Origin of the sequence: Ruegeria conchae, from assembly GCF_000192475.1 — a bacterium.
GTDB lineage: Bacteria > Pseudomonadota > Alphaproteobacteria > Rhodobacterales > Rhodobacteraceae > Ruegeria > Ruegeria conchae.
Genome location: NZ_AEYW01000012.1, coordinates 57,672 through 115,342, shown reverse-complemented (window position 1 = coordinate 115,342; position 57,671 = coordinate 57,672). Strand labels below are relative to the sequence as shown.

The following is a 57,671-nucleotide window of genomic DNA, read 5'->3' as shown; positions in this document are numbered from 1 at the left end:
TGTAATCGGAATCCGGCGTCATGGCGCGGTTCAGCGAGAATACAACGTCATCGCTGTCAAACTCGGCCCCATCGTGAAACGTGACGCCTTCGCGCAGTTTAAATACCCAGACGTTTGGGTTGTCTTCGGACGGCGCCCATTCAGTTGCCAGAGAGGGTACTAGTGCACCGGAATGATCACGCATCACCAGAGTTTCCATGATCTGGTGCGCCATGGCCGAAGTTGGACCCTCGTTCTGCGCGTGCGGGTCCAACGTCAGTGCATCACCGGCACGCGCCCAACGCAGCGTTTCCGCCGAAGCACCCGCCGCGATCATCGCTGTTGCGCTGGCGGCAAGCATCAGAGTTTTGAATGACATAAGTCGTCTCCCCATTTTTTGTTGTGACCGCATTTTCATGCGGTTGGCCGAATTTGTCGGCCATCATGGATCAGCATCATCCAGATCATCGCCCGAGTTGCAACACCCGAATGTTAGCCCCCCGTTTTGTCCTCGGCTCTGCCGGGGATCAGGTGACTGGTATGCCGTGAGGAACACGCCGCCTAGTTGCCTTGTGCAGGGGCCGCAACCTAGCGTTTGTTGAAGGCGTCTCTGAGGGCGTCACCAAAAGCACCGTTCTGGGTGCTCTGGCCCCCATGTCCGCGCCGCTGTTCCCCCGGCTTGACTGGTCGCGCGGGTTTGCCCTTGCCACGAAGCGCATTGTCCTCACGGGCAGAAGCTCCACCATCCTTGCGCATGGTCAACCCAATGCGTTTACGAGGTACGTCGACGTCAACCACCCTGACTTTGACAACCTGCCCTGTCTTAACCACTTCATGCGGATCTTTTACGAACCGATCGGCCAGTTGGCTGACATGAACCAACCCGTCCTGATGCACACCGATGTCAACAAATGCGCCGAAGGCGGCCACATTGGTAACGGTACCTTCTAAAACCATGCCAGGTTTCAGGTCTGTGATCTCTTCAACACCATCGGTAAAGGATGCGGATTTGAAACTTGGCCGGGGGTCTCGGCCTGGCTTTTCAAGTTCGGTGAATATGTCTCGCACCGTGGGTAAACCGAAATTGTCGTTCACAAACTGTTCGGCGCGCAGGCCTTTCAAGGCACCGTCGTGCCCCATGATATGGCGAATATCGCGCCCGCAGGCCGCTACCACCCGACGGGCGACATCATAGGCTTCGGGGTGAACCGAAGACGCATCCAAAGGTTCTGATCCATCCCGGATACGCAAGAATCCTGCACATTGCTCGAAGGCACGCGGGCCAAGGCGGGCCACCTTCAACAAATCCTGACGAGACGCGAAGGCACCGTGGATATCCCGATGGCTTACGATCGCATCAGCCAAACCCGGGCCAAGACCTGAGACATGTGAGAGAAGCGGTGCCGATGCAGTGTTTAGGTTTACACCTACAGCGTTCACTACATCTTCGATCACCGATTCCAGCGATTGCGACAAACGGTGCTGATCGACATCATGCTGGTACTGACCAACGCCAATGCTTTTTGGCTCAATCTTGACCAGTTCGGCCAGCGGGTCTTGCAGGCGGCGTGCGATCGAAACCGCCCCACGCAGCGAAACGTCAAGATCAGGAAATTCACGCGCAGCAATTTCGGAGGCGGAGTAGACTGAAGCTCCGGCTTCGGACACAACGACCTTGGTGGGCGCTTTAACCGTGTTGGGCAGCAGCGACAGCGTGTCTACCACCAAACGTTCGGTCTCACGGCTGGCTGTGCCGTTGCCAATGGCAATAAGCTCGATCTTATGGGTGGCGATGAGGTTCAGGATCGCAGCCTGCGCACCTCGCAGGTCGTTCTTGGGCTGAAAAGGATAGAGTGTATCCGTTGCAACCGCCTTGCCGGTTGCATCCACTACGGCTGCCTTGACCCCAGTGCGTATGCCGGGATCCAACCCCAGCGTCGGGCGTGCACCTGCCGGAGCTGCAAACAACAGTTCTTTGAGGTTGCGCGAAAACACCTGGATTGCCTCGTCCTGCGCGCGGCTGCGCAGGTCAGCCATCAACTCGACCATCATCGACAGCGACAGCTTGACCCGCCATGTCCAGCCCGCGACTTTACGCAGCCACTTGTCACCGGGTGCATCGCTTCGTGTGTTCAGATGTGCCGCCACCATGGCCTCGGCCCGTGCAGTCCCCGCCTCGGGTTCCGGTGCAATATCGAGCGTTACGATACCTTCCTTTGAGGCACGCAACATTGCGAGCGCCCGATGCGATGGGGTCTTGGACCAAAGCTCCGTGTGATCGAAGTAATCACTGAACTTGGCACCCTCCTGTTCTTTTCCCTCGACAACTTTCGCACTCAGAAGCGCTTCGCATTGCATGAAGTTGCGCAGTTCTCCCAACAGTACAGCGTTCTCGGTCAGTCGTTCCGTGATGATGTCTCGTGCGCCATTCAGGGCGTCTCTGGCCGTGGGAATGACCTCATTCAGATACTTCTCGGCCAAGCTCTCTGGCTCCGCTAAACGGTCAGTCAGAATGGCATCGGCCAGCGGTTCCAAGCCATTCTCACGGGCAATCATCGCCTTGGTCCGACGCTTGGGCTTGTAGGGCAGATAAATGTCTTCCAGTTGCGCCTTGGTCTCGGCCCGGACAATCGATTTCACCAATTTATCCGTCAGTTTCCCCTGATCTTTGATCGAGGCCAGAATCGTCTCGCGTCGGGCCTCAAGCTCGCGCAGATAGGTTAGGCGGTCGGACAGTGTGCGCAGTTGTGTATCGTCCAAGCCACCCGTCACTTCCTTCCGATAGCGGGCGACAAAAGGCACGGTCGCACCTTCGTCCAACAATCGAACGGCGGCCCCAACTTGTTCCGGACGTGCGTTGATTTCGGTGGCGATAGTGCGGGCGATACGGTCCAAAGGGGCCTCCTGACTTACGGTTGGAAAACCGTCTTAGCCAGCTAAAGGTGCAAGGGAAAGAGACCTTGATCTGGGAAAAAACGTCTCTGCACAAAATCTGCACGACCGCTGCGCGGTGATCTGCACCCAAACGGGCCAAATAGGGCCAGCATAAACAAGGAGCAGTAATATGGGACAGTTCATCGTACGCGGTGTTCCTGCGTCGGTTTTACAGGATAGTTGGTGGCTTGACGCCCCTGACAAGAATCCGAGCAAAGAAGATGGCACAACGGGACCAAGTAATCGCGATGCCACCGTCGGATTGGTCATTCTGGTTGCACTAGCAGATGTATTGTTTTTCGAACATGTGCCCGGCATTTCTTTAGCGGCCTATGCGCTCGCGGTTGCCGGAGTTGTTTGGGTATTGCTGGACCGCCGTGCTGGTATGACGGGACCGGCGGTGCTTTTGGTCCTCAGCATATTGCCGGTCGTGGAATATGTTCAGGCCTTGTCCTTGGCCTTCTTTTTCGGCGGATCGACCGTTGCGTTATGTTGGGCCGTGTCAGGGCAATGTCAGGGGACATCGGTGCGCCGGTTTCTGTCCCAATATCCCTTGCTATCGATCAGACAAGGAATTGAAGCGGCTCAACACAGTCATTCTGTATCTAAGGACCAAAGGATAGCGCATCGCATTTTGCGTGAGTGGAGCTTCCCTGTTGGTGGGGCATTGGTTCTGACCTCTCTGATAATATCAGCCAATCCAGTCTTATCGGAATGGAGTGATCGGATATGGCATTTTGATCTGCGCTTCGATCGGCTGTTGTTTTGGTTCGGAGTCGCAATACTCATTTGGCCGGTCCTCGCGATTGTCCGACAACCAGAATTGCTATCCCCGCGGTTAGGACCCAAGCAGAGGCGTGGCTTTCCAGCGTTTGGCGTGAACGCACAGTCTGTTGCCAACGCACTGATCACATTCAACATGCTTCTGGCGATCCAAACCGGTATGGATGTCGTGTATCTGTGGGGTAGCGCGGAACTTCCCAAAGGGATGAGCTATGCGGAATATGCGCATCGCGGCGCATATCCGTTGCTGGCAACGGCCTTACTTGCAGGTGCGTTTGCGCTGGTTGCACGGCCTTTTTTGAACGAGCGGTCAGGGCTGACAAGATGGATGATGTTATGGCTTGCGCAGAACGTGCTGCTGGTGATCTCTTCCATGATGCGCTTGTCGCTATATGTGGAATCCTACGGGTTGACCTACCTACGGGTTCACGCTGCGATGTGGATGGTGCTTGTTGTGGTGGGATTGAGCCTGACCGGATGGCAAATTCTGAAAGGCAAATCGAACCGGTGGCTATTGGTCCGATCAACAGCTTTGGGGATTATCGTGCTCTATGCGTGCTGTTTTGTAAATTTCGCCGCATTGATTGCCCGCTGGAATATTGAGCATCCGGTTCGGTTTGATTTCTACTACGCATGCCAGCTCAATCAGATGGCTGCGGCCGAATTGATGAAAGACAGCCGACTGCGGGATTGCGCAACCCCTCCGGTCATCGACAATTGGAGGAATTGGGGCTTTCGCGCAGATCGAGTGATCCGTAATCTGAACGCGGAACCATTGCCGGAGAAGGTTGATGAAAATCCTCGTCGTGGATGATGATCCGCACTTGCGCGAGTTGGTTTCGATCACGCTCGAGCGGGCAGGCTATCAGACGGTCACAGCGCGCGACGGTCAGATGGCGCTGACCCATGCGATACGGGAATCGCCAGATCTGATCGTGCTGGACGTCGGCTTGCCCGAGCTTGACGGACTTGAGGTCTGTCGTCGCCTGCGGGCGCGTTCTGACGTACCGATCCTGTTCCTGACCGCACGCGATGATGAGATAGACCGAATTTTGGGTCTTGAACTGGGGGCCGACGACTACGTCACCAAACCTTTCAGCCCGCGCGAACTGGTTGCGCGGATCAAAGCCATCCTCAAACGCAGTACCGCAGAAGGCTCGACCACGATTCTTCGGCATGGCCCTGTAGAGTTGGATGTTCCCGGCCATTCGGTTTGGATTGATGGATCTATGCTCGCGTTGACCGCAACCGAGTTGTCAATCCTGCGCCGATTGATGCAAACACCCGAGGCTATAGTCTCGCGCCCTCAATTGATCGATGCTATCTATGGCGCAGGTAGCGCCGTAGCCGACCGCACACTGGACAGTCATCTAAGGAATCTTCGCCGCAAGCTTGGGGATCAAGGCTGGATCGGGGCCATCGAGACCGTGCACGGAATCGGGTTACGGATGGGCACATGGCCGGGTTAAGGCGCAAGTGGCGTCCTTCATTGGGATTTGTTCTTGGCGGAGGTCTCACGGGTACGCTCGTTTTGTCTCTGCTCGGTCTGATCGCTTTGCGCTACCTTGGACCTGAAATCGGGTTTCGCAGTGCTGCAGGTCTTCTGGCGGTCCTGATCGGCTGCGCGACCGGAGTGCTTGGGTATCTTATGGTCCGGCTATTACTCCGACCGATTTCGGCGCTCGCTTCTTATTCAAGCGCGGTGGAACAGGGTCAGCCCGCCGAGCCACCCGATCACTTTGGAACGCAGGAGCTGTCTCGCCTCGCCGGTTCAGTGCTGAGTATGGCAGATACTTTACAACGGCGCGAAGCTTCGATCCGTGTGTTCGCAGATCACGTCATACATGAGCTGAAAACCCCGGTTACAGCAATCCGCGCTGCAGGAGAGTTATTGACGGAGGCCGATGCACTTACAGATCAGGATCGCACATTGTTACACCAGATACTGGGCGCAAGCGATCAAATGCAAATGCAGCTTGCCGCCTTGAATCGTGTTGCCCAGGCAAGGGTGCCTGAACACCATGGAACATCCACGATCGCTGGACTTGCCCACAAAATGCGTACGTCATTTCCCGAACTGGATATCAGCGTTGAAGGGTGCGAGCGGACCCTTCCTCTTGCCTCTTCTGGCCTGTGGATTGTGTTGAACCAACTGTTAGACAATGCCCGCCGACACGGGGCAGGGCGGGTGGCCCTGACGGCGGAAGCCGAACGGTTGATAATTCAGGATGATGGACCTGGCATATCCGATTGGAACCGGGATCATATCTTCAATCCGTTCTTCACCACAGCCCGCGAACGGGGAGGGACCGGTATGGGATTGACTATCGTCGCTAATCTGATGAACGCGCATGGCGGGCATATTGCGCTGATCCCTTCCGATAGAGGTACGCAGTTTGAAATCCGTTTCCCGGATGAGTGAAAAATAGGCATCAGCAAAAGGTATTAAGGCCCGTGTCAATTTGCGCCTCTGTATTCGATTGATCCTAAGCCAATCCTCATTTATTGGAGGCCCTGTCAAATCAGAGTCACCCGTGGGGCCGTCGTGTCCCGTTACGGCTCGGTGCCAAAACTACAGCGGCACATACTCTTGGATCGCACGCCCCTGAAAGGCTTAAAAAAGGTAAGGGAATATGGCAGAAAAATCGAACTTCGACGTATTGTATACCATTGTAGACGAAGCGCCTGAACTGGCGAGCGCCTCGTTCCTGCCCATCATCCGCAAGTTTGCATCAGCCGCTGGTGTCAGCGTCGGCACCAAAGACATTTCGCTTGCCGGGCGTATTATCGCGACCTTCCCCGAGAACCTGACAGACGAACAACGCATCACTGATGACCTAGCTGCATTGGGCGAGTTGGTGAAAACTCCAGATGCAAATGTGATCAAACTGCCGAACATCTCGGCCTCGGTACCGCAATTGGTGGCTGCCATCGAAGAGCTGCAGTCGCAGGGCTACAACATTCCAAACTATCCTGAAGAGCCTTCGACAGATGAAGAAAAGGCAATCCGCGCGCGGTATGACGCCATCAAAGGATCAGCTGTGAACCCTGTGCTACGGGAAGGCAACAGCGACCGCCGTGCTGCACGTGCCGTAAAGAATTATGCTCAGAAAAACCCGCATTCGATGGGGGAATGGAGCGCTGACAGCAAGACCAAAGTTTCGTCGATGTCAGGCAACGACTTTTACGCCAACGAGAAATCGGCAACTATCACGGCAACCCAGGCTGGCGATGCAAAGATTGAATTCGTCGGTAAAGACGGCGGGGTAACAGTTCTGAAAGACGGATGGCCGCTGGCTGAAGGTACCGTGGCGGATGCAACTTTTATGTCGGTCAAGGCTCTGTCCTCCTTCCTTGCAGATGCCATCGAAGACACCAAGAAAGACGGCACCATGTTCTCGCTGCACATGAAGGCGACAATGATGAAGGTCAGTGACCCAATCATCTTTGGTTATGCTGTCAAAGCCTGGCTGGCGCCAGTATTCGAGAAATTCGGCGCAGAATTGGATGCGTTAGGCGTAAATCCGAACTCAGGGCTCGGTGATCTGCTTGAACGGGTTCAGGGCAACGCAGAAATCGTCGCCGCAATCGACGCGATCAAAGGAGATCGCCCCTCGATGTACATGGTGGACTCTGATCGCGGCATCACCAACCTGCACGTCCCGTCAGATGTGATCATTGACGCATCGATGCCCGCCGTGATCCGCGCAGGCGGCAAAGGTTGGGACGAAACGGGTGCAAAGGGCGATACCAACTGCGTGATCCCTGACCGTTGCTATGCACCGGTGTATGATGAGGCGATCAACTTTTTTAAAACCTATGGTGCGCTGAATCCAGCCACCGCTGGCGCCGTCGCCAACGTTGGATTGATGGCGCAAAAGGCCGAGGAATACGGATCGCACCCGACGACGTTCGAAGCGCCTGCTGACGGAACCATCCGTATCGTGCTGGCCAATGGCGAAACGCTGCATGAGCATGCCGTTGAAAAGGGTGACATCTGGCGCGCCTGTACCGTCAAGAAAGCTCCGATCGAGAACTGGATCCAACTGGCGATGGACCGTCAGCGCCTGACTGGTTCCGAGGCGATCTTCTGGCTAGATGCCATCCGTGCCCATGACGCCGAGCTGATCAAATATGTCAAACCCGCGCTTGAGGCTGCGGGTGTGGCGGACAAATTCCTCATCATGGCCCCGCGCGAAGCGACCCGCCAGTCGCTGGAGACCATCACGGCAGGCAAGGACAGCATCGCCATCACCGGTAATGTGTTGCGGGACTACCTGACCGATCTGTTTCCGATCCTCGAACTGGGCACATCGGCCAAAATGCTGTCGATTGTTAAATTGATGAATGGCGGTGGTTTGTTTGAGACCGGCGCGGGCGGTTCGGCTCCGAAGCACGTGCAGCAGTTGGTTGAAGAAAACCACTTGCGCTGGGACTCCATGGGTGAGTTCTGTGCACTCGGAGAGTCTCTGAACTTCCTGGCAGACAGTAAGGGCAACACCAAAGCAGGCGTGTTGGGTGCGGCTGCCGAAGCGGCGACACAGGGTATTCTGGACAACAACAAGTCGCCCAGTCGTAAGGTTGGTCAACCGGACAACCGCGATAGCCACTATTGGTTCGCCCGCTACTGGGCCGATGCTCTGGCTGCGCAATCCGATGATGCTGATCTTGCCGCCGAGTTTGGACCGCTTGCAAAAGAGCTGGCATACAAGGAAGAACAGATTCTGGCAGAGCTGGCAGCGGCCCAAGGCGCTCCTGCGGATTTGGGTGGCTATTATCACACCGATCCCGCCAAAGCGGCAGCCGTGATGCGGCCAAGTGCGACGTTGAACGCGCTTATTGACTAAGCGCGGTTCAGGTACCGATGCCCAAAAAATCTACCGGCCCCATTGTGGGCCGGTTTTTTGTTTCCAGAATAAGAAAAGGGCCGACCCCCATAGCCAGCCCTTTTCTGAGTGAGTGGTGGGGCTATCGCCTCACCGGTGCAGTTGAGTTAATCCTACGCTTATTACTCGCACTGAATATTGGGGGATTCCCGTAGGAAGCTGCTTTTTATTAGCAAAAAGTGTTTTTTGTTAGCATTATGTCTGCGTTTTAAGCCCAATACACTGTTTTCGAGCCGTGATTCTTCGCCTTGTGGTTCTTGCGCTCTACTACTCTCTTTCGTCAGTAATGACCTGATAAAAAAAGGCCGGTCAGAAGACCGGCCCAAAAATGGTCGTATCGACCGAGGGATTAGTTGGATGCCGCGTTAAGCTTTTCGTTCTGTTCGCGCAGCGTGTCCGAGATAATCGCATACCATTCGCCGGATTCACGCATCTCAATCAGACCCTTGTTCATCATCGCTATGTATTCGCGTGCGAACGGGTTGGTGCGATGTGCGAGGAAGCTCATCGACGACAGAGTGGATACATACGGGTTTTCAACGATGTCAGCCGAAGTCAAACCCATGTCTTTCATTGTCGATGCGAACAGGTCGACCTCGAACGCGGCCACATCTGCGGTTCCGGTCAATACCGCATCAAGGCAATCTCGGGCCGAATTGGGCTGAACAACCGTTGTATTCTCGCGGTTCAGACCTTGTTCTTCCAGTACAACCATGCTCCAGCCTGCCATACGGCAAATGGTTGATCCCTCAAGGTCTGAGAAATCCGTTGCCTTTGCGTACTCGCTTTCAGGCAAAGTGAAGAAGCCGCCGACGATGTCATACACCGGAACAGAAGCGACAAATTGGGTGCAGCGGGCTTCGGTCTCTGCAGACCACTCATAAGAGCGGTTGGTACAATCCGGTACAGTCCACGCGATCGAAATATCAAACGCACCCAATGGCAACAGTGTGTCCAGATGCGAACTCCAGTCATCTACAAAGCTGACCGAGAAGTCGCGGCTGTTGCCTGCACGCTGGAGGCTTGTTGTAGCTAGTCGGGTCATGATGCCGCCGCCGCTCAGGTCTTCTGTTGTGAACGGTTCCCAACCGTTGCCTGCGACCATCTTGATCGGCGGTGCATAGACGTTCGAGCGTTTGACACTCGCTGCACGCTTTTCTTCAGCAGCAATCAGTTCTTGCGCGCTCTGGCCGTTTGGCAGGCTGCCATCCTCACAGGGCAAAGCCAGAACCAAGCCATTTTCAAGCGAACCTGGATTGGTGATCGCGTTGCGGTTCGCGTTGAATATCGGCTGATAGTTCGAGGTGCCATAGGCGGCGATGGCAATGGTTGCCAGTGTGTCACCATCCTGAACGGTATAGTTAGAGCAGGCCTCTTGTGCGGCAGCTGCGCCTGCGCTCAGGGCGGTGAGGGCTGTTGCCGACAGTACTGCTTTCTTCAGTTTCTTGTTAAACATGTCCACTTCCTCCAGACTTTTGTTTTGTCAGGCCTTCGGGGGCCTTAGCCATTTTCCATTTGATAGCGCAGTGCGGTTGATACGATGTCGCGCCACTCGCCAGATTGCTGCATGATCGCCAGACCCTGGTTGAGCGTCTCAAGGACGGCTTCCCCATCTGGATTATCTTTGTGGGTCATGACGTTAAGCGACTTGATTGCCGCCAGATTGGGGTTTTCGATGATCTGATGCTCATAGCCGAGCCGTCCAATTGCCTCGACCGCCAAGTGGGCTTCGATTGCGACAATATCGGCGGTGCCATCCATGACTGCATGGAAACAATCATCCGGCGATACTGGCCGCATCAGGGTGATTGCCGGCTCATAGAGACCGACCGCATCCATATGTGACAGCGACCAGCCTTCTGGCCGACAGATCGTGGCGCCAGCGAAATCCGAATAGGTCAAAGTCTGTTCGTAACCCGACCCGCCCTTCGCAAAGAAGGTATCTACAACTTCGTAGAATGGGTTCGAGAAGTTATAGGTTTCGCACCGAGTACGGTCCTTTTCAGACAGACCATCCGCTGCGTCGCAATTTGGACGCGACCAAGGGAATGTGGCATCAAAGGCGAGGGTTGGCATCAGAAGATCGAGATGCGAAGACCAGTCATTCACGAACTGAATTTTATACGGCTGTTCGGGCGCGGCTCGCAGCATCGCTGTTTCCACGAGGTTTGTATAAAGCCCACGATTTGGTAAAGCCTCGTCCGTGAACGGAGCATAGTTGCCACCTGTGATCATCAAGATCTGACGGTCACGAACTTCCGGGCGCTCGCCACCTTTTGCGTCTCGGATCAGCGCTGCACCTTCGGCACGAGCGGCTTCGATTTCTTCCAAAGCTGCCGCTTTTGCAGCAACTACCGCATCTTCGCTTGCTTTTTGCGCTTCTGCCTCAGCAGCAGCCACGCGTGCCTCTGCCGCGGCAATGGCTTTTTCGGCACGCTCTTCCGCTGCTTTGACTAATTCCGCCGCCATTTCCGCCGCTATACGACCAGCCTCGGTATCAGGAACCAGAGCTTCACGCCCCAAATCCTCCAGACAAGGAAATGTCAAAATATCTCCAACACGAATGATATTTGGGTTCGAGCCAATTACATCGCGGTTTGCATCGTATATTGACCGATAGTCTTCGGTCGCATACACCGCGATCGCCAGCTCCCGTAGGCTATCGCCGCGTTGGATCTCGTAGGTTGAACACGCCTCTTGCGCTGAAGCCGTCCCTGTTGCGGCTGCTAGAGCGAGGCCGGATATGATAAGATGGTTTCTCATTTTTTCCTGTTTCTCTGCCTAGTTCATGTCTGTGCCGGTTTAACCACGGCGATTGAAATGTTGTCCTGATCCGGGTCTGCTTTGGCCTTTAGCGCCTGAAGAAGCGCGTCGGCGATATCGCGGGCCGGAGATTGATTATGAGTGCGCAGCAAAATCTCGATCTCGGTGTTATCGAGATACTGCAGTCCATCACTGCCAAGGATCAGAATATCTGCCGGCACCAGGTCCAAAGGCTGTTCCGGGCAATCAACCTTCGGGATTGCAGCGCCCATGATGACCGAGGTCAGCTGGTTGCGATCCGGATGCATCTGCGCCTCTTTTGCGCTGAGCAGACCCTGCGCGATCTGCGCATCGATCATCGGGGCCATCGAGTGGTCCTCGTTGATCTGTGACAGGGTATCATCGCGAAACAGATACAAGGGGCTATCGCCGATCGAAATCCAAAAGATCCGCTGCTCCAACATCAGCATGCCCAGAAGGGTAGAGCCCAAGTTGACCTTGTTCTCTTCGCCATGGCTGGCGATTGCGGCGTTAGCCTGCATTGCGGCCATCGGCAGAGCGTCGAGCAGTGCGCTCTGAACAAGGTCAGGCTCATCCATCTGGGCATCCATCGCGTCGCGCCAGGCAGAAATGATCAGCTGCGAGGCAACTTCACCCGCATCATGGCCACCCATACCATCGGCAACGACGACATATCCTGCATCCGCCGTATCAGAGACCCGTGCGGCAATCGCGTCTTCCTGCGAGTCGCGCTGACCCTGGTCCAGGATCAGGGCAATATCATATGCAGGGGTCGCCAGCATTAATCGGCATCCCGCCAGTCAAAGCCATCATCGCAGAAGGCCATGAAACGGATCGATGTCTCGCTGATGCGGATCGAGTCTCCGTTTGACAGGGCAATGGTGCTCAGCACGGGTTTGCCATTCAGACGGACCAGATTGGCCTTGCCGCCATGACCCAGATAACATTTCCGATCCTCAGGATCATAGGCGATAACAGCATGGTTGCTGCGCGAGATTCCGGTATCTCCGAAATCCAACTGAATAGCTTGATCATCGTTCCGGCCAATCTGCATCAACCCTTCGGTCAATGTGATTGCGGCACCTCGGCCCGGACCGGCGGTTACAACCAACCATCCGACAGGGAAAGTTTGTTGCACGGCCTCGGCTTTTGCGACAGGTTCGGCTGTTTCCATCAAGTCCTGAACATGCGTGTCTGCCCGTTCAAAGCCCAGGAAAGTGGTCTTTACGCGCGAACGCCGGTCTGCTGAAGGCGCGGCTGGCGCTTCAGGTTCAGTCACTTCTACAACCGAGACCGCCTCCGGTTCGGGTGCGGGCTCAGGCTCCGCAATTGCTTCTATCTCAGCTTGGGCTTCAAAGGCTTCCTCAGGCTCCGCAGTCGCTATTTCCGCGACGGCGGCGAGTGTCTTATCGTCCTCGGCTTCATCCTCAGTGCTGAGATGAAGCGTCACAATTTGCTCGTCTTCGTCTTCAGCTTCCTGCAAGTCAGACGCTTCTTCTTCCACAATTTCTTCAACGATCTGATCTTCTTCGAACTCCGGCATAGGCTCCTCCGGAATTAATTCGTCAGATTCTTCATAGTTGTCTGAACTCACGTTGCCACCAGCCAGTGCAGCGCGCAGTGCGTTGAAGTCGGCAATTGGCTCAGGCTTTTCATCCTGTACCACGTCTGCTTCCACCGCTTCATCTTCTTTCGGTTTGCCGGCACCCTCGAGAAGCCGGCTAAGAGGGCTTTTGTATTTAAACATGGTGACGACACCTTCTTTGTTTTCTGTTGCGGGGATCAGCCCGCAGGATGGCTACTAACCGCTGCCTAAAAGGGCAGAGGCACTATTGAATAAGAAACAGGGAAACTCTTACTTCGCGACGGTCCGGTTCCCGACGGGGCGACGATGGAGATGCCGCCCCCAGTTCACACACTGGCGATTTTCACATAAACCGGTTCAATTACTCCTGCGTTAGCTGCATAACCGCAGTGCCTTCTCCGCCATTACGCAGTATGATCAAGCGCGCCTGGGGCTGATTGTCGGAAGCAAGAACAGCGAGAATGTCATCAAGGCTTTCTGGCTGGTCGAGTGCCGTACCTGTCTGCGCTTCACGCAGAACAACATCACCTTTTTGCAAGCCCCCCACGCTGTTTTCCGGGGCAGAGGCAACAACGGTTTGCCACCCCGCGTCACCTGTATGATGGGCTTTAAAAGTGTATCCGTTCTGCAATCCAAACATACGATGGGCAGGCAGTGCCAAAAGCCCGTTTTGTGCACGCGTCTGACCCAGTTCACGATAACGCGCCGCAACACGGATATACCCGTCCGGATCGACCGAGAAATTATCCAGAACCTGTGAAACCAGAGTTGCATCCGGGCGGATCGGCTCGCTGTTGAGCCTAAAGATCGTGGTTCCACGCTTCACCCAGTCGCCGATGACAGCCGTGTTCAGGTTCGCGTCGACATCATTGATCGCAATGACACTGCCTGTCGCACTGCGACGTTTGGAGATGTCAAAGGGCACTTCAATATCCCAATGCCCAAAGGCCACTTGATTTTCCGCCAGAGTCACCGGTTCTGAAGTGGTCTCATCGTTTAGCGCTGTCTGTACCGCTGCATCTTCGGCTTCATCTGAGGGAGCGGTTTCCGCATCAACTGCAGCGGGCACCTCTGATGCCACTTGTGTTTGCTCGACAGGATCTTCCTGTTTGGTTTCTGTTTCGACAACCGGTTCTGCCTGTGCATCTTCTGGGTCTGCCGCTACGACCTCAGGCTCTGTGACCGAGACAGTTTCAACCTGTTGCGGTTCGGTCTGGGAAACTGCGGCCTGCTCGATCGGCTCCGGCGTTGCCTCGATTGAGTCGGGTGTTACCTGAGTTGCCTCATGTGTCGGCTGATCACTTGACAACATGAAGTACCCACCGGCTGCCAACGCCGCCGCGACGACAACGGCACCTGCGATTACCTTGCCACTGCCACCTGAACCGCTTTTGATAACGGTATCTACTGCTGCGACGGCTTCGTCTTTGGGTGCAAATTTTGCGAGATCGTCTTCGGATTTTTCCTCATTGCCGAGCGCCAGATCAGAATTCCCTGCAAGCAAGGCAGTCACAACAGCTTCGGCATTCTCGCTTTCCGCTTTGATCCGTTCTTTTTCGGCCTGCTCGTCTTTACGATCCATGCCTACAATGACTGAGACCGGGCGGTAGGCGAAACTGTCGAACATCACCCCGGGACCACGGAACATGCGCAACCAGTCTAACGCGGTTTGCAAGCGGTCAGGGGTGTGAACCTCCATCGCCTTATCAATCGCCTCAAGGAATCCATCGGGATAGCCTTTGAAACGTCCGGCTAGCGGGATGTATGGGTCGTCTTGTCCGTTGTTGAATGCGTTCAGACGTGTCTGACCATCAATCGGTCGCTCGCCACCAATCGCGTGATACAGGGTTGCAGCAAGCACATAAAGATCACTGCTGGGCCCTTGTTCCGCCCCACGCACGTAAAATTCGTGTGGTGAATACCCATCCTTGATCACGCGCAACGTCAATAGGGCCGCCGATTTGTTTGCCGCCTGTTCGCGCGCTGCACCAAAGTCGATCAGGACCGGCTCGCCGTTTTCGTCAATCAGGATATTGTCCGGCGATATGTCGCGATGCAACATGCCGCTTTGGTGAATGAACGACACCGCAGAAAGCATCTTTTCGGTGACCTGAACTATGAAATCAGGCCCGCTTTTGTTGTCAGGATTTTCGACATAGTCCAACAAATCGCAGCCACGGATCAGGTCCATAGCAATATAGGCGGTGTTGTTGTCTTCAAACACCTGATGCACGTCGACAATGTTTGGGTGGACTAGCCGCGCGTGGTTGCGCGCTTCCTGAATAAACAGATCGATAATGGCGCGGAGGTCATCCTTTTGGTCGGGATTGGCGGCTTCGACCAGATCACCATTCCGCTGACAAAGTGCGCCAGGATAGCATTCCTTGATGACAACATCGCGATCCAGACTATCGCGTGCGAGATAGGTTATACCAAATCCACCGTTGCTTAAAAAACGGAGAATTTCATACTGACCGCGCAGCAGCTTCGCGCCTGGCTGCAATCCTTCGATCTGAGGTTCGTCGTGCGTTGTGCCGACAGCCTGGTTGTGGCTCATTTCTTCCCGCCCATTCTACTCGTTTTTTGCGGCTTAGATAACCAGGGCTTTAGCCCGCGAACTCACAACCAAACACAACCGCAGGACACTTTAGACGGTTAGACGTTTCAAATTTGACTTTATTTGGGCCACCTGATGGCTTCACTAAGGATCAAAAATTCAGAAATCGCACATATAGTAGCGCCTAACGCTCTGCATACAATATAGTGTATTCCTAAGGTGAGCTAATCGGATTCTATATCTTCAAAAACCGCGCTTGGTCCACGAAATCGAAACAATAGCGCGGTGATTCCGATCCTTTCGAATCGCTGCGTTGCGGCTCAATTATTGCGGGAAAAACCTACGTTCCGGTTTTCGGAGGGGCAGACGCGACCGAGCTGCCGGCCCATGCAAGGTTGTCGCTAAGCTGTGCAAGGATGCTGATCGCGTCTTTGAGAGGTGCATCGCCACTCTCGAATTGTAGTAGCAACAGCAGGTCGGTTGCCTTTTCGAACTCAGCCGGAATCCAATCAGCCTCGGGGTCGATTTCGGATCCGGATTCCAACCTCTCGGCAAAATCCTCAACAATTTCCTGACAACTTTGCAGAAAGGCCGCAGGCTCGATATCCGAGCTTTCACGCAGGTCGTTGTAGATACTGGCGATGGCTGCAAGCCAATCTTCGAGAATTGGATTATCCAGAGGGGGCAGGGCGGTTTCTAAGCTTGATTGGACCGCAATGCCATCAGCCTTAGCGTCACGTTCTTCTTCAACCCCTATGAGTTCTTCCAGATAAGGCAGAAATTCTTCGACCAAGTCCTTCTGAGCTGCTTCAAGATCATGGCGTCGATGGTCAGTCGCAACGCTTAACACCTGTTCGGCCAAATTTTGGCCACCACAGGTCTCCCAAAGATCAAAGTCAGGCTCGGGTTCCTGCTCCATTGCACGCACGGCAACCGGCGTGCCAATGGGCACAACCGCACGGAACAGATCACCTTTTTCTTTATTCAGTCGGGCAACAACCCGATCCAGAGAATCCCGAACCGGAGGCAAGTCGGCGTGGGTTACGGCCAACAAGCTGTTATCGCGCAGCTTCTGTGGCACCTGCGCCCACAAATGCCGTTCAGTTTCGCGCCAGGCGTTGGTTCCGTTGGTACACCAAATGGCGCAGTCCACATACTCCAGCAATCCCAGTGTCTGCTTGTATGTATCATCCAAAGCACCGGCACCGGGCAGGTCGAATAGCGAGATCTCTTGTAGGGCAGGGGTGTTCAACCCGACCGAGATGAAATCAGGTTCGTCAGCTGCGGCTTTTTCCAGCGCAATCCCTGAGTAGACCTTGGGTTCTTTGTCCCACCAACCAACGGTGGTTTCAGGTGTATCAGCGTAAGCGACGATAACCAGCGGCAGTTTCAGATGCTGCGGCCCGGTGGGCAGAATGTCAGCACCTGCAAGCATATTGGCAAGGCTGGACTTCCCGGCGCCAAATTCCCCGGCAAAACCGATGGACACCGCGTTCGAAAGCCGCTCGGCATGAGCCAAAGCGCGGGAACGCATATCGTCCAGCTCAACCGACGAAGGGGCGCTTCCAGTAGCAGTCAGGAAACGCTCTAACTGGCGAACTTCCTTCTCGGTTCCGGGGAATTCAATCATTCTGCGGCCTCTGCCTGTCGAGTGTCCACGGGTGCGGTTCCATGTACCGCACCCAGTTCATCGCTGATGCGGCGGGCCTGGTCAACCGCACGTTGAGCGTCGGCACGAGCATTTGTATCGTCGGTTCCGGCGCGATGTTCCAGATGTCCGGCAAGTAGTGCCAAATAGTGATCCAGCACCGTTTGCATGCGTTCGATCAGATCGATTCTGGCGGTATCCACCAGATCGTCACCAATCATCTCGAATTCCTGTACGATCATTCTTTCCGCCCGGTTCAGAACGCTGCGGCGCGAAATCAGTCGCGATAGCCATGTCACACGCAGTTCGACCGTAATACCCCGCGTCAATGCACTGGTGTCTGGTCTGAACCAACGCACCGCGCTTGTATTCATGCGATTGTCCACCGGCTCCTGCCAACCAGGCAGGGCACGCAGGGCAGCATTGCTTTGCATGTCGATCGCATAGAGCTCACTAAGCATGCGTTGACGCACCACCTGAGTCGCGCCTTGAACAAGCTCTCGCATCCGCTCGCGCAGTGGTGTGAAATTCAACTCGGTATCACCGTCTTTGGTCAACAGAGGGGATTGGCCATCGGGACCACGTACGACAATCGAAACAGCCTCAGCAACCGTATCGTCCATTACGCCACGCAGATTGGCCAGCACGTCATCCATATCGTTGGTGATCGCCTGGGATTTCTCTGCAATTAACGCGCGCAGATCTGTAAGTGTCTTGTTATTTTCTTCAACATCTGCCGTATCAGGCCCGTCCTGCTCTTCAATCGCACGGAGCCTCGCGTTGCTGCGCTCAAGCTCACCCTGGGCAAAACTGTTGAGGTGCTGCCAAGCCATATTGAGTTGTTCCTGACGTGGGCCTTCCGTCAGAGCTTTGGTCACATGGCGGCGCAGATCGGGCAGGCCCGACGCGATCATTGCGGCAAAACGCAATACGCCTTCGCGGCTGATAGGGCCGGGGCCTTGCTTAATCTCTTCGACGCCATCCAGGTATTGCTTCATCTGCTCAGGATGAGCCCGAAGCCAAGCGAGTATCTGATCGTGGTCAATGCCGGTTTCATCACCGGTCAGAGCGTAATGCGCCCATTGGGCGCTGCCCATCAGGACATCGATATCAGAATTACCTAAAGCATTCTCAAGCCCGTCCAACACATCAGCGCGCACCTTCGTGGCATCCTCAGCACCGCCACCCAATTCATCAACACGGTTGATGAAAACCACAATCTGACCAAGCTCTAGCGCTTGCATCAGACGGAACAATTTCAGATCCGCACGCGACAACGCCTGATGCGCCGAAAGCACCACCACAAAGAAATCTGATTCCTTGAGGTATTGGCGCGAAATTTCCTCGCGGATTAGCAGCGGGTCGTTGACACCAGGTGTATCGGTAACGGTTACCGGATACGGAAAATGACCGATGTCAAAATAGACCTCGGCCTTGCGGGTGATATCGCTATAAAGACCTCGGTCCGAACCGGGGTCATGTTCCCCTTCATCCGTTGGGTCATCTCCAGCACAAACATATCGTGCCAAATCGTCTGATGTTAGTTCATCTAGATCGTGATGCTGGCCCAACAAGTGTTTGTAGCTGTCACCAAGACGCAGCTTGGCGCGGGTTTTCATGGCCTCAACCTGCTCTTCGATCATCTCGCGTTTATAGCTGTCTTCCTCGTCCGGGAACATATTGCGCAGCTCTTCGCCTTCAGCGATCAGAGCTTGCCATTGGCGATTGTCGAAGAAGTGAAACTCGGCACCCGATTTCCTGCCGGATGGATGGCCGAAATGCATGTCGGTGATCACAGTTGTCCAAGGGTTCACGTCTGAGGGTAGATATTCCGCCTGCCCGGTGAAACCATTGATCAAGCGAGACTTGCCAGCCTTGATCTGGCCTACGAAAGCGATCGAAGGCTTGAGGTTCGACAGATCGTCAACAATGCGTGAGATGAAATGACGTGTTTCGTCATTGCTCATCCCATTCATGTCTTCTGCGATGCGAATAAGCTCGCGGCGGTTTAACTCACTCATAAGATTTACCCTGGTAACTCGTATTTATCATCTAGCTTTGCAAAATGGACACTATTTGGCAGGAACGCGGTCATTCGACGGCGTTTTTCAAAGATTTCCACAGTTTGACAGCAGCGCCCAGCTTACGGGTGTCATGAAACGCGGCTGCAACGTCCTCATCATCGCGCAGGATCGCAAGGCCAACACCTTGACCCCCGGATGGTCGCATTACGATCAATTGCGGCTCTGACAGTATGTTAGATACATCTGCTTGCCAGCCGAGGAGATCTTTGGTGAAACGCGCCAAAAGGTTTTCGTCTGGATGCGCAGGCTGCCCTTCGGAACAAAGCCCATCAAATTTGACCTCATCGCTAATCAAAAAGCGTCCCAAAGCAAAGCGTTCAGAACCTTCATAGAATGCATCAGTGATCCCCGATGGGCTCTGTTGATCCGTTTCTACTACAGGTTCAGGGGTGGCATCCGGAACAATCGTCATACGCCGCTCATCCGGTAGAACAATATTTCCGCAAGCCGCCTCTACCTCAGAAAATGTTATGCCCACATCATCCGCTTCAAGCGCCGAATCCGGTCTGAGCGAAATCAACTCTAAAGGGCCGGGGGCGATCGCGATGTCAGAAACCAGTTGGGCCAGTCGGCCCGTCAAGTTTTCACGGGCATCGGTTTCAAAATCGGGTAAAGGCCCCGAAACACAGCGAAAGACATCGGTGATCCGAGAGCTGTTCACTTCAACCGCCAGCATTCCTCCGTCGGCCGCCTTGAACTCTAGCCTCCTTGGCAGGATCGTGCCGCGAATAGCGTTCAGTACCTCACCTCGTCTTGCCTGCGCAGTTTCGCCCGACAGATATACTGCGGGAGATAAACGCGCGACCGAAGATTGCCCGATTTCTTCGAGCAATTCGAGTATTTCGCCATCCATCATACCGTGAACCCCCTCTGGTTCCGTCTATACCGCAGCAGCCACCGAGCTGAGGCTGAGATGTGATTTTGTAAGCGCAAGCCCGGTATTCGCGCTGTCGCGACAAATATAGCAGACAACGTGATCCGGGTATTTCGGCGTTCTCAGAAAGATATGTATACGATCATTGGCGAACACCGCGATTTCCCCAAATCCGGGGTGTTCCGTTTCATCTATCTGTGCCGTGCGCAACAATTCCTCAAAGCCTTTTGTGCCCCGGCTTTGAAACAGGTTAGCAACTGAAAGCGCCAGATTTTCTAAAGCATCTGAACTCTCTCGGTCTGCAGCATCAATGCCCAATAGCATCCCTGTTTCCATATCAACATACCCGGCTGCAACGCAGTCGGGTATGGTCTCGATGGCCGAGGCTAAGGCGGATTCTATCGACATTCAGATATCCACCTCAAAGAATGTTTCAGATCGCGTGCCATTCTGCTCCACCGTTTTTGCGCGCTTCCACCACCGGTCGCATGCTGGCTTCGCTATTGCGAGCGGTGTGCTCCAGCGCAATCTGATCATACTCGGACAAAAATGCAGCAAAAGCGCTTTTCAAGCCTTGGGCATCATCAGGCAGACTTTCCCGCGCTACGATCTCGCTCCACATCGCAGACGCGCTGAGTGGCGATTCCGAGGGCAGAACGCTTGGATCGGCTGCTTGTTCTTCAGACGCCTCTTCATTCGACTTCGCTTCGCCACTCAATTCAACCACTTTGGCTGGCGTGAGTGAGTTTGATTCCGGTTCCGGCTCGTATTCTTCTGTTGATTCCTCAGATTGCTCAGAAAGCAATGACGTAATCGACGAGATAGACACTTCGATGTCCGAAGCCGAGCTCTCCTCATCGACAAAAGTCTCCTCGGATGTAGAGGCTTCTACCGTTGCATCTTGTTCATCTTCGGGACCGAGAATAATTAGCTCCGCATCCTCTTGGTCCTCTTCTTCATCCATGAAAGCAAACTCATCGACGTCATGGGTCGGGTTCGCCAAAAGGTTCAGATCCAGCGGGTCATCGGATTGTTCTGAGAATACGGAACGCAGATCTTCATCAGCTGGTTCTGCTTCAGAGGTCATTTCGGCGCGCATCCGTTCTGCCTCGTCTACGTCAATTCGCGGGCGCTCAGCTTCTTCTGAGCGGCGCTCGACGCGGGCAGGGCGGATTGGAAAGCTTGTGACAACATCACTGCTCGCTTCAGCCGGAGTGTCAGCCAGCGGATCCTGATGCACCAACGGTACATCTTCCATTCGGCTTTCCGGATGCAAATGGCTCACTTTTGGTGCTTCGGACAGGGATTTATCAATTTGATAGCGGGCTAGCATATCCGCTCGCTTGTCCATAATATGCTCGGTGATCTCCAGGAAACTGTCGACCATCTTACCACCACCGCTGCGTGACCAAAGTTCGGCATCACCGGTTTTGTCACGGGCCATGATGGCATCACGGGCCGAGAACAGTATCGTGCGATTGAACAAATGACCCGCTTCGCGATTTACGCGGCGCAAGACCTTTTGCCTGTCTTTCTGATTTAAAGCATCCGCACGTGTCACCAGCAGCAGCGATTTGTGCTGCAGCCTTTCAGGCAGCGAAACCCAGGTGGCACGTTCAGTCTCGCGCCAGGCTTGTGTCGAGTGGGTGCACCACAACACACCATTGGCTTGGCCAACTGCACGCTGCCAGACATCCGTCGAAATCTTCGGGTCCGAAATCCCGGGTGTGTCGATCAAGTCGACCGCCTCAAGAATATCGGCCTCAAGGAAGATGCGAATGAACTGGGCGTCGTTGACACCAACCTGTTCAAGCTGATCCAACTCGATATTCTGCGTACTGCCATCATGGCGTTTGATATAAGCGGGTCGATTGCCCCAGCTGAACCAGATCGGCGGCAGCTGCGTAGCTGTGACCTGCGTTGGCAGTGCCTGTTTGCGCAGCAGGAAATTCATCAACGTCGATTTGCCTGCACTGAATTCCCCCATAAGCGCAAACACGGGTTTGCGGCGGGACCACTGCTCGATGCGGTTCCATGTCTTGGGAGAGACGAAGCGGGTTTGTGAATTTTTTACCATAACTCTTCTTATGCTGCTTCGTTACTAAGATCTTTCAGGATATCGCCCAGAATATCGTCGCGCGATTTCTGTGGCTTCTGCTCGGCGATCTGTGCCGCAGCCCTGTCAGGTGAATGCGAGATGCTGAGCAACGTGTCTTTCTGCTCGACCATAAAGTCGGTCAGCGTAGCACGTACATTCTCCAGCACGGCGGCAATCTGGTTCTCCTCGATATCTTTGGTGATCGAGTTCGCCTCAGATGCGATCAAGCGCGTGTAGTCTGCGGCATAGGCCTCAAAGCCCTTTCGGCGTTGCCACCATCGGCGCCACCAGGTGCTTTGCAGATCCAGCGCGATAGTGCGCCCAATCCCGAGTGGCGGAGGCACGCGTGGCACGATCGGAGCTTCGATATTGAATTCGCCCAAATGGTTGCCCAATAGTTTCTGGTACAGAGCCTCAACATCCGCCGCAGCAGCCGAATACAGCGCACCGGCTTCCTTGCGCATCGAACGGGCAAAGCTGAAATATGCGGCTTTCTGCAAAGTTCGCAGCCCGGCCGGGTCATATTGCCATGTACCCTGCTCTCCATTTTGCTCAAGATGTGAGATCAGAGAATCTGTTGCGCGCTTGACAAAATTCGCTTCTGCCGAGGCAAGTCGCTCCAGTACCTTGTCGCGCAGTTTGGTTGTCAGCTCGGAAGCTTTCTTTTCGTATTCGGCTGTAACCCTCGCAATCGCGTCTTCTGGCGACGCACCATCTAAATCCCGAACAATTCCATCCGAGTTTGACAAGGTCTTAGCAACAGCTGTCGCCCGAATCTGACTGGCGATATTGCGCGCCCGATGCCGGACGCGATCCAAAAGCCGCGTTCCGGCACCTTCGGCAATACGCTCATTCATCGCGAGCAACAAATCGGGCAGGCCGGAAAGCGCCCAGATCTTGTCGAGTGACGCCGCCTGATCGCCGAAACCGGCAGCCAGGTAGAAAGTGTTCAATGCCTCGCGCGATTCTTCTGTCAGAATGTCCGGATTTCCAGTGAGAGCTGCCTCAGCCCACAGGGCGCTGCCAAAGACAACGCTTGTGTTGGCGTCAATGTTGTTCTGCTTCAGGGTGTCCTGAATGCGATCGCGAATCTCGGGGACCTGATTGACCGGGTCAGACAGTTCATCAATCCGGTTCACAAACAGAATGATCTGCCGGTTTTCGAACTGAGCGATAATACGCATCAGCGCCATATCCATCGTGGTCAGTGCCTGGCTTGCAGCCAATACAACTATGCAAACCTCTGACCCTCGCAGGCTGCGTAAAGTGATCTGTTCGCGCACCATGAATGTATCGTTCACGCCCGGCGTATCGCAAAGCTTAAGCGAAATCGGATATTGCGGGATATCCATAAACAGCTCTGCCGATTTCGTCACATCCGCAAAACGACCCGTCTTTGGGTCGATATCTGGGTCATCCTCATCCCCAAGACAGACATACCGTTGGACAAGTTCATCATCGAAATAGTCATACTGGTGACTTTGGCCAAGGATCAGGTCGAAGTGTTTGCCCAACCTTTGCTCGGACTTAGACTTCATCTCCCCGATCTGACGGCGGATGTCATCCATCTCATCGTCAGCACCAGCACGGTTTGCGAGTTCGCCCAAGCGACCGCCGCCAACCATCAGGTTGTCCCATTCTTCCTGCTCGAAAAAGGTAAACTTGGACTTGGTGCCCCCTTCAGTCCGGGTATTGATATTCAGGGTGGTCACCACAGACGTCCATGGGTTCACATCCGAGGGTAGCAGATTTGGTCGCCCCGCCAGAATGTTGACGATGGACGATTTCCCGGCCTTTACCTGCCCCACCATTGTGACGCTGGCTGAAAAATTCTCCATTTTAGTCTTGAGCGCAGCGAGCCGCGCGGAAGAACGCGCATCCGCCACCTCTGTCAGTTGGTCGATCTGCGTCGTCAACGAAGTCATTGTCTCTGTCATTTCGGACAGAGCCTCGTTTCCTACAGACAGAAGGTGGTCGTTACGCGCCATGGTTAGCCTCCGGTACCTGTTGCGGCAAATTGGTCCCCTACCCCGTCCGGCAGGCTCGCAAGCGTGTCGATGCGCGCGATAAGGTCCAATGCGTTACCGAGGATCACAGCCTCGGTTTGCGGTGAAATTGATTCATATGCGAAGGAATCGGCAAGCACTTCGATAGAACTGAAGCCTTCCCCATTTTCCAGGCAGGCGACACGGCGCCCTGTTGGAAAATCTTCTGATTTGTTTGCCGGCAAAGGCATGCGGGCATTCGCCAGCAAATAGCGATTGCCCGAATGGGTTTTGAGCGCAACGCCGAAACCAGTTCCAGGATGCTGGCGGTTCAGAGTTTTTAGCTCGCCGATAAAATTTTCTCGGGCAAGACTTACAACGTCCTGCTCGGAAGCAGCGGATTTGATCAGGTTGGTCACGACAGAGACCCTTGTTCTGGAGTTGAGCAGAAACTCGCACGGTGCCAGAAGGCAAAAAGACTCATTAACTCCTGCGTTCAATCAATTACGATTTCCGCGGTGTTATTTTGACGCGAATAGGATATTTTGGCGTTTGAAATGTGGCACAAATAAGGTGATGGACCTCATAAATACCTCAACCTATAAGAGAATTCCTAAAAAGCACCCACCAACTGGACCCGCGACCGATTCCAATACTGACAACTCTAATCTGGTGCGCTGGATCAGAATTGAGTCTCAATATATCTTATATTTATTTGTTTTTTAACAAAATTAATCGATCCCCCTCACTAGGTGTAACTTTGCTTTAATTTCCTTCAGGCTACTCACACAACACCCAAAATATCACTCTGGCGACCCTTCGCCCACAAGCCTCGTGGTGAGCTCAACTTATAGGTGCAACACGCTTACGATCAAAAAAGGTCCACATGTTCACCTTTTGGAAACAATAATAATGTCAAGATTGAGCCTATTCTGACATCTCAACGAACAGAAAATCTCTGCACTTTGATCTAAATAAACCCGCCCTTCAAAGACATTTCCTTTTCGACGGATTGCCACTTCGGACTTGCACTCGGTTCTCAGGAGTTTGGATGAAGTGCAATTCGACGTCTTATTGTTTCTCGTGCGGCGATAATAATCTTGTGTATTGTCGCACTTTACCTCTCGCGCTCCCTCAAAAGCTTTGCTATTGAGCGCCTCGTCGCGATGCTTTGGCATCGGGTTGCGGGTGTGGCGAAATTGGTAGACGCACCAGATTTAGGTTCTGGCGCCGCAAGGCGTGGGGGTTCAAGTCCCTCCACCCGCACCACAAATCTTCACAGAATCGATTCGTTGCTCTGACGTTGGGTCGTCAAACTCAAACGCCGTAGCGTGCCATAAACATATCGACCGCCTGTATAGCAACCTCGTCAATCTCACTTTGGCTGAAACTGTTTTGGATACCAAAAGCGGCCCGTCCCCATAGCCTTACCTTACACAGCTCCGAAAACTGCTCGGCCGCAATATTGACGTCTTCGACAGCCAACTCTCCTTTTGCGACCGCTTTGGTCAGATACTCTGCCATCTGTCGCTGACCATTCTGAGGACCTGCCTCAAAGAACGCTTTGCCGAGTTCCGGGAACCTGTCGCGCTCGGCGACGCAAATGCGAAAGACTTGCTGCGCAAAGTCTGAAACCAGAAATGCAGTAAGCTGAGTTGCTGCAATTGTTAGCACCTCGCGCGCAGGTTTGGTCTCGTCAATCATTGACAGGATACGCTCGGACATTAACCGGCACTCAGTCTGGGCGACTTCGGTGAACAACAGACGCTTGTCGGGGAAGTAGCTATAGAGAGTGGCCTTCGACACGCCCGCTGATCGCGCAATGTCATCAACACTCGCGCCTTCGAACCCATCCGCCATGAACACCTCGCGCGCCCCGCGCAAAACCTGATCGAATTTTCGGCCTGTACGCAGGATGGCGGCGGCTTGAGTCATGATGTCTCCTGAATGCGATATTCTACAACACTATAAACCGTTCGGTTCAGTTTCAACGCAATTCAACTGGATCGCGGTTTTGTCACAACGTTTAACCGTCAAGAGTAGCTTCTGCCGCGCGTCGCCCTTGCGACCCCGGCCTATCATGTTAACACACAGCTATGGTCGAGATCTTTCTGCGCACATTACCCTTCTTCGCAATCATCGGCCTGGGATTTTGCGCCGGTCGCAGCCGATTTTTCCCGCCCGAGGCGACTGCCTATCTGACCAAGTTCGTATTTTTCTTCGCCTTATCTGCAATGCTGTTTCGATTTGCAGCCACCTTGCCCTTTGCCGAGATCTTCAATGGTCGTCTTGTGATCGGGTATCTGATTGGAACGGCGGGTGTTTATGCACTGGCGACGGCCGTCGCCTATCTGCGCGGATTGGATATTCCGACGGCTGCTGTTGAAGCCCAATGCGCCGCGATCGGCAATGTAGGGTTCCTGGGCTTGCCAATGCTGGCGCTCTTGTTTTCTGAAGCGGCCATAGGACCCGTGATGTTGGTTCTAACCGTTGATCTTGTTGTGTTTTCCTCTTTGATCGTAATTTTGATCAACGGTGGTCGAGATGGTCGGCTCGGTCTTGCGACGGTGCGCTTGATTGGGGTTGGCTTGCTGAAAAACCCAATGATCTTGTCAATCTCTGCCGGGTTGATCTGGTCGGCATTCAATGTGCCCGTCCCAGCCCCTTTGAACGACTTTCTAACAATTCTGGGGGGTGCGGCGACACCGGGTGCTTTGTTTGCCATTGGCGCGTCACTTGCCGACAAATCGGCGGAACGCATACAGATTGCGGGTTGGCTGAGTATTTGCAAACTGGTTCTGCATCCCTTTTTTGTCGCACTTATGGTGATCTGGCTGATTCCGGTTGCATCCTTTCCAGCCATGGTCGCCATCGCGGCGGCGTCTTTACCCGTTGCGGGCAATGTCTACATGCTGGCCGCGCATTACAGAGTGGCCCCACAGCGCGCATCCGCAGCAATCTTACTGTCGACTTTGGCCAGCATCCTGACTGTCCCGCTGGTAATTGGTTGGGTCAGCACCCTCTGATCTTCAAACTTTTCTAATAATCCACCCGCCGGTAGCACTCGCACTTTACGCGGACGCGACAGAGCGATAGCCATGACGCCGACACAACGTAAGGATCAGAGCGATGGAAACCCTTTCGGAAAATGCCTGTTTTGGCGGTGTGCAAGGCGTCTATCGCCATGCCTCCTCGGCTTGCAAATGTGATATGACATTTGGTCTTTTCCTTCCGGCCGAGGCAAAGGACGGCCCGGTTCCGATTTTGTGGTATCTATCAGGCCTGACCTGCACACATGAAAACGCAATGACCAAAGCCGGAGCGCAAGGCTGGGCGGCAGAACAGGGTATTGCTCTGGCGTTCCCCGATACGTCGCCTCGCGGAGATGGGGTCGCGGATCATGAAGACTATGACCTTGGTCAGGGCGCGGGATTCTACGTCAATGCTACACAAAAACCTTGGGCCCCTCACTTCAACATGTGGGACTATGTCGCCGAGGAACTACCTGCGCTGTTGGTAGAGAGCTTTGCAATTGATGCCGACCGCCAGGCAATCACCGGGCATTCGATGGGCGGACATGGTGCATTGACGCTGGCGATGAATCTGCCTGGGCGGTATCGGTCGGTTTCAGCCTTCTCGCCGATTTCAAACCCGATAGGGGCGGAGTGGGGTCGCAAGCAGCTCAGCGCCTATCTAGGCGATGATGAAGCGGCATGGGCTAAGCACGACGCGTCAGCGATGATGAAAAGTACCGGCTTCAACGGTCCCATCCTGATCGATACTGGTGCAAATGACCAATTCATGGACCTGCTGCGCCCAGAAGCATTGGCGCAGGCAATCGCCGAACGTCGCCAACAAGCCACCTATCGTCTGCAGCCGGGATATGATCATTCCTACTATTTCGTGTCCACCTTCATGGAGGACCACATCACCTTCCACGCCGAAGCATTGTATGGGGAATAAGGCATGAGCAAATATGATTATGACCTGATCATCATTGGCTCAGGTCCTTCGGGGCGCGCGGCGGCTATTCAGGCCGGAAAACTGCAGCGCAGGGTGCTGGTGATTGACCGCAAAGACCGTTTGGGCGGCGTTTCAGTGCATACTGGGACAATCCCGTCCAAAACTTTACGGGAAACAGTGCTGAACCTGTCAGGCTGGCGTGAACGCAGTTTTTATGGGCGCTCCTACCGGGTTAAGGATCAGATCAGCGCGGAAGATCTGAAGGCACGGCTACACATGACGCTCGATCATGAGGTCGACGTGCTGGAACACCAATTTAACCGAAACCATGTGGAAACGCTGAGCGGGCTAGCCAAGTTCATCGGACCGCATGAGGTTGAGGTCGCAACCGACGCAGGCGAAACAACGCGTTTGACAGCTGCAAAATTCCTGATCGCGACCGGCACCAAAACATATCGCCCCGACTACGTTCCCTTCAACGGCAAAACCGTCGTCGACGGAGATGACTTTCTAGAGATGGAAGAAATACCGCGTTCGCTTTGTGTGATCGGTGCCGGTGTGATCGGTGTTGAATACGCGACCATGTTCTCGGCGCTGGATGTTCGCGTTACGCTGATTGAACCACGCGAGACATTTCTAGATTTCATCGACAAGACGCTAATCCACGACTTCACACACCAAGTTCGTGAAAATGGTGTTGATCTGCGGTTGGGGTCGGCCGTCGAAAAGATCGAAGATGCGGGCGGTCATGTCGAGATTACACTGGACAACGGGCGCCATGTCCGGGCTGAGATGTTGTTGTTTGCTGCGGGGCGCATGGGTGCAACCTCGGCCCTGAACCTAGACGCTGTTGGGATTGAAACCGACCATCGCAATCGGATCAGCGTGGACCGAAAGAGTTATCAAACCTCGGTGCCTCATATCTATGCCACCGGAGATGTCATCGGGCATCCCTCGCTGGCCTCAACGTCTTTGCAGCAAGGGCGAGTCGCCGCCTGTCATGCGCTTGAGACACCGACCTTACCGGAAAGCCCCTGGTACCCGTATGGGATCTACTCGGTTCCCGAAATCTCGACTTGCGGCATGTCTGAGGAAGAACTGCAGGAACGTGGCATCCCCTACGAGGTCGGCGTGGCCCGGTTCCGCGAAACCTCGCGCGGGCATATCATGGGATTGGAGCATGGTATGCTGAAGATGCTGTTCTCGCTCAAGACCCGCCGCGTCTTAGGAGTGCAGATTGTAGGTGAAGGGGCGACAGAGCTAATCCATATTGCGCAGGCGGTGCTGAACCTGAAAGGCACGGTGGATTACTTCGTCCAAAATACGTTCAACTACCCGACTTTGGCCGAAGCTTACAAAATTGCGGGATTGGACGCTTTTAACCGGATGCCTATTCCCGAAGAGTTCAAGGTACGCAAATCCACCTCGAAGGCGAAAGTGTCGACAAAGGCCAAAGACACGTGACGACGCTTTACATCGATGGCGACGCTTGCCCTGTGAAGCCCGAGGCCGAACGCGTCGCAACCCGACACAAAGTGCCAATGGTCCTGGTCTCCAATGGTGGGCTGCGCCCCTCGACCAACCCGCTGGTGCAGGTGGTGATTGTCGCGGCCGGTGCGGATGAGGCGGATAAGTGGATCGCAGAGCGCTGCGGCGCAGGCGATATCGTGGTGACGTCAGACATCCCGCTTGCCGCGAAGTGCATTGAAGCCGATGCTCGTGTGCTCCGCCCGAACGGTGAGGCTTTTACGGCAGCCAATATCGGCCAGCAACTGGCGATGCGCGATCTGATGGCAGATCTTCGTGCTGCAAATCCTCTGGGAACTGGCGGCGGCGGCAAATCGTTCGGCAAAGCAGATCGATCGCGTTTTCTTGACGTGCTTGAGCGAGAGATACGCGCCGCATTGCGCGGGTAGCAATCCCGCCGGTCCGTGACGCTTCAAAGATGCGTAGCGTCCCGTTGGATCGTGCAGCGCGTACCACGCTGCGGATGGTGCTTGCATCTTCGTCCGGTGCTTGGTTCAGTCGGCGGCAATTGATTAGGTATGGGATTACCATATGACCATCGAAGCCGTAATATTTGACATCGGAAACGTACTGATCGAGTGGCAGCCCGAGCGCTACTATGATCGCGTGATCGGCGAGGATCGTCGTCGTGCCATGTTTGCCGAGGTCGATCTGCATGGAATGAATGATCTGGTGGATCAGGGCCATCACTTCACCGATACGATTTACAGATGGGCGGACAAGTACCCGGATTGGCGCGAGGAAATTCGGATGTGGCACGACAACTGGATCGAGCTGGCCGCGCCTGAAATCCCGCATTCAGCGCGACTGTTGCGAGCGCTGCGCACCAAGAAATTACCTGTTTTTGCGCTGACCAATTTTGGGGTTCAGAACTTCGACTATGCCACCACCGTTTATCCGTTTTTGAACGAATTTGATCGCCAGTATGTCTCGGGCCGGATGAAAGCAGTTAAGCCTCATACCCCTATTTATGAGATGGTTGAGGCCGATTGCGGCATCGACCCCGCCGCTCTTTTGTTTGCTGATGACAGGATCGAAAACCTCGAAACGGCCAAGGCGCGAGGGTGGCAGACTCATCACTTCATCGGCCCTGAAGGTTGGGCGGATCGGTTGGTGTCGGAGGGACTGTTGACCAAGGAAGAAGCCGTTTAGGTCAGGCTGCCACGCTAGCTGGTTCGCGGTTTTCCCGGATGGGCAGGTGAATGATGGCGCTGAAGGCCCCGATGGCGACTCCGATCCACCAAACCATGGTGTAATCACCAAATTGATCGTACATGCGTCCGCCCAGCCAGATGCCCAGGAAGCTACCGATTTGATGACTCAGGAATACGATGCCGTAGAGCGTTCCCATGTATCGAAGGCCATAAAGATGCGCGACAAGTCCAGACGTCAGCGGCACTGTTGCCAACCAAAGCGATCCCATCACCAGTGAAAACGCGATCACCGACAAAGGCGTGATTGGGAACACGATGAAAGCCCCTGCCGCAATCGTACGGCCAGTATACACAGCAGCTAGCAGATATTTCTTCGGAAAGTGGTTTCCCGCCCAACCTGCCAGAAGCGTTCCACCGATATTGGCCAACCCAATCAACGAAATGGCTATTGCACCCAGGGCCGATGTCGTGGTGATGCCCATTGAATACAACAGGCCCCCGGGCTGGATCGGGCCACACATCTCGGTAACAAAGGCGGGAAAATGCGCAGTGACAAAGCCCAGTTGATAGCCACAGCTGAAAAAACCAATTGCAATCAGTGAATACGAAGGGTCGCGGAAAGCTTTAGCAAGGATTTGCCCCATGCTTTCTTCGAGCTCAGTTTTGCTGATCGGTAGAGGCGCCCGCATAAACGGCAAGGATAGGATCAAAGCGAGAATTGCTGCGGCAAAGACAAGGAATACCTGCTGCCAGGGCAGAAAAGTCAGCAACCATTCGGCCGTCGGAGCACCGATAACCTGCCCGAAGCTGCCCGCCGCTGTGACAATCGCCAGTGACATTGACCGGTTCGCGTCGGATGAGGCACGACCAACAACCGCTAGCACAACGCCAAACCCTGTTCCGGCGATCCCGAAACCAACAAGCCACGCATAGATTTGATGTTCAAATGGTGTGACAGACCAAGCCGTCAGCACCATACCCGCAGCATAGGTCAAAGCACCCAGAATAATGGCGCGCCGATCACCGATCTTTTCCGCGATAGCACCAAAGATCGGCTGACCGATTCCCCAGGCCAGATTCTGAATCGCTATGGCCATAGAAAAATCGCTACGCAGCCAGCCGAATTCATCTGCTATTGGGATTTGAAACACACCAAAAGAAGCGCGCACCGCAAAGCCGACGGTAATGACGATGCAACCGACGATCAGGATCGGATTCATCAGGCGGGTAGATTGCGGCATTGGGCCTCCAGGGAGTGGTTCGTAAAGACGTTAGCGGCGCAACCATACACGTCAATTCAGGAGTTTTGCGACGCCAGTTCAGCAAAATTGATGTGTCGGGAAAAAGGTTTCTTTTCAATACGTGAACTGGGCGGTATGGCTCAAGACATGACGGATTTAACTTCGCTCTACGAAGATCGCATCGCCGATGGTTCTCTGACACGGGATGACGCCCAGGAAGCGGTGCTACCCCGGTTTGATCGCATTCGGGCGGCACTAGCTGAACCGGTTAAGCGTAGTTTTTTTCGCAAGGCCACTCCACCGCCCAAAGGCTTGTATCTTTGGGGTGGCGTCGGGCGCGGCAAGTCAATGCTGATGGACATGTTTGTCGAGACACTGGGCGATATCCCGGTTCGTAGGGTCCATTTCCACGCATTCATGCAGGAAATTCACGCAGGCTTGCACAAGGCACGTGAAGACGGTGTCGAAGATGCGCTGGCGCCGGTCGCCGATGCCGTGGTCAAGTCTGTGCGTGTTCTGGCTTTTGATGAGATGCAGATCACCGATATCACAGATGCAATGATCGTCGGACGGCTATTTGATATGCTTCATAGTGGTGGGGTTGTTGTTGTCACGACCTCAAACCGCCATCCGGATGATCTGTACAAGGATGGGCTGAACCGGCAACTGTTCCTGCCCTTCATCCAGCACATCAAAGAACAACTGGAAGTATGGGAGCTGGTTTCACCCACCGACTACAGGCAGAACCGGCTTGAAGGTTCTCCGGTCTATTTCACACCTATCGGACCCGAGGCGCGAGAGAAGATTCGTGCTGTGTGGAATGATTTGTCAGGTGGGCCGGCGGAGCCTTTGGCTTTGCAGGTCAAGGGACGCGAAGTTGTTCTGCCCGCGTTCCGAAACGGAGTGGCGCGAGCATCGTTTTATGATCTTTGCGGACGGATGCTGGGCCCCGGTGACTATTTGGCAATAGCGGAAGCGCTGAAGGTGCTGGTGTTGGAAGACATCCCGCGATTGTCACGCAACAATTTTAACGAGGCCAAGCGCTTCGTGACCCTGATTGACGCTCTGTATGAGGGGAAGGTCCGGCTAATCAGTTCTGCCGCTGCCGAGCCCGAGATGCTGTACGTCGAAGGGGAAGGTACGTTCGAGTTCGAACGTACAGCGTCACGGCTGCGTGAGATGCAGGATAAGGATTGGGGGAAATAGGGTACCTCGCCCCCGCCCAAGCTAAATGGGCGGGTTCCCCGGAGTATTTTTGACCGAGTACCGGATCAGGCGTTTTCTCGGAGAATGTTCCCTGCGAGATAAAGGGACCCGCAAATCAAAACCCGCGCGTGAGGGGTTTGGGCAGTGATTGCCGCGAGCGCCTCGGCAACGCTGTCAGCGGTTGTTGCGGTCAGATTCACTTTGGCGGCTGCAGCGGCTGTGTCTTCAGCGCTAAGCGTATTCTGTTCGCCGGGAATGGACACAGCGGTCAACCCGGCAGCTTTTGTGGCCAAAGGTGCGAGATAGCCAGTGACATCCTTGGTGTTTAACATACCGCAAATCATATGCGTCGGTCGTCCTGGCAAAGACGATAAAACATCAGCCAACGCCGCCCCTGCAGCTGCATTGTGACCGCCATCAAGCCACAGCTCGGCTTGAGGGGCTTGCTCGACCAGAGGGCCGGTTTTCAACCGCTGCATTCGGGCAGGCCATTCGGCTTTGGTGACCGCAGCCTCGTAGGCATCATCACCCATTTGTAGGTGGCGCAATGCAGCCAAAGCGGCACCTGCGTTATGAATTTGATGGCCTCCCAACAGGTTGGGCATGGGCAGATCGCGCAACCCGGTTTCATCCTGATAGATCAGGCGGCCATTTTCCGTGTGCACATGCCAGTGCTGGCCGTATATGAACAGCGGAGCGCCAAGACGAGCTGCGGTGTATTCGATGACTTCCAGCGCCTCATCCTGTTGCGGGCCGACAATACAGGGAACCCCTGGCTTGATGATCCCCGCCTTTTCAGCGGCGATCTTGCCAAGTGTATCGCCAAGAAACTGCTCATGGTCGATTGAGACGGGTGTGATTACCGTCAACGCAGGTTGATCAATCACATTCGTGGCGTCCAGTCGCCCGCCCAATCCAACCTCAAGCAACGTATAATCGGCTTTCGAACGAGAAAACGCGAGCAGTGCAGCGCTGGTTGTGATTTCAAAATAGGTGATGTTTTCACCACCATTGGCGGCATAACACTCGTCCAGAACGGCGGTGAGGTCGGCTTCGGAAATCAACTCACCACCCAACCGGATTCGTTCGTGAAACCGGGCCAGATGTGGAGACGTATAGGCATGGACCGCGCGCCCTGCCCCCTCAAGACCTGCCCGGATCATGGCTTGGGTCGAGCCTTTGCCGTTGGTTCCAGCGATATGGATGACAGGCGGCAGTTTTGTTTGCGGATTGTCGAGCGCAGCCAGTAAACGCCAAACCCGGTCCAAGGTCAGATCAATGATCTTGGGGTGCAGCGCCATCATCCGGTCGAGGATGACATCCGAGGATTGGGCGGTCATTTTTTGACCACTTCCTCAGCAGGCGCCTCTGAAGTGGCCTCTTCGGATTCAGGCGCGGGTAAGTCGCCTTTGATCGCCGGGGGCTGATTCATAAGCATGCGGGTGATCGTGATCAATTCTTCCCGCATCTCGGTACGTTTCGTCACGCGATCAAGCATGCCGTGATCCAACAGATATTCGGCGCGCTGGAAACCTTCAGGCAGTTTTTCGCGGATCGTCTGTTCGATAACGCGTGGTCCGGCGAAACAGATCAATGCATTGGGCTCCGAAATGTGAACGTCACCCAGCATGGCATAAGATGCGGTGACGCCGCCTGTGGTTGGGTGGGTCAGGACAACGATATAGGGCAGGTTTGCCTCTTTGAGCATTTCGACTGCCACCGTTGTGCGGGGCATTTGCATAAGGCTCAGAATACCTTCCTGCATCCGCGCACCGCCCGCAGCCGAGAACAGGATCAGCGGGCGTTTCAGTTTAACCGCCTCTTGAGCGGCGGCGATGATGGCGTTGCCGACATACATGCCCATCGATCCGCCCATGAACGAGAAATCCTGCGCGGCAGCTACAATCGGCGTGCGACCTATCTCGCCAAGGGCAACCAACATCGCCTCTTTCTCGCCGGTCTTTTTCTGAGCAGCCTTCATCCGGTCGGGATATTTTTTCTGATCGCGGAACTGCAGCGGATCATCTTTTGGGGCCGGAACCTCAACTTCCGAGAAAATACCGCCGTCAAACAGATGCGTGAATCGGTCCCGTGGTGTGATCGCCATATGATGGCCGCACTGGGTGCAGACATTCTGGTTCTCCGCCAGTTCGCGATGAAACAGCATGGTTCCACATTCGCCGCACTTGTGCCAAAGGTTTTCAGGCACTTCGCGGCGCGAAAAGATCGAGTTGATCCGGGGGCGTACGTAGTTTGTGATCCAGTTCATGTGGGAACCTTGATATTGCGGCGTTGACGTCAAATAAGACGCAATGCCCGGAAATGCAATCAGCGCCTGAGGACCAATCTCGCAGTGAGCCACCCAACGACCATCAGCGCGAAGTCTACAAACAACCAGGGTCTGAGCGCATCCGCATCGGATGCCTCGTAAGGCAGGTGAAACAAGGCCAAGCCCCCAAGGTTGTCGGGCAGAGAAATGACCAGAAGTGCGGCAAAGTTGTTAAAAAAATGCAGCGCAATGGCAGGTCCAAGTGTCCCTGCCCGCGCAGTCAGATCAGCGGTCAGGAATCCGAAGGTAAGGGCCCAGATGGAAATCAGGATCGCATTATCACCAACGGTGGCAGGACTATAATGACCTGCAGCGAACAAGATCGACGGCAGCCCCATCCAGATAACTGGAGACCGGAACCGCGCAGCGAGACTTTGTTGAAGGTAGCCGCGAAACAGAATTTCTTCGGCGCTCGTCTGAATGAAAACCGCACCCAAGGACAAAGGTAACAGTAGAAGCCATTTGGACCAGCCAAGGTTGACTAACAATGGTTCACCCAGATCGTAGGGCGGTAACGCCAATATTACGAAACTAAGTATGAGCAGCGCGCGTAGGACGCGCCAGAACTGCCGCAGGGCGATCGACTGATTTCCGACGATGGAAGACAGCGAACGGTGCTGAAACAATCTTGCACCCAGCGCGACCCCCAGCGTGGCGAAAATAAAACTGGCTAGCACGATAAGCAGTGCAAATGGGGAAGACCCCGTGAGAAAGGCAGCCGCTGATCCAGGCGGGCCCAGGCTGACGACAGTAGCAAATAAAATTGCGTTGAGCGTCACCACAACCACTGCTACCAGCGTTAACCCTGCCAAAAGACGCCAGATCTCTGGATGCCTGCTGGCGTCCTCAATCAGGTGTTGATGGCATTTATAAGCGCCGGGCTGTTCTCTAGTGTTCATCGTTTCGCTCAACATCTGTCACAGGCGGTTCTTCACCAATCAGCGTGCTACCGTCACGCAGCCGTTCTGAAACGGTGGTCAGATAGCCGGCCACCGTTTCAAGGAGCCTCACCGCCACACCTGCATCACTTTCGATTACTGCCCGTAATTCTTCGGCACCAATTCGTAGGAAGGAACAATCCGTGAGAGCCACCAGATCCAATTGGCGAGGCTCATTGGTAATGATCGCCAAATCACCGATCAGGCGCCCTGGCTCTACCGTCGAGATCGAGCGGTTTTCACCGTGCTCATTGATCCAGTTCACGCTGGCCTTACCAGAGATACACAAATAGGCTGCATCCGGCGCCTGACCACGCGCAAATATGGTTTGACCAGCCGCCGCCTCGTACCATTGGGCCGAAAAGGCAAGAAGCCGTTGGTTGCGCCCGTCCAAGCGTGCAAACAACTCGGTAGAAGAAATGATCTTTAGCTTTCGGCTCAGATCATCCGACGTGTCATCCTCACCAGTTGTGGCAACACGCGACACACCGTCAATTCGACCATCTTTGATTTCCACAAACAAATCATAGGCTTCAGGATGGGCGAAGTGATCCTCCATGAAAATCATAACTGAATCGGGCAACAATTCGCGTAATTTCAGGCGGGTTCTCAAGCGGCTCTCTGAATCATGGCTGGCCAGCGCTTTGTCTAGGATCAATATATCCGGTCGCTTTATTCCCGCTCGTGAAAACGCAGCGCGTTCCTGAAAAACAGTTGGCAGGTTGTTCCCGCCCAGTCCGGACGGCAGGTCATATATGATTGCGGCAGCCCTGCGACGTAGCCCAGCCTCGTTCAGTACTTCGGCCACAAGATCTTCGATCTCTTCGGCCTGAGCCCCGGCCATGATCGAGACGCGACCATACAGAGCATTCTCCATGGCTGTCAGGCGTGGAACATAGGTGTCCGGCGACACCGGGATAAACATTGACCCCATGGCTGCCCGCAACCGTTCAGCCTGAGTGCGACGGATGGAAAGGATCTTTTCCTTGTATTCCTCAGGGAAGCTGGGGCCAATTTGCTCGGCTGTCAGCATGAACGGCACGGTCAGCAGAAGTGCGCGTTCCTGATCACCGATAGAGTCATCTCCTTTGGTCTTGCGGCGCTCTTCGATATCCAGCAGACGGTGATACATGTCCTTCGTCATGCCGAGCCTTAGAAACAGCGGGTGATCAGCGCCGTCACGCCCGAAAGTCTGGTTCAAGGTTTCCAGTACAGCCTCGGCAATCCCGAGCGCATCACCATCAAGATCATTGGCCCTGAGCAGCGATAGGAACCGGTCATCACCTGCAAGGATGTCAGGCGCTATGTCCTGCGTTGGCGAGGCAAAAAGCAGGTTACCACCCAAAGGAACCGCTGGATTGAACTGGTCCGGATCGAACCGGTAAACATATTTGTCCAACCCTCGCTCCTGCAGTCGGGTCGCAACAGTACCACGCAGATTGACGATTTCCTCTGCCAGCGCCGGGTGCACTTTCGGATCGAATTGAGAACGCAACGTTCGGCGAAACATAAATTCATCGATGCCCATAGCTTCGACAAGCTGGAACCACCAGTCGCGAATGTCTTCGATGTCGTCGAGACCCGCTAGACCTGGGTCGATCCATTCATCAGACAAGGAATCCGGAGGGTTCCCTGCCCGAACCGCCTCGATTTGACGGCGCGAGGGCACTCTGAGCGCATCTTGTTCGTGCTGAGGATGCGTGCGCAATGGCATCAAGAGGTTGTCCCCCAGCGTTCCGTCAAACAAATACGGTCGTGAGTAAGCATAGCCGATCCTTGCGGCAATCACCGCTTGATGAAGGTCGCTCAGGTTATGACCGGCCATCAAGACCTCTCCCTGAACCGGAAGCAGCTCGCGCGTCAGTAGCTGCGCAAGCGCACTACGCTCAGAGGCGTGTTTGGACTGAATGGCGATCCGGGCCCCTTTCGGAATTGTCAGATCGATATCTTCGAGGATCGTTTTGCCGTCATCGTCACGAACCGTCACGTTTCGCAACTCGATATCCCCGGTGAGATGCGGGATGGTATCTGGAACGCCATCAAACAACCGCTCAGGTATCATGTTTGAAGGCGCAAAACGCTCGATCACGATCTCCCAGCGCAGCGACATATCCTGCACCTGATTGTAGTAGGTCAACAGGTCTTTCCACGGGCCGCTGAGGTCCTTGTAGGCACCAAGCGCGGCCACCAGCGCGCCCACTGTCACCTCACCGGTGATCGCCAGATACCCGCCCACCGAGTAAAATAAAAAGGGCGTAATCTGAGTGATCAGATTATTGAGGAATTTCATAAAGAACTTTTTGTTGTAGATCTTGAAACGGATCTCGAACAAGGTTCCCAGACGATGGCTGAACTGCGCCAGTCTATAGCGCCAGCCACCGTTGGTGCGCAGGTCGCTTATCCCGGCAGCGCTTTCCCCGATTTCAGAGCTCAGCCGCCTGACCTCCTGAATGCGGTCTTTGTTCAGCAGGTTGATCTGGCGTTGCAGCTTGGGGATCAGCCAGGCCTGCAGTGGGATCAGTGCTATACTGGCAAGCCCGAACCAGACGCTTTGCATGAACAAAAAGGTGACGATGGTCATCATTTGACCAAACTGAAACACCGGCTGCGCTATTGCATCGCCCATCAGCCCGCCCATTGGCTCGGCCTCGGAAGTAATCATCGACACCAGCTCACCCTGACTGGTTGTCGCAAAATAGGATTTGGGAAAACGCATAGAGCGACTGATCAGAGTAAAGCGAAGACGCCGCAACATCCGTTCGGCCAAAATGCCTTTCATAGTGTTGATGCGCATTTTCATGACACCGCTGGCGATCACCGTCGCCAGGAAGGCAAAACACAGAATCATCAGGTACTGCACCTGGCTCACAGTGATTCCAAGCACAGTCACAGTGTCCGTTGGTGCACCAATAGCATCGTTGATAATCTGCTTTGGAAGCTCCAAAGAGGCATAGAGAAACGGAAATGATAAAATCGTCAAACACAGCAGTACCAGTTGCTGTTTCTTCGAATACTTCCAGATGAATGAAAATAGGGTGGGTTCCATGCCCCTGCCTCGTCGTGACTTTAATTGATCTGGGGCCATTTCGCCAGAACGCCGACGGTAAGCTGCAGCCCAGTCCATTGCAAGAATTGTGAAGTACCGCCGCCGTAAATTCCAGCTGATCTGCGTGTCTTGTTCAGATCTCAGAAAATATCACTCGTTATTAATCAGGACAGGTTTGTCCATTGCACGGCTTTTGACTAAAGAGAGACAGGTTTGGAAGAGAGGATGATGAGGGAATTTCTGGATCGCTATATTCTGCGCAAGACAATCCGGCGGTTTCAGCGGACAGAGCAGTTGGCCGACCAGTTGGCTTTGCCCAAGCTTAGGCGTCAACGCGATGAGGCGCGGCAATTGCGGGGGCAGCTGGAACGGGTCATCCAAATTGCTGATAATCGATTGATCCAGCCGCGGCTTGGCTCTGATCAATTTCCGAAACCACTGGGAACCGACTGGTCATGGCGCCCAGATTTTTGGCGTTTACCTGCATCGCGCAAGGGACTGGCATCCGCACCGCGTAAGGCGAAGATAGATGGGCAAGTAACCTTGTTTCACGACTGCTCTTTGAGCGAGATTGGATTGCAGCAAACCCGCAATCGGCGGGAAAAGGACTTAGCACCATTTAGCCTGGCGATAGAGATCTTTGATTTTCAAGGGTCATTTCTGTCGTTGTCCATCGAGCTTCCACCAGATGCCGCCGTTGGATTGACTCGTCAGCACATGATGCGGGTGGACACTGTGATTGAATCCGAACGCCCGACAACCGTCTTTTCCCGACTCAACATCCAACATGGCCCCAACTCCGAGCAGGTTCTGCGCGAGCTCGATCTTTCGACGCCAGAATGCTCGGTCGATTTCGATCTGGCACATCTAGAATTGCACGAACGTCGGATTGAAAAACTCTGGCTGGACCTGATTATTGATCAACCTGCAATGAATCGTGTGGTTTTACGCGATTTGACATTTTGCCGCCATCACAGGGCAGATCTTTAGAGGCACATGATGACGCAAACAAGCTTAACCCCAATTAGTTTTGAGAACGCTGTATGGGAAGGTCACCTGAGCAGTGAAAGTACTCCTCAGGTTGAAGTGCAGTATCTGGGTGAGCAATTGCCAGATGTCGAACTGATACCCGATGATGAGGGGTGGATATTGCGCATTCCAGTACCGTCTTCCGCCGTTTCCGAAGGTGTGCAGTGTTTCTTAATCCGTGACACGATAACAGGTGAGAAGTTGGGTGAATTTACCGTCATTGCCGGATCTCCCGCTGCTGATGATCTGCGGGCCGAGGTTGCGTTACTTCGCGCTGAACTTGACATGTTAAAGAGCGCGTTTCGCAGATCTCAGGCATCTTAGACCCGGCTTTGACGCGATCACTAACAGCCATGCGCGATAAAATTCTTTCATTTCAGCGTTGTCCGTGCATCATTGAGGCTTACCGTCATCAAGTGATGAGGGCATGGATCGCAAGAGCATCATAAAAATCATCGCCCTGATGGTGACGGCATTCGGTATCGGGATCGATTTCACCGGGGCCTTGATGCTGGTGCCCGCAATTGAAAGCAGTTTTGACGCAGACATAACCAGTACCCAATGGGTTCTGAATATCTACGCCCTGTTTTTTGCCATGACGATGGTGGCCGGTGGTCGCTTGGGTGACATGTATGGCCATCGCAGGATGATGATCATTGGCCTTTCGATTTTCTTGTTTGCGTCGATTTTGTGCTTTGTCTCGCCCGGATTGGACTATTTGATCGGAGCGCGCGCGTTGCAGGGGATAGGGGCAGGTTGCGTCTGGCCATGCACTCTAGCATTTGGTGCGACCAAAGTTGCGAAAGAGGAACACCGCGCGCTTGTTATGGGATTAATTCTAGCCGGTGTTACCACAGGCAACGTCTTCGGCCCAATGATCAGCGGCGCAGTGGTCAACCTGGGTGACTGGCGGCTATTTTTCCTGGCAAACGTAGTGTTCTCCTGCGTTTCAATGGCCACAGCCATCCTACTGATGGAGCGTGAAACCGAGCATAAGAAAGGGGAGCATATCGATTTTGCAGGTATGGGCATCCTGTCATTGGCGGTATTGTTACTGCTTTACGGCTTAGACGTAGGGGCCGACTGGGGCTGGACGTCGCTACCTCTCATACTGCTGTTTTTTGTCAGCGCTGTATTGTTTTTCTTGTTTCCGAGGGTCGAAAAGAGGGTCAAGGAACCATTGCTGCTGCCTCAGTTAATGCAGAATCGAGAGTTTCTGATCACCCTGGGTTTGAACATGTTCAACGTCTCCGCCGCTTTCGTGGGGTTGTTATATTTTCCACAGTATATGCAGAAAGTTCTTGGGTGGTCTGTCTTTCAATCCGCGTTGGGTCTGGCCCCGCTGACGGTCCTGTTGGCCGTTGGCTCGATTGTCTCGGGCACGCTTTACAATGACTTCGGACCCAAACGATTGCTCTTTTGGGGATATGTCTGTTCGACACTCGGCGCAGCAAGCGTGGTCGTAATGCCTGCCAGCGCCGGATATCTTCAGATATTACCGGGAATGGCCCTGATTGGATTGGGTGCAACGCTGACAGTTGGTCCGTCAGGCACAGCAGCTGTATGCGCAGTCAAGCCCGAACGCGCCGGTCTGGTCGGCGGGCTGAGTTTCATGACCCATCTTGTCTACGGCGCAATATCTGTCGCCTGCGCGACTGCGGTCATGTATGTATCCAGTCTGCAAAGCCTGAAAACTGGGCTTGCGGCTGCAGACATTGATATGTCTGACACCGATCAAAAGGCAATTAATGGTGGGACGCTGACCACAGAATCTGCAAAAGCGGTAATGCAGAAATTAAGTTCGGATGAAATCGAAAAAGTTAAGTCTGCAATTACCGCAGCCTTTGACACCGGAATGAACATGGCCTTTGTCTTCGCCACTTTCTCAGTCGCGGTAGGAATTATCCTTGCCCTGATGCTGGACGAGAAAAAACTGCACAAGATCGAAGAATAAAGCTGAATAATTTGGAGGTGGGGCCGCCTATTGCGGCCCCACGACTATTATTGCGAAGGTCCGGTTGGGTTGAATGCCGAAAGACCTTTGAGGATGTCGATTGCATAGGCCAACTGGTAGTCTTCTTCCCGAAGTTCTGCTGTCGCTTCAGCTTTGGCCCGGTCCTCTTCAATCTGGCGAATCTCGTCTTCGCTCAGGCTGTCATTGTTCAGGCTACCACGAAGATCGGCCTCAGACCGGGTGCGGGCGTTTGCATCGTCCTCATCTTCTTCATCGGGTCGGTTACGGGGTTGCTCGACGATGATGTCCGGGCTGACGCCAAGCGCTTGAATCGAACGACCCGAGGGCGTGTAGTAGCGAGACGTAGTTAGACGCATCGCGCCATCGCCGCGAATTGGCATTACCGTTTGGACTGATCCTTTGCCAAAGCTCTTAGTGCCAACCACAATCGCACGATGGTGATCCTGCAGTGCGCCAGCCACGATTTCCGAAGCCGACGCTGAGCCGCCGTTTATCAGCACAACAATAGGCTTACCACCGGTCAGGTCACCGGGTGTGGCGTTAAACCGTTCACCGTCTTCCGGATTGCGACCACGGGTCGAAACGATCTCACCTTCATTCAAAAACGCATCTGAAACCTTGATAGCCTGCGTCAGCAAACCACCCGGATTATTCCTCAGATCCAAAACGACACCGTTTACATTTTCGATACCACCCGCCTCTTCAATTTGTTCTTCCAACCCTTCCTTGAGGTTTGGGAAGGTCTGATCATTAAAGGTTGTGACACGCAGCACCACACTGGTGCCTTCAGTGCGCGCGCGGACGGCTGTCAGTTTGATTGTGTCGCGCACGATCGTAACATCAAAGGGTTCCTGCTCACCTTCGCGCACGACTGTGATAACGATCTCCGACCCTACCGGGCCACGCATCAAATCAACCGCTTTATCCAGAGTCAGGCCAAGAATACTTTCGCCATCGACATGGGTAATGAAATCACCTGCTTCGATCCCGGCCGCGTCTGCCGGGGTATCATCCATGGGCGAGACAACTTTGACAAAGCCTTCTTCCTGCGTGACTTCGATCCCAAGACCGCCGAATTCGCCTCGCGTTTGCACTCGCATTTGTTCGGCGTCATCAGGCGACAGATAGCTGGAATGCGGATCAAGCGAGGTTAGCATCCCGTCAATCGCCGCTTCGATCAATTCATCGGATTCGACTTCTTCGACATATTGGGCGCGGATACGTTCGAAAATATCGCCAAACAGATCAAGCTGCTCATATACTCCAGCCTTGTTTTCGGCCTCTTGCGCCAACAAGGGCCCCGCAATCTGTGTGGTTGCGATTAACCCCGCCACGGTGCCGGCCAGACCGGCGATCACAAATTTCTTCATACTCGTTTATCCATCCTTGTCCGTCCGGAACCATAATTCCGGGTCCACTGGGCTGTTATCTTCTCTTACCTCTATATAGAGCGTTTCTGACCGATCAGTTCCAGTGCCATCACCGCTTGTTGACATAATAGCGCCGATTCCCGGGGTTTCACCCGGCATTAAACCCACTGGAGTGCCTTCCGGGATCACCTCTCCCGTATTGCCATACACCTCTTGTAAACCCGAGAACACAAAGAGCAGCCCAGATTGAGGCTCAAGGATCACTAGGTTCCCCAGATCCAGCAATGGTCCTCGGTAGCGGATCGTTGCGGCTGTGGGTGACGTTACCAATGCGCGAGGCCGCGTTCCCAACACAAGACCGGCGCGCGTAACGCCAGCCGCATCTGTTTCCCCCGATCGGTGAAGAATGACCCCTTTGGTGGGTAGGGCGATATGGCCTTTCTGATCCGCGATATCGGCGTTTGTATCTGCGATTTCGCCATCGGAAATCTCAGACAATCCACTGGCAAACCCGTCCAGCGTTTCGGTCGAAGATATCAAAATAGCGGTGCGCACGGGATCTTCGACAAAGCGGCGCGGTAGGTCAGTACGGTCCGCAATAGCCTCGCTCAGTTTCGTACGAGCATCTTGCACCCCCGTCAGACCTTTTGTCAGGGTATTGGCGGCATTCTGCTGGAGCTGGCGCAGCGTTTGGACTTCTTGCAAATCGGCTGCAAGATCCTGGGCTTGAGTGTTCAGGCCAGGCGTAACCTCTGACAGCATCATACCCGTTCTAGCCGCTCCCAATGGGCCGGAGGGGTGCAGCATCAGTACCGGTGGCGCGGTGGTCTCGATAGTCTGCAGAACACCAAGCAGCTGCGCCACCTCCTGTTCCCTCACCTGAAGTTCCGCCGTCAATTGCGCTTCTCGTAGGGCCGCACGACGCAGGCCGTCACGCATCGCGGTCAGACCAGCCTCGTACGCCTGAAGCGTTTCGGTCAGCGCTTTGACCCGATCACGTGCACTGTCAGCCTCGGTCAGAGCTATCGAGGCTTGCTCAAGCATCTCCGCCGCCTCTAGCGCCGCCATAGACGGGTTAGTTTGCGCATTGACAGGCGTCGACCAAATCAACACTGATATGAGGACCGGTCGAATCCTCATGTCAGCAGACTTTCTCCAGTCATTTCTGTAGGTTTTGGTAGTTCCATAAGTTCCAGCAGCGTTGGAGCCAGATCGGCCAGACGCCCATCGCGCAGGGTTGCATTTTCGGGGCCGCCAACCAATACAACTGGAACAGGGTTCAAAGTATGTGCGGTGTGCGGACCGCCGGTTTCCGGATCAACCATCATTTCACAATTGCCATGATCAGCGGTCACGATCATCGCGCCACCCACCTGCTTTAAGGCAGCTACGACTTGGGCCAATCCCTGGTCGACCGCCTCGCAAGCATCAATCGCAGCCTGCAGATCACCGGTATGACCGACCATGTCGGGGTTGGCATAATTTGTGACTATCAGATCATATCCGTCATGTATTGCCTCGACGAATTTACTGGTCACCTCGGCCGAGGACATTTCGGGTTGCAGGTCATATGTCGCCACTTTGGGCGATTTGGGCATGAAACGATCTTCGCCCTCTTCGGGTTGTTCTATGCCACCGTTTAGAAAAAAGGTCACATGGGGGTATTTTTCAGTTTCGGCCAGCCGAAACTGGCGCAAACCCTGTTTCGCAACCCATTCGCCCAGAGTATTCACGATGTCCCGCTTAGGAAATACGGTCGTCATATAGGCATTGTGGCCGTCGGAGTATTCGACCATGCCAAGCAAAGCCGATAACTGCGGGCGCGGGCCAGTGTCAAAATCTGCAAAACCTGGTTCGCCAATTGCGCGCAGTATCTCGCGGGCGCGGTCGGCACGGAAGTTCAGACAGAAAAATCCGTCACCGTCCTGGATGTCCGAGTACCCGTTGACCACCGTGGGCGCGATGAACTCGTCTGTCTCGGATTGGTTATAGGCGTGATCAACAGCCTCATGTGCCGAGACCACGGTACGCCCCTGCCCTTTGACAATCGCGTCATAAGCCTCAGAAACGCGTTCCCAGCGATTATCACGGTCCATGGCATAGTATCGCCCGCAGACCGTGACGATCTTTGCCCTTTCGGGCAAACGATCTTCGAGCTCCGCAATGTAGATAAAGGCTGATTTCGGCGCCACATCGCGCCCGTCTGTGATGGCATGCAACGCAACTGGAACGCCGGCATCGGTAATGGCTTTCGCAGCGGCTACGATGTGATCAAGGTGTCCATGTACACCACCATCCGAGACCAATCCCATCAGATGGGCTGTACCACCTGTTGCTTTCACCTTGGCGATAAAATCTTGCAGTGCTTCATTGTTGGAAAAAGAACCGTCTTCGATCGCCAGATCGATCTGGCCCAGATCCATCGCAACCACGCGCCCTGCCCCAATATTGGTGTGACCGACTTCGGAGTTTCCCATCTGGCCGCTTGGCAGGCCCACATCCGGCCCGTGCGTAATCAGTTGCGCATGTGGCCCTTCCGCCACGAGGGCATCAAAGGTTGGCGTGTTTGCCAGATATGGCGCATTGGCTTTGGTGTCATCGGACAGCCCCCAACCATCAAGGATACACAGAACAACGGGTTTGGGGGCGGTCATGAGTGCTCTCCGATTTCGGCGTCGCCATCTTCTACCCCCTGCCCGTGCAAGGTTGAACCGTCTTTTGAAGCTACAAGAGCAGAATTAATCTGATGTGTAGTCCCCAAAGGGCCGTGCCTTACGGTTGCGATACTTCACAGTCAGCTCGAGCGGCATATCATTTTCGTCATAAATGCCGATCACGATGCCAGTCCCGCCGCTCGATCCGCGCATGTTTAGCAGTTGCTCTTCGGACCGGGTGGTACGCTGCGACGGACGGCGGGTCCAAGCAAACAAGTGGTCATACAATTCTGCAATGATGTCTGCGTGCTCTGCACTATTACCCAGATCGGTCAGCTCATTTGGATCATTCTCAAGGTCGAACAAGAGCGGGCGATAACCACCCTCGCAATGGATCAACTTCCACTTCTCGTTCGCGACCATAAACATGACCGCATCCCGAACCGAGACATTCAGCTTCTGAGCTATTGGTGATGCAGAGTAGTCATATTCGCAGATTGCCACATCGCGTGGCGTGCTATCGGCCTGACCGTGCAAAATAGGCAGCAGCGAATGCCCTTCGAGGATGTGGCCTGCGGGCTCCCCGCCAGCAATCTCAAGAAATGTAGGGGCCAGATCGATGGACTCGACCAGTGCGTCACAAGTGGTGCCGCGCGTGGAATCAGCCTCGAACGATGGATCGTAAATGATCAGGGGCATTTTGGTTGAAGCGTCGTGGAAAAATGTCTTCTCGCCCATCCAGTGATCGCCCAGAAAATCCCCGTGGTCCGAGGTTAGCACGATCATGGTATCCTGCATCCGCCCGGTTTTCTCCATCCAGTCGAACAGCCGCCCCATCTGGTCATCGGCTTGCTTGATTAGGCCCATGTAAGCAGGGATAACGGCCTCGCGTACGTCCTGACGCGAGAAAGTTTGGCCAATTTTCGTGTCCATGAATGCCTTCAGCACCGGATGCGCATTCTGGCGTTCTGACTCAGACCGAACCACCGGCAGAACGTGCTCGGGACCATACATCGATGCATAGGGTTCCGGCACAATATAAGGCCAATGAGGCTTGATATAGCTGAGATGACAACACCAAGGGCCGTCATGAGAACCCATGAACTCCATCCCACGGGTGGTCAGATATGGGGTTTCACTGTCTTCCTCGGCAATATTGGCCGCCTCGGAGGAGTTTTTCAGAAACCACCCGGACAGTACATTACCATCCGCATCCAATCCCGAATTGGCAAAGTCGTGCCAGGGGTTGTCGCTCTCATACCCTTTGTCCTTCAGGTATTCGTTATACTTCTTGGCCCCATCCGGATCGTAAAAACCATCTGGTCCCTCGGCCCGCAATCCATCGTCACGCTCGAACACGTCAAACCCGCATTCAGCCACGCGCGCACCAATCACACTGTCGGGCTCCAATCCCAGCCGGGCCATGCCTTCGGCATCCGCGGCCATATGGGTCTTGCCGACCAGCCAGCAATCCATCCCCGCCTTTCGCAAGTGATCACCCAAGGTGATCTCTCCGACTTTCAGCGGGATATTATTCCAGGACGCGCCGTGCGAATGCACATAGCGACCGGTATAGGTCGACATGCGCGAACTGCCACAAATGGGGGACTGAATGTAAGCGCGGGTAAACCGCACGCCCCTCGAAGCGAGCCTATCAATGTTTGGCGTATGGAGATGTGGGTGTCCGTAGCAGCTGAGGTAATCCCAGCGCAATTGGTCGAACATGATGAAGAGGACGTTCTTGGCTTTGCTCATGCCAAGAGGACTATCCTAGCCTTCCATCTGTTGCAGCATCTTTTTTGCACGCTTGCACTGCAACTGATCACGCAGGGGGCTATCGGGGTCGATATCCTTTTGACAAACCACACATTTGTCAGCACCGGAAATTGCATTCAAGCCACCGCAGCTGCCTTTGATGGTCTTACCCATTAGCATCACGCCCAACGACATCCCGACCATGATGATCAGTAACAATACGAATGCCAGAATAAAGGTGCTCATAGCGGTGCCTACCGATCAGTTGGTTCCCAGCGCATCCTTGAAAGCGCTGCTTTGTACGGTGATATAGGCTTCTTCCCCGCTTGTCACATCGCGCGAGATAAAAAACACGGCAAGTTTATTCTTTTCCGCGATTTCCATTCCTTTTTCCTGACCAAGTGCCAGCATCGCTGTCGCCCAGGCATCTGCCATCATCGCATCATCCGCCAGAACCGTGACGGAAGTGGTGCGATGAGTGATCGGCCGTCCCGTGACCGGGTCGATAATGTGCGAGTAACGCACACCGTCTTGTTCAAAGAAGTTCTTATAATCACCCGAAGTTGCCATCCCCAGATTATCCAGCGGAACGATTAGCTGGATGGCTTGTGTGCCAGCTTCGGGCTTTTCGATACCAATCCGCCAGCTTTCGCCCTTGTCGTTCTCACCCATGGCCACTAGATCACCACCAATCTCGACCATATAGTTCTCGATACCAGCGTCGCGCAGCTGTGCAGCAACCGCATCGATACCATAGCCTTTGGCAATCGCAGACAAATTGATCCCCACTCCTGCGTCTGATTTCGCAAGTGTGCGGGCCGCACTATCCAATATCAGTAGGCGGGCCTGACCCACCTGAGCCAACGCTGTTGCAATTTCAGCATCGGCAGGAACCGGGTCTTCGGGTTTGCGCGGGCCGAATCCCCACAACTCGATCAGCGGACCAAGGGTGACATCGAACGTACCACCAGACTTCTCATGCACCTCGTTTGCGGCTTCGATCACGAACGCAAACTCATCTGAAACCGGCATTGGTTCTGTGCTGTCTGAGGCCGAGAAGGTCGAAACCTCGGAATTCGGGTCCCAGTTTGACATCTTTGCGTTAACTTGTGCCAGTGTCTCCTGAACCGCCTGACCCAGTGCAGCTTCGTCCAGATCATCGCCGATAGCGGTAATGTTGAACGTGGTACCCATAGTCTCGCCAGACAGGCGCACCACATCAGGTTCCTTGTCAAACAGGCAAGCCGAAACGAACAACAACGAAGCCAAGGCAATCAACGGGCGCATGGGGCGATCTCCTGCGAGTAGTCTTGCCCGGCATATGCCAGCGGCCCTGTTCAGAGTCAAACCGGCGTCAGATCTTGAGCGGCAAAAACGCAAGGGCAAGAAGCCCAATCGTGGCTGGCACACCAAAGATCCATGCGCGTTTTTGCCAGCCTGAGGGTTGTTGTTTCCACACCATGCGGAAATTGTGACCACAGACAACGACAACAAACAAGATCAACGCAGCAACCGGCGGGGTCAGGTAAAGCTCGCTCAAGAACTTGGAACTCCTTGTAAAGTAGTCCGGTACTTCGGTTTTCGAATTTGCACCTATACAGCGCCTATCCCTGCGGTAAGGTAGAGAATAAGGACACTACCTGTGAAAGAGGAGACCGCCCATGGCCCCAAGCTCTTACCAGCCCCCGACCCGTGGCGACAAGGCCGCGAAGGCGACTCGCAGTCAGTCAGTTGAAACAAACCTGTCGCACACACAGACAACGGTTTCAAAACTGCTGGAAGGCAAAGGGGATGCTGTTTTTTCTGTACGACCCAACGATACGATCCATTCAGTTGTAGATATCTTACGGGAAAAGCGCATTGGTGCGGTTGTGGTCACGGATCAGAATGGTTCGTTGCAAGGGATCCTATCTGAACGTGATATTGTTCGCCGAATGGCGGAAACACCCGGTCAGACATTGCCTCAATCTGTGGCCGACCTGATGACGACTGAGGTCAAAACCTGTAGCCCAGACGACTATCTGAACGATGTGCTGAAAACTATGACCGAGGGTCGCTTCCGGCACATGCCTGTTTTAAGTGACGGCAATTTGCGCGGCGTTATTACTATCGGGGACGTAGTCCATTTCCGATTGAAGGAACTGGAATATGAAGCGCTTAGAATGAAACAGATGATTGTCGGCTAACTCTTAAGCCAATTCCCAGTCGATTCCGGTGTGACTCGCCGAGATAAATCGGACAGAACCGGGTGAGATTTCCGCGGCAGTCAGTCGGTCGGTGACGAATGCACCGGTGTCGATAGAAATGACGTCATTCTCAATCATGGGCTCGTCGACGATCGTATGCCCATGCACTACCCACTGCCCGTCTTTTCGACGTTTCTTACGAAATTGCGGGTGTCCCCAGAGGCAGGTGCTGTCTTGCTGTCCGTCGACCAGCTGCGACGGGTCAAGCGCAGCGTGAACAACGGTCACATTGCCACTTGTCCAGGTCAGCGGACGATCAAACAGCCAATCCACAAGGGATTGCCCCATCGCACCCCGAAGCGCTTCAGCGACGGCATCTGGATCAGAGAGTTCAATATCTGTCAGGTCAAATGAGGCCAAGGTCTGGGCACCACCATTGTGCAGCCAAACACGCTCCCATTTTCTTGGATCATGTAGAAACCCAAGCAACATGTCCTCATGATTGCCCTTAAGGCAGATCGCTTTCTTTTTCGAACGTGTGTCGAGGTGATGCAACTGACGCAACACCTGTGCGCTGTGCTCACCTCGATCAACGTAGTCGCCAACAAACACTGTGGGACAATCATCGTCCAATGCAGGCAAAAGCATCTGCAGGAGGTCCAGCCTGCCATGAAGGTCGCCGATGGCATAGAACTTCTCTGTCGGTGCCAGTGAGGATGTGCCTATTACCTGATCAGGTAGCGCTTGGGACGCAAAAAGCCTTTTGATCCATCCGGTTAGCATATCGCCTGTTACCTTCTGAGACAAAAACGGCGCAGCATCAGTCGAAAAATAGGGCACCGGAGTGCCTTTTGACTGATCAACTCTGAGAAAAAAATCGGTTCCAAAGGATGGAACCGATCAATACTGTCTATCCGCCGAAATCGTCGAGCATAATGTCTTCGCGATCCACGCCCAGATCCAGCAGCATGTTGATGACCGACTGGTTCATGATCGGCGGACCACACATGTAGTATTCGCAATCTTCAGGTGCGGGGTGGTTCTTGAGGTATTCTTCGAACAGAACGTTATGGATAAAGCCGGTGTAGCCTTTCCAATCGTCCTCGGGTTGGGCATCCGACAGAGCGACGTGCCATTCGAAATTGTCGAACTCTTTGGCCAGAGTGTCGAAATCCTCGACAAAGAACATTTCTTTCTTCGAACGCGCGCCATACCAGAAACTGATCTTGCGGTTGCGGTTCTCAAGACGTTTGAGCTGGTCAAAGATATGACTGCGCATCGGGGCCATACCAGCACCACCACCGATGAAGACCATCTCTTTCTCGGTCTCGCGAGCAAAGAACTCACCAAATGGACCCGAGATTGTGACTTTGTCGCCCGGTTTCAGGTTGAAGATATACGACGACATCTGACCCGGCGGGATACCTTCGGACCCCGGAGGGGGCGACGCCACGCGGACGTTCAGCATGATCATGCCTTTTTCATCCGGGTAGTTGGCCATGGAATAGGCGCGTTCGATCGGTTCGGCGACGACGGATTTGTACTGCCACAGGTTGAAGCGATCCCAATCCTCGCGGTACTCCTCTTCGACGTCGAAATCCGTATAAGCCAACTGGTGCGCGGGCGCTTCGATCTGGATGTAACCACCGGCGCGGAAGTTCACATCTTCGCCTTCAGGCAGGTCCAGTGTCAGGGCCTTGATGAAGGTTGCTACATTCTCGTTCGAACGAACGGTGCATTCCCATTTTTTGACGCCAAAGACTTCTTCAGGAACTTCGATATCCATGTCCTGCTTGACGGCAACCTGACAAGATAGGCGATCACCGCAAGCCGCCTCACGCTTGGTGATATGGCTTTCCTCGGTGGGCAGGATAGATCCTCCGCCCGAATGCACTTTAACACGACATTGCGCGCACGTCCCGCCACCGCCGCAGGCCGATGGGACAAACAGCTTCTCCGCCGCAAGCGTTTGCAGCAGTTTGCCTCCTGCGGGAACCGAGATAGTTTTCTCGCCATTGATGGTGATGTTGACATCACCGGTCGACACCAGCTTGGATCGGGCCGCCATAATGATGGCCACCAGCGCCAGAACGATCAGGGTAAAAAGGATTACGCCAAGGCTAAAAGTTTCCATTGCGCCCTCCTTACAGTTTCACGCCCGAGAAGGACATGAAGGCCATTGCCATCAGACCTGCGGTGATGAAGGTGATGCCCAGCCCCTGCAGGCCATCTGGAATGTCCGAATATTTCAGCTTTTCCCGAACACCTGCCATTGCGGTAATTGCCAGCGCCCAGCCAAAGCCCGAAGACAGGCCATAAGTCGCGGCCTCGGCAAAGTTATAGTCGCGTTCAACCATGAACAGCGAGCCGCCTAGGATGGCGCAGTTCACTGTAATCAGGGGCAAGAAGATACCCAGCGCGTTGTAGAGTGGCGGGAAGTACTTATCGAGAACCATCTCAAGGATTTGCACCATCGCGGCAATCACGCCGATATACGAGATCAGACCAAGGAAAGTCAGGTCCACATCCGGGAAACCCGCCCAGGCCAGCGCACCCGGTTTCAGCAGATAACTGAGCAACAGGTTATTGGTCGGCACAGTGATCGCTTGCACGACCATGACCGAGATACCCAAACCCAGTGCAGTCGAAATCTTCTTGGATACGGCGATGAAGGTACACATCCCCAAAAAGAAGCTGAGCGCGAGGTTTTCGACAAAGATCGCCTTTACGGCCAGAGAAATAAGCCCTTCCATCAGTGCGCCTCTACCTGCTGGATTTTATATTCACGTTCTTCGACCTGGTTCGGCTTCCAGGTGCGGAAAGCCCAGATCAGCAGGCCGATCACGAAGAAGGCCGAAGGCGGCAGCAACAGCAGACCATTCGGTACATACCAGCCGCCATTATTCACAGTTTGCAGGATCGTCACGCCGAACAGGCTGCCCGAGCCAAACAGTTCGCGGATGAAACCAACCAACATCAGGATCAGACCATAGCCGAGGCCGTTACCTACACCGTCGATGAACGAAGCAATCGGAGGGTTCTTCATGGCAAACGCTTCGGCCCGCCCCATAACGATACAGTTTGTGATGATCAGGCCAACAAAAACCGACAGGGTTTTCGATATCTGGAAAGCATAGGCCTTAAGGATCTGATCCACCAAGATCACCAGTGAAGCGATGATCACCATTTGCACGATGATCCGGATCGACCCCGGAATCTGGTTGCGCAACATGGAGATGAACATTGACGCGAACCCGGTCACGAAGGTCACTGCCAGCGCCATAACGAAAGCAACCTGTAGCGATGAGGTCACCGCAAGTGCGGAGCAGATGCCCAACACCTGCAGTGTGATCGGGTTGTTGTCGACGAGCGGATCGATCAACAGCTCTTTCTTGGTCTGGGACATCATAGATCTCCTGCTTGCAGTTTGGCCAGGAACGGGCCGTAGCCCGCATCGCCCATCCAGAATTTTACCAGGTTATCAACACCGACAGAGGTCAGCGTGGCACCAGCCAACGCATCGACATAAAAATCGGCACCAGCTGCGGGCTGAGATTTGGCGACTGTGATCTGCAGATCACCCGCATCGTCCCGCAGTTTTTTACCGTTCCACAGCGCTTTCCAGCGTGGGTTATCCACCTCGGCACCTAGACCCGGGGTTTCACCATGCTGATAGAACTGAAGGCCGTAGATATCGTTGCCGTTATTCTCCAAAGCAATAAAGCCATAGAGCGTCGACCAGAGGCCATAGCCATGCAGCGGAAGGATCACCTTTTCCAGATCACCGGCATCATCGCGCAGCAGGTAGATGACGCGATACTTGGCCTTGCGACCGATCCCGGCCGGGTCATCGTCCAATGCAACGCTTAGTTCCGGATCACTGGCAGCAGCGATATCATCAAACGTGGCAGGATCGAACTGGTCGTCCACGAAGTCACCAGCGGCAAGATCCAGTACATGCGGTTCAAACGCGGCGAAGGCTTCGGTTACATTTATACCGGGTTCATAAACACCCGCGACTTGCAAAACATTGACCTGCTTGTCCTTCAGCTTGTTCGCTTCCTGCACAGGGCGCAAGCTGACCGCAGCGGCTGATACGACCATCGACGCAACTAGGCATACAGCCACAGCGACGAAAATCGTCTTGCCAACAGAATCCGGCGAGGCCGCCAGAAACTTGGCAATCGCGCCTTTAGGTTCTTGGGATTGCGGATCAGACATGGCGACGCGCCCTCCGTTTGATATTTGCCTGGACGACGAAATAGTCGATCAGCGGTGCAAAGACGTTTCCGAACAGGATCGCCAGCATCATGCCTTCGGGGAAAGCCGGGTTCACCACACGGATCAACACAACCATGACACCGATCAGCGCCCCGTAGATGTAACGCCCAACATTGGTGTGGCTGGCAGAGACGGGCTCGGTGACCATAAAGGCCAGCCCGAAGGCATACCCGCCAAGTACGATGTGCCAATACCAGGGCATGGCGAACATTGGATTGGTGTCCGACCCAATCACGTTCAGTAGCAGGGTAAAGCCGATGGTTCCGGCCAGACATCCTAAGATCAATCGGTAGTTCGCGATCTTGGTCAGAAGCAGGAAGCCCAAGCCGATCATACAGGCCAGTGTCGATGTCTCACCGAAACTTCCTTGGATGGTGCCGTAGAATGCGCTGGACCAAGTGATGCCTTCGGCGGCCAGAGCCTGAACCCCCTCGGCTGCAGAAACAGCTAGGGCAGTGGCGCCGGAAAACCCGTCAACAGGTGTCCAAACCGAGTCGCCAGACATCTGAGCCGGATACGCGAAGTATAGGAACGCACGGCCCACAAGCGCGGGGTTGAGGAAGTTCTTGCCGGTCCCGCCAAAAACCTCTTTGCCGATCACAACACCGAATATGATGCCCAGAGCCACCTGCCACAGTGGTGTCGTTGCCGGCATGATAAGCGTGTAAAGCATAGAAGTAACAAGAAAACCCTCGTTTACCTCATGGCCCCGCACTGTCGCGAAGATCACCTCGAAGATACCGCCAGCAACCAACGTCACAATATAGATTGGCAGGAAGTAGAGCAGCCCGTGCGCTACATTGGCAAAGATACTGGACGGGTCCAGCGAGATGCCGAACATCTGCAAAAGGGCGATCCGCCAGCCTGTGGCCGCATCAGGTCCAAGCGCGGCAATTGCCGAGTTCGCCTGATAACCGGTGTTCCACATCCCCCATAGAATGCAGGGGATCGTGGCGATCACGACATAGGTCATGATCCGCTTCATATCCACATAGGACCGCGCGTGAGGGGCGACGGAGGTTACGGTTTTCGGAGTGTAGATGAAGCTTTCTACCATCTCGTAGATGGGAAAATACTTCTCGTACTTACCGCCTTTGGTAAAGTTCGGCTCGATCCGATCAAAGAAGCTGCGCAAACCCATTCGGCTCAGCCCTCCTTTTCAATCTTGCTAAGGCAGTCGCGCAGCGCCAGCCCGTATTCATATTTCGCCGGGCAGGCAAAGCCCACAAGGCCCAGATCTTCTTCGTCCAGCTCTAACGCACCAAGCGCTTGGGCGGTATCGGTATCCATCACCAACAGAGCGCGCAGCAGCTGTGTCGGCAGGTAATCCTGTGGCATCAGCTCTTCAAACGTGCCGGTCGGAACCATTGCGCGTCGTCCACCATTCAGATTGCTGGTAAACGCATAAAGCTTTTTGGCAAAAGCAGACCCCAGGACCGGCTGAACGGCAAATTTCGACGGCATGGGGAGAATCCAACCCATAGTGATCTGGTCGGGATCTTCGCGGATGATGGTGATCTGACGTGCAAAACGACCGAGATACGCAGTCGGGCCTTCAGCATGGCGTCCAGACAGGATCGAACCCGATATGATCCGAGCGGCTCCATCGACATTGACCTCATCACGGATCAGATCGTCAGTTGAGGCGCCCATGACCGTACGGATCAAACGTGGTTGCCGCGCACCCGGTCCGGCCAGTGCGATCACAACATTCGGATCAAGGTGGCCGGATTGCATTAGGCGTCCGATGGCAATCACGTCTTGATAGCCAATTGTCCATACCTGCTTGTCAGCGGCTAAAGGCTCTAGAAAGTGAATATGTGTCCCGGCCAGCCCGGACGGATGCGGGCCCGAGAAAGCCGCTGCCTCAACCTTAGGAAGATCAGCACCTGGGATGGCTTCTCCATCTTTGTAGCAAAGATAGGTTTTTCCTTCAGTCAGATGTGAGATTGCGACCAAACCTACCGTAAAGGCCTCTGATGCATCGGCGATTACCACGGCAGCATCTGCAGCCAGTGGATCGCTGTCCATCGCGGTGACAAAAATCGCTGCTGGTGTTGTCCCCGGTTCGGGCATCTTCGAATAGGGTCGCGTGCGGAAAGAAGTCCACAGCCCGGCCGCACACAGCTTGGCGGTGATACCAGCGCCTGAGACCGCATCACCAACGCCCGAGAAATCAACCCCGGTATCATTGACGTCGGATATTTCGATCACGACGCTTTGAAGAACACGCCGCGCACCACGGTTAACGGCAACAACTTTCCCACTCAACGGTGCGACCATCATCGCCTCTGGCGCATCCTTGTGACAAAACAGCGGCGTACCGCGCTGAACATCATCCCCTTCCTGAACCAACATGCGGGGTTTTAGACCTAGATAGTCCCCCCCCAGAACGCCAACACTGGAAAACTCAGGCCCCGGTTGGATGTTTTGCTCGGGCGCGCCTTCAATCGGCAAATCCAACCCTTTTTTTAGTTTGAAAGTTTGCATGTCGCTACGTTCTTCCAAGCCTCTGTCCTGCGCCTGCTGCTTGCCACCTTACAATGATGGCAACAAATATCACGATTTTTCCGATCAGTCCGGTCGCAAAAGCACTACAAACCGACCAGAATCCGCAAGCGTAATTCCGATCAAAGCTCCTTTACGCGGGGATGCACGCAAACGCAAACCTGTTACCGCTCTATTTCGAACCGGAAATTCACATTCTTATGATTCAGTTTCACATTGAGTGGATTTTTGCCCTCAATTTGTATGTCGCACCTAATGTTCATCCGGTGTAAGCAGCCTGAATGAAAGACGAAGATGATCTCGAGATATTTT

49 protein-coding genes and 1 tRNA gene (2 of these 50 cut by a window edge) are annotated in these 57,671 nt (G+C 54.3%); 16 read left to right on the top strand and 34 right to left on the bottom strand.

The features are described 5' to 3' along the window. Nucleotides 1-358, bottom strand: partial view of an ABC transporter substrate-binding protein gene (locus G7G_RS0111010; protein ID WP_010441423.1) — the beginning only. 1,223 nt of this gene lie to the left of the window's left edge; 358 of the gene's 1,581 nt are visible here — the first part of the coding sequence; its start codon is at nucleotides 356-358; its stop codon lies off the left edge, out of view. Nucleotides 359-567: 209 nt separating this feature from the next. Then, nucleotides 568-2,874 carry a Tex family protein gene (locus tag G7G_RS0111005; protein ID WP_010441422.1) on the bottom strand — a complete coding sequence of 769 codons (2,307 nt, stop codon included), beginning with the start codon at nucleotides 2,872-2,874 and terminating at the stop codon, nucleotides 568-570. Nucleotides 2,875-3,043: 169 nt separating this feature from the next. On the opposite strand from G7G_RS0111005, the gene G7G_RS22945 reads away from it, so the two are divergent. From G7G_RS22945 to G7G_RS0110985, 4 genes are all read left to right on the top strand, one after another. Further along, nucleotides 3,044-4,510, top strand: coding sequence for a DUF4153 domain-containing protein (locus G7G_RS22945; protein ID WP_010441421.1), 1,467 nt, complete (start codon nucleotides 3,044-3,046; stop codon nucleotides 4,508-4,510). Further along, on the top strand, nucleotides 4,488-5,165 hold the full coding sequence (locus G7G_RS0110995) for a response regulator transcription factor (protein WP_010441420.1): 678 nt from the start codon (nucleotides 4,488-4,490) through the stop codon (nucleotides 5,163-5,165). Before G7G_RS22945 ends, G7G_RS0110995 begins: the two co-directional genes overlap by 23 nt. Beyond that, nucleotides 5,153-6,118: a sensor histidine kinase gene (locus tag G7G_RS0110990; protein ID WP_010441417.1), complete on the top strand. Its 966-nt coding sequence runs from the start codon at nucleotides 5,153-5,155 to the stop codon at nucleotides 6,116-6,118. The genes G7G_RS0110995 and G7G_RS0110990 overlap by 13 nt, the downstream gene beginning before the upstream one ends. A 211-nt stretch (nucleotides 6,119-6,329) precedes the next feature. After that, nucleotides 6,330-8,543: an NADP-dependent isocitrate dehydrogenase gene (locus G7G_RS0110985; RefSeq protein ID WP_010441415.1), complete on the top strand. Its 2,214-nt coding sequence runs from the start codon at nucleotides 6,330-6,332 to the stop codon at nucleotides 8,541-8,543. 388 nt (nucleotides 8,544-8,931) lie between these two features. On the opposite strand, the gene G7G_RS0110975 is transcribed toward G7G_RS0110985, so the two are convergent. From G7G_RS0110975 to G7G_RS0110920, 12 genes are all read right to left on the bottom strand, one after another. Continuing rightward, a complete protein-coding gene (locus tag G7G_RS0110975) occupies nucleotides 8,932-10,038 on the bottom strand; it encodes a transporter substrate-binding domain-containing protein (RefSeq protein WP_010441413.1) in 1,107 nt (368 codons plus the stop codon). A 44-nt stretch (nucleotides 10,039-10,082) separates the two neighbouring features. Next, nucleotides 10,083-11,345 carry a transporter substrate-binding domain-containing protein gene (locus G7G_RS0110970; protein WP_010441411.1) on the bottom strand — a complete coding sequence of 421 codons (1,263 nt, stop codon included), beginning with the start codon at nucleotides 11,343-11,345 and terminating at the stop codon, nucleotides 10,083-10,085. 23 nt (nucleotides 11,346-11,368) lie between these two features. Further along, nucleotides 11,369-12,148, bottom strand: a complete 780-nt coding sequence (locus G7G_RS0110965) for a PP2C family protein-serine/threonine phosphatase (protein ID WP_010441409.1) — start codon at nucleotides 12,146-12,148, stop codon at nucleotides 11,369-11,371. Beyond that, nucleotides 12,148-13,113: an FHA domain-containing protein gene (locus G7G_RS0110960; protein ID WP_010441407.1), complete on the bottom strand. Its 966-nt coding sequence runs from the start codon at nucleotides 13,111-13,113 to the stop codon at nucleotides 12,148-12,150. The genes G7G_RS0110965 and G7G_RS0110960 overlap by 1 nt, the downstream gene beginning before the upstream one ends. A gap of 199 nt (nucleotides 13,114-13,312) precedes the next feature. Further along, entirely contained in the window at nucleotides 13,313-15,508 is a 2,196-nt protein-coding gene (locus tag G7G_RS0110955) for a serine/threonine protein kinase (RefSeq protein WP_010441405.1), read from the bottom strand. Nucleotides 15,509-15,848: 340 nt separating this feature from the next. After that, a complete protein-coding gene (locus G7G_RS0110950) occupies nucleotides 15,849-17,138 on the bottom strand; it encodes a dynamin family protein (protein WP_010441403.1) in 1,290 nt (429 codons plus the stop codon). Beyond that, nucleotides 17,135-19,177, bottom strand: coding sequence for a dynamin family protein (locus G7G_RS0110945; protein ID WP_010441401.1), 2,043 nt, complete (start codon nucleotides 19,175-19,177; stop codon nucleotides 17,135-17,137). Before G7G_RS0110945 ends, G7G_RS0110950 begins: the two co-directional genes overlap by 4 nt. Nucleotides 19,178-19,247: 70 nt before the next feature. Then, a complete protein-coding gene (locus G7G_RS0110940; protein ID WP_010441397.1) occupies nucleotides 19,248-20,096 on the bottom strand; it encodes a hypothetical protein in 849 nt (282 codons plus the stop codon). A 24-nt stretch (nucleotides 20,097-20,120) separates the two neighbouring features. Continuing rightward, nucleotides 20,121-20,522, bottom strand: a complete 402-nt coding sequence (locus G7G_RS0110935; protein WP_010441394.1) for a hypothetical protein — start codon at nucleotides 20,520-20,522, stop codon at nucleotides 20,121-20,123. A 25-nt stretch (nucleotides 20,523-20,547) separates the two neighbouring features. Then, nucleotides 20,548-22,191 (bottom strand): dynamin family protein, encoded by a 1,644-nt coding sequence (locus G7G_RS0110930; protein WP_010441393.1) that lies wholly within the window; start codon nucleotides 22,189-22,191, stop codon nucleotides 20,548-20,550. An 8-nt stretch (nucleotides 22,192-22,199) separates the two neighbouring features. Further along, a complete protein-coding gene (locus tag G7G_RS0110925) occupies nucleotides 22,200-24,200 on the bottom strand; it encodes a dynamin family protein (protein ID WP_010441391.1) in 2,001 nt (666 codons plus the stop codon). Nucleotides 24,201-24,202: 2 nt separating this feature from the next. After that, nucleotides 24,203-24,616 (bottom strand): hypothetical protein, encoded by a 414-nt coding sequence (locus G7G_RS0110920; RefSeq protein ID WP_010441389.1) that lies wholly within the window; start codon nucleotides 24,614-24,616, stop codon nucleotides 24,203-24,205. 765 nt (nucleotides 24,617-25,381) lie between these two features. Here G7G_RS0110920 and G7G_RS0110915 point away from each other — a divergent pair. Next, a tRNA-Leu gene (locus G7G_RS0110915) sits at nucleotides 25,382-25,466 on the top strand. 48 nt (nucleotides 25,467-25,514) lie between these two features. Here G7G_RS0110915 and G7G_RS0110910 read toward each other — a convergent pair. Beyond that, entirely contained in the window at nucleotides 25,515-26,132 is a 618-nt protein-coding gene (locus G7G_RS0110910; protein WP_010441387.1) for a TetR/AcrR family transcriptional regulator, read from the bottom strand. A gap of 161 nt (nucleotides 26,133-26,293) precedes the next feature. Here G7G_RS0110910 and G7G_RS0110905 point away from each other — a divergent pair, with 161 nt between their 5' ends. From G7G_RS0110905 to G7G_RS0110885, 5 genes are all read left to right on the top strand, one after another. Further along, on the top strand, nucleotides 26,294-27,223 hold the full coding sequence (locus tag G7G_RS0110905) for an AEC family transporter (RefSeq protein ID WP_010441385.1): 930 nt from the start codon (nucleotides 26,294-26,296) through the stop codon (nucleotides 27,221-27,223). A 103-nt stretch (nucleotides 27,224-27,326) separates the two neighbouring features. Beyond that, the gene (fghA, locus tag G7G_RS0110900) at nucleotides 27,327-28,160 is read left to right on the top strand and encodes an S-formylglutathione hydrolase (protein WP_010441384.1); all 834 of its coding nucleotides are present in this window, start codon (nucleotides 27,327-27,329) and stop codon (nucleotides 28,158-28,160) included. Between the two features lie 3 nt (nucleotides 28,161-28,163). Beyond that, on the top strand, nucleotides 28,164-29,624 hold the full coding sequence (sthA, locus tag G7G_RS0110895) for a Si-specific NAD(P)(+) transhydrogenase (RefSeq protein ID WP_010441381.1): 1,461 nt from the start codon (nucleotides 28,164-28,166) through the stop codon (nucleotides 29,622-29,624). Beyond that, nucleotides 29,621-30,076 (top strand): YaiI/YqxD family protein, encoded by a 456-nt coding sequence (locus G7G_RS0110890; protein WP_010441380.1) that lies wholly within the window; start codon nucleotides 29,621-29,623, stop codon nucleotides 30,074-30,076. Before sthA ends, G7G_RS0110890 begins: the two co-directional genes overlap by 4 nt. A gap of 142 nt (nucleotides 30,077-30,218) precedes the next feature. Beyond that, nucleotides 30,219-30,839, top strand: coding sequence for an HAD family hydrolase (locus tag G7G_RS0110885; RefSeq protein ID WP_010441379.1), 621 nt, complete (start codon nucleotides 30,219-30,221; stop codon nucleotides 30,837-30,839). A 1-nt stretch (nucleotide 30,840) separates the two neighbouring features. Here the strand turns inward: G7G_RS0110885 and G7G_RS0110880 are convergent, their stop codons facing one another. Next, a complete protein-coding gene (locus tag G7G_RS0110880; protein ID WP_010441377.1) occupies nucleotides 30,841-32,082 on the bottom strand; it encodes an MFS transporter in 1,242 nt (413 codons plus the stop codon). Nucleotides 32,083-32,229: 147 nt separating this feature from the next. Between G7G_RS0110880 and zapE the strand changes: the two genes are divergently transcribed. Further along, the gene (gene zapE, locus G7G_RS0110875; protein ID WP_029621927.1) at nucleotides 32,230-33,288 is read left to right on the top strand and encodes a cell division protein ZapE; all 1,059 of its coding nucleotides are present in this window, start codon (nucleotides 32,230-32,232) and stop codon (nucleotides 33,286-33,288) included. Between the two features lie 65 nt (nucleotides 33,289-33,353). On the opposite strand, the gene G7G_RS0110870 is transcribed toward zapE, so the two are convergent. From G7G_RS0110870 to G7G_RS22940, 4 genes are read right to left on the bottom strand one after another with little or no spacing between them, the layout of a single operon-like run. Further along, complete coding sequence (locus tag G7G_RS0110870; RefSeq protein WP_010441372.1) at nucleotides 33,354-34,628, bottom strand: bifunctional folylpolyglutamate synthase/dihydrofolate synthase; 1,275 nt, start codon at nucleotides 34,626-34,628, stop codon at nucleotides 33,354-33,356. Beyond that, nucleotides 34,625-35,557: an acetyl-CoA carboxylase, carboxyltransferase subunit beta gene (gene accD / locus G7G_RS0110865; protein WP_029621926.1), complete on the bottom strand. Its 933-nt coding sequence runs from the start codon at nucleotides 35,555-35,557 to the stop codon at nucleotides 34,625-34,627. Before accD ends, G7G_RS0110870 begins: the two co-directional genes overlap by 4 nt. 59 nt (nucleotides 35,558-35,616) lie before the next feature. Continuing rightward, nucleotides 35,617-36,516, bottom strand: a complete 900-nt coding sequence (locus G7G_RS0110860) for a CPBP family intramembrane glutamic endopeptidase (protein WP_010441368.1) — start codon at nucleotides 36,514-36,516, stop codon at nucleotides 35,617-35,619. Beyond that, nucleotides 36,506-39,601: an ABC transporter transmembrane domain-containing protein gene (locus G7G_RS22940; RefSeq protein ID WP_010441366.1), complete on the bottom strand. Its 3,096-nt coding sequence runs from the start codon at nucleotides 39,599-39,601 to the stop codon at nucleotides 36,506-36,508. Before G7G_RS22940 ends, G7G_RS0110860 begins: the two co-directional genes overlap by 11 nt. Nucleotides 39,602-39,829: 228 nt before the next feature. Here G7G_RS22940 and G7G_RS0110850 point away from each other — a divergent pair, with 228 nt between their 5' ends. The 3 genes from G7G_RS0110850 (at nucleotide 39,830) to G7G_RS0110840 (ending at nucleotide 42,584) form a co-directional block, all read left to right on the top strand. Continuing rightward, nucleotides 39,830-40,591 (top strand): DUF6478 family protein, encoded by a 762-nt coding sequence (locus tag G7G_RS0110850; RefSeq protein ID WP_010441365.1) that lies wholly within the window; start codon nucleotides 39,830-39,832, stop codon nucleotides 40,589-40,591. Between the two features lie 6 nt (nucleotides 40,592-40,597). Then, on the top strand, nucleotides 40,598-40,954 hold the full coding sequence (locus G7G_RS0110845; protein WP_375154072.1) for a hypothetical protein: 357 nt from the start codon (nucleotides 40,598-40,600) through the stop codon (nucleotides 40,952-40,954). A 103-nt stretch (nucleotides 40,955-41,057) separates the two neighbouring features. Continuing rightward, nucleotides 41,058-42,584, top strand: a complete 1,527-nt coding sequence (locus tag G7G_RS0110840; RefSeq protein ID WP_010441361.1) for an MFS transporter — start codon at nucleotides 41,058-41,060, stop codon at nucleotides 42,582-42,584. A gap of 47 nt (nucleotides 42,585-42,631) precedes the next feature. On the opposite strand, the gene G7G_RS0110835 is transcribed toward G7G_RS0110840, so the two are convergent. The 7 genes from G7G_RS0110835 to G7G_RS0110805 form a co-directional block, all read right to left on the bottom strand. Beyond that, nucleotides 42,632-43,975, bottom strand: a complete 1,344-nt coding sequence (locus G7G_RS0110835; protein WP_010441359.1) for a S41 family peptidase — start codon at nucleotides 43,973-43,975, stop codon at nucleotides 42,632-42,634. Between the two features lie 6 nt (nucleotides 43,976-43,981). Then, nucleotides 43,982-45,115, bottom strand: coding sequence for a murein hydrolase activator EnvC family protein (locus G7G_RS0110830; protein ID WP_010441357.1), 1,134 nt, complete (start codon nucleotides 45,113-45,115; stop codon nucleotides 43,982-43,984). Further along, nucleotides 45,112-46,629 carry a 2,3-bisphosphoglycerate-independent phosphoglycerate mutase gene (gpmI, locus tag G7G_RS0110825; RefSeq protein ID WP_010441356.1) on the bottom strand — a complete coding sequence of 506 codons (1,518 nt, stop codon included), beginning with the start codon at nucleotides 46,627-46,629 and terminating at the stop codon, nucleotides 45,112-45,114. Before gpmI ends, G7G_RS0110830 begins: the two co-directional genes overlap by 4 nt. A gap of 84 nt (nucleotides 46,630-46,713) precedes the next feature. After that, on the bottom strand, nucleotides 46,714-48,384 hold the full coding sequence (locus tag G7G_RS0110820) for a sulfatase-like hydrolase/transferase (protein ID WP_029621924.1): 1,671 nt from the start codon (nucleotides 48,382-48,384) through the stop codon (nucleotides 46,714-46,716). A 15-nt stretch (nucleotides 48,385-48,399) separates the two neighbouring features. Next, entirely contained in the window at nucleotides 48,400-48,630 is a 231-nt protein-coding gene (gene nqrM, locus G7G_RS0110815; RefSeq protein WP_010441352.1) for a (Na+)-NQR maturation NqrM, read from the bottom strand. Between the two features lie 15 nt (nucleotides 48,631-48,645). Beyond that, nucleotides 48,646-49,671, bottom strand: coding sequence for an FAD:protein FMN transferase (locus tag G7G_RS0110810; protein WP_010441350.1), 1,026 nt, complete (start codon nucleotides 49,669-49,671; stop codon nucleotides 48,646-48,648). A gap of 67 nt (nucleotides 49,672-49,738) precedes the next feature. Continuing rightward, on the bottom strand, nucleotides 49,739-49,924 hold the full coding sequence (locus tag G7G_RS0110805) for a hypothetical protein (protein WP_010441349.1): 186 nt from the start codon (nucleotides 49,922-49,924) through the stop codon (nucleotides 49,739-49,741). A 121-nt stretch (nucleotides 49,925-50,045) separates the two neighbouring features. On the opposite strand from G7G_RS0110805, the gene G7G_RS0110800 reads away from it, so the two are divergent. Further along, nucleotides 50,046-50,570: a CBS domain-containing protein gene (locus tag G7G_RS0110800; RefSeq protein WP_010441346.1), complete on the top strand. Its 525-nt coding sequence runs from the start codon at nucleotides 50,046-50,048 to the stop codon at nucleotides 50,568-50,570. Nucleotides 50,571-50,573: 3 nt separating this feature from the next. Here G7G_RS0110800 and G7G_RS0110795 read toward each other — a convergent pair whose 3' ends face one another. From G7G_RS0110795 to G7G_RS0110765, 7 genes are all read right to left on the bottom strand, one after another. Next, nucleotides 50,574-51,377: a metallophosphoesterase family protein gene (locus tag G7G_RS0110795; protein ID WP_029621920.1), complete on the bottom strand. Its 804-nt coding sequence runs from the start codon at nucleotides 51,375-51,377 to the stop codon at nucleotides 50,574-50,576. 103 nt (nucleotides 51,378-51,480) lie between these two features. Then, nucleotides 51,481-52,704: an NADH:ubiquinone reductase (Na(+)-transporting) subunit F gene (gene nqrF / locus G7G_RS0110790; RefSeq protein WP_010441342.1), complete on the bottom strand. Its 1,224-nt coding sequence runs from the start codon at nucleotides 52,702-52,704 to the stop codon at nucleotides 51,481-51,483. A 10-nt stretch (nucleotides 52,705-52,714) separates the two neighbouring features. Next, on the bottom strand, nucleotides 52,715-53,323 hold the full coding sequence (gene nqrE, locus G7G_RS0110785; RefSeq protein ID WP_010441340.1) for an NADH:ubiquinone reductase (Na(+)-transporting) subunit E: 609 nt from the start codon (nucleotides 53,321-53,323) through the stop codon (nucleotides 52,715-52,717). Next, nucleotides 53,323-53,976 (bottom strand): NADH:ubiquinone reductase (Na(+)-transporting) subunit D, encoded by a 654-nt coding sequence (locus G7G_RS0110780; RefSeq protein WP_010441338.1) that lies wholly within the window; start codon nucleotides 53,974-53,976, stop codon nucleotides 53,323-53,325. The genes nqrE and G7G_RS0110780 overlap by 1 nt, the downstream gene beginning before the upstream one ends. Then, nucleotides 53,976-54,791, bottom strand: a complete 816-nt coding sequence (locus G7G_RS0110775) for a Na(+)-translocating NADH-quinone reductase subunit C (RefSeq protein WP_010441336.1) — start codon at nucleotides 54,789-54,791, stop codon at nucleotides 53,976-53,978. The genes G7G_RS0110780 and G7G_RS0110775 overlap by 1 nt, the downstream gene beginning before the upstream one ends. Beyond that, nucleotides 54,784-55,992, bottom strand: a complete 1,209-nt coding sequence (locus G7G_RS0110770) for an NADH:ubiquinone reductase (Na(+)-transporting) subunit B (RefSeq protein ID WP_010441334.1) — start codon at nucleotides 55,990-55,992, stop codon at nucleotides 54,784-54,786. Before G7G_RS0110770 ends, G7G_RS0110775 begins: the two co-directional genes overlap by 8 nt. Before the next feature lie 5 nt (nucleotides 55,993-55,997). Beyond that, entirely contained in the window at nucleotides 55,998-57,341 is a 1,344-nt protein-coding gene (locus G7G_RS0110765; protein ID WP_010441332.1) for a Na(+)-translocating NADH-quinone reductase subunit A, read from the bottom strand. A gap of 299 nt (nucleotides 57,342-57,640) precedes the next feature. On the opposite strand from G7G_RS0110765, the gene G7G_RS0110755 reads away from it, so the two are divergent. Beyond that, on the top strand, nucleotides 57,641-57,671 hold the start of the coding sequence (locus tag G7G_RS0110755) for a THUMP domain-containing class I SAM-dependent RNA methyltransferase (protein WP_010441331.1). Its footprint extends 1,085 nt past the window's final position; 31 of the gene's 1,116 nt are visible here — the first part of the coding sequence; the start codon lies at nucleotides 57,641-57,643; the stop codon falls past the right edge of the window.

Coding starts and splice junctions, on each gene's coding strand:
- G7G_RS22945 (WP_010441421.1), top strand. CDS start 3,044: ATGGGACAGTTCATCGTACGCGGTGTTCCTGCGTCGGTTTTACAGGAT.
- G7G_RS0110995 (WP_010441420.1), top strand. CDS start 4,488: ATGAAAATCCTCGTCGTGGATGATGATCCGCACTTGCGCGAGTTGGTT.
- G7G_RS0110990 (WP_010441417.1), top strand. CDS start 5,153: ATGGCCGGGTTAAGGCGCAAGTGGCGTCCTTCATTGGGATTTGTTCTT.
- G7G_RS0110985 (WP_010441415.1), top strand. CDS start 6,330: ATGGCAGAAAAATCGAACTTCGACGTATTGTATACCATTGTAGACGAA.
- G7G_RS0110975 (WP_010441413.1), bottom strand. CDS start 10,038: ATGTTTAACAAGAAACTGAAGAAAGCAGTACTGTCGGCAACAGCCCTC.
- G7G_RS0110970 (WP_010441411.1), bottom strand. CDS start 11,345: ATGAGAAACCATCTTATCATATCCGGCCTCGCTCTAGCAGCCGCAACA.
- G7G_RS0110965 (WP_010441409.1), bottom strand. CDS start 12,148: ATGCTGGCGACCCCTGCATATGATATTGCCCTGATCCTGGACCAGGGT.
- G7G_RS0110960 (WP_010441407.1), bottom strand. CDS start 13,113: ATGTTTAAATACAAAAGCCCTCTTAGCCGGCTTCTCGAGGGTGCCGGC.
- G7G_RS0110955 (WP_010441405.1), bottom strand. CDS start 15,508: ATGAGCCACAACCAGGCTGTCGGCACAACGCACGACGAACCTCAGATC.
- G7G_RS0110950 (WP_010441403.1), bottom strand. CDS start 17,138: ATGATTGAATTCCCCGGAACCGAGAAGGAAGTTCGCCAGTTAGAGCGT.
- G7G_RS0110945 (WP_010441401.1), bottom strand. CDS start 19,177: ATGAGTGAGTTAAACCGCCGCGAGCTTATTCGCATCGCAGAAGACATG.
- G7G_RS0110940 (WP_010441397.1), bottom strand. CDS start 20,096: ATGATGGATGGCGAAATACTCGAATTGCTCGAAGAAATCGGGCAATCT.
- G7G_RS0110935 (WP_010441394.1), bottom strand. CDS start 20,522: ATGTCGATAGAATCCGCCTTAGCCTCGGCCATCGAGACCATACCCGAC.
- G7G_RS0110930 (WP_010441393.1), bottom strand. CDS start 22,191: ATGGTAAAAAATTCACAAACCCGCTTCGTCTCTCCCAAGACATGGAAC.
- G7G_RS0110925 (WP_010441391.1), bottom strand. CDS start 24,200: ATGGCGCGTAACGACCACCTTCTGTCTGTAGGAAACGAGGCTCTGTCC.
- G7G_RS0110910 (WP_010441387.1), bottom strand. CDS start 26,132: ATGACTCAAGCCGCCGCCATCCTGCGTACAGGCCGAAAATTCGATCAG.
- G7G_RS0110905 (WP_010441385.1), top strand. CDS start 26,294: ATGGTCGAGATCTTTCTGCGCACATTACCCTTCTTCGCAATCATCGGC.
- fghA (WP_010441384.1), top strand. CDS start 27,327: ATGGAAACCCTTTCGGAAAATGCCTGTTTTGGCGGTGTGCAAGGCGTC.
- sthA (WP_010441381.1), top strand. CDS start 28,164: ATGAGCAAATATGATTATGACCTGATCATCATTGGCTCAGGTCCTTCG.
- G7G_RS0110885 (WP_010441379.1), top strand. CDS start 30,219: ATGACCATCGAAGCCGTAATATTTGACATCGGAAACGTACTGATCGAG.
- G7G_RS0110880 (WP_010441377.1), bottom strand. CDS start 32,082: ATGCCGCAATCTACCCGCCTGATGAATCCGATCCTGATCGTCGGTTGC.
- zapE (WP_029621927.1), top strand. CDS start 32,230: ATGACGGATTTAACTTCGCTCTACGAAGATCGCATCGCCGATGGTTCT.
- G7G_RS0110870 (WP_010441372.1), bottom strand. CDS start 34,628: ATGACCGCCCAATCCTCGGATGTCATCCTCGACCGGATGATGGCGCTG.
- accD (WP_029621926.1), bottom strand. CDS start 35,557: ATGAACTGGATCACAAACTACGTACGCCCCCGGATCAACTCGATCTTT.
- G7G_RS0110860 (WP_010441368.1), bottom strand. CDS start 36,516: ATGAACACTAGAGAACAGCCCGGCGCTTATAAATGCCATCAACACCTG.
- G7G_RS22940 (WP_010441366.1), bottom strand. CDS start 39,601: ATGGAACCCACCCTATTTTCATTCATCTGGAAGTATTCGAAGAAACAG.
- G7G_RS0110850 (WP_010441365.1), top strand. CDS start 39,830: ATGAGGGAATTTCTGGATCGCTATATTCTGCGCAAGACAATCCGGCGG.
- G7G_RS0110845 (WP_375154072.1), top strand. CDS start 40,598: ATGATGACGCAAACAAGCTTAACCCCAATTAGTTTTGAGAACGCTGTA.
- G7G_RS0110840 (WP_010441361.1), top strand. CDS start 41,058: ATGGATCGCAAGAGCATCATAAAAATCATCGCCCTGATGGTGACGGCA.
- G7G_RS0110835 (WP_010441359.1), bottom strand. CDS start 43,975: ATGAAGAAATTTGTGATCGCCGGTCTGGCCGGCACCGTGGCGGGGTTA.
- G7G_RS0110830 (WP_010441357.1), bottom strand. CDS start 45,115: ATGAGGATTCGACCGGTCCTCATATCAGTGTTGATTTGGTCGACGCCT.
- gpmI (WP_010441356.1), bottom strand. CDS start 46,629: ATGACCGCCCCCAAACCCGTTGTTCTGTGTATCCTTGATGGTTGGGGG.
- G7G_RS0110820 (WP_029621924.1), bottom strand. CDS start 48,384: ATGAGCAAAGCCAAGAACGTCCTCTTCATCATGTTCGACCAATTGCGC.
- nqrM (WP_010441352.1), bottom strand. CDS start 48,630: ATGAGCACCTTTATTCTGGCATTCGTATTGTTACTGATCATCATGGTC.
- G7G_RS0110810 (WP_010441350.1), bottom strand. CDS start 49,671: ATGCGCCCGTTGATTGCCTTGGCTTCGTTGTTGTTCGTTTCGGCTTGC.
- G7G_RS0110800 (WP_010441346.1), top strand. CDS start 50,046: ATGGCCCCAAGCTCTTACCAGCCCCCGACCCGTGGCGACAAGGCCGCG.
- nqrF (WP_010441342.1), bottom strand. CDS start 52,704: ATGGAAACTTTTAGCCTTGGCGTAATCCTTTTTACCCTGATCGTTCTG.
- nqrE (WP_010441340.1), bottom strand. CDS start 53,323: ATGGAAGGGCTTATTTCTCTGGCCGTAAAGGCGATCTTTGTCGAAAAC.
- G7G_RS0110780 (WP_010441338.1), bottom strand. CDS start 53,976: ATGTCCCAGACCAAGAAAGAGCTGTTGATCGATCCGCTCGTCGACAAC.
- G7G_RS0110775 (WP_010441336.1), bottom strand. CDS start 54,791: ATGTCTGATCCGCAATCCCAAGAACCTAAAGGCGCGATTGCCAAGTTT.
- G7G_RS0110770 (WP_010441334.1), bottom strand. CDS start 55,992: ATGGGTTTGCGCAGCTTCTTTGATCGGATCGAGCCGAACTTTACCAAA.
- G7G_RS0110765 (WP_010441332.1), bottom strand. CDS start 57,341: ATGCAAACTTTCAAACTAAAAAAAGGGTTGGATTTGCCGATTGAAGGC.